The organism is Acinetobacter halotolerans, from assembly GCF_004208515.1.
Lineage (GTDB): Bacteria > Pseudomonadota > Gammaproteobacteria > Pseudomonadales > Moraxellaceae > Acinetobacter > Acinetobacter halotolerans.
Map to the genome: position 1 here is coordinate 1 of NZ_SGIM01000016.1, position 54799 is coordinate 54799.

Below are 54799 nucleotides of genomic sequence, written 5' to 3' on the forward strand. Positions count from 1 at the left end.
AGTTGCATACATGACGTATTGCCCACGATTACGAGCAGCATATTCCCATTGCGCCTCGGTCGGTAAATCCATGTTTAAGTTGAGCTGTTGACCGAGCCATTGGCAATAATCACGTGCTTGCTGCCAATTGATGCCTGCTGCAGACGTAGGAATACGGTATTTAATTGAAAACTCATCAAAGACCCCTACTTTTTTTTGTCCAGTGACATTAGTATAGACATCAAAATCGGCATAAGTGGCTTTGGTGGCACTGAGATGAAAGTCATTCAAAGTGACTTTGTGTAAGGGGCTACTGTCTCCACCAGCATAGGGAAGTTTATCGATACTATGTTCAGGACCGAAGTCACCCATCATAAAGCTTCCACCGTTGACCAAGATGAGATTCTTTTTGGTTTTTTCTAACAGTAGTTGTAATTGTTTTTGTTGTTCAGCAGATAGATTTGCTTTGGTGGTAGGTGTTTGTGCATTTTGATTTGGATTTGAAGTGGGTTTGGCACAAGCGGATAGTGCCACACTAGAAAGTAAAATGATGGCAAGGTTTTGTTTAATCATCTTTTTTAAAATCATTGTTTATATATTTGTTGAATTATAATTGTTTCGCTGCAAATTATAAAATTGGACTAAGCCACTCATCCCTAACGGGTTGAGCGGCTTGATTGAAAATCAAATAAACCTATTTTATTTTCTTAAAAATAAAATCATTGATCTTATGACCAGATTCAATCCCACGACGTTCAAACTTGGTCACTGGACGCCATTCAGGGCGAGGATAGCTATTGCCTTTACCCGCTAGGTTTTCCAAATCTGGACGATTATCTAAAACATCAAGCATCCATTCAGCATACGGTTCCCAATCAGTCGCGGCATGGAAAGTACCACCTAGTACTAACTTTTGCTCAACCAATTGCATACGCTCATGAATCACGAAACGACGTTTGAAATGGCGCTTCTTTTGCCAAGGATCAGGGAAGTAAAGTTGTACACAGTCGATACTGTTATCAGGCATTTCACGCAGTACTTGAATCGCATCGGCATCTAATACAAATAGATTTTTAAGACCTGCCATGCCTGCTTCAAATACACATTGAGCAATACCGGGAATATGTACTTCAATTCCGACAAAGTTACGTTCAGGGTTGGCTTTTGCCATAAGAACTAAAGAACGACCCATACCAAAACCAATTTCTACAGTTAAAGGTCGCTCAGGATGCTCAAAGTGCTGACGTAAATCGCCAACAGGATATTCCAAAATTAAATCACGATAATCTTCCAACGCAGTACGTTGTGAAGTATTGAGCGGAGCTGAACGTCGCATAAACGTCACAATTTCACGGTGCTCAGACAAATTGTCGAGTTCCGTAATTTGCGTTTCTAACTGATCGTTTGACATGATTCTGGAGATATAAAGAGAGAAATGCCGTATTTTAAGTGTTCACATGTTCAAGTCAAATCTTTAAATGATTTTATTTGCTCAATCATCTTTCAAATTGCTTAAAACTTGTAAGAAATTCTTCATCGCACTGTCACAGAGATTGAATAGGCTAGTGGCGATTTGAACATTAAGTAAAAAAGTTATGAAAACATTTAAATTTCACTCTATCGCGATTTGTTTGGGCTTAATCGGGGCGTCGACGACATTTTCTATGGCGCATGCACAATTAATGTTTAGCCAATATGTGGATGGCAATAGTAATAAAAAAGGCTTGGAAATTTACAATCCAGATGCGACCAGTGCGAATCTCGCAGACTATGAAATACAGCAATTTAATAATGGTGCATTGACGAAAACAGTTGCTTTCCAACTGCAAGGTAATTTAGCCAGTAAAGCGAAATTTTTGGTTGGACGTGCCGAGTTGCAAGCTGTGCTTGGTTCACAGGTTAATCAAGTCGCTGCACTGTCATTTAATGGTGATGATGCGATCGTTCTTGTGCACAAAGGCAAAGTAGTTGATCGTTTTGGGAGAGTCGGAGAGCAACCTATAAATGGTTGGGGGACAACTGTTCAAAGTAAAGGAAATAGTTTTACTCGAGTTCAAAGCACAAATTCAGTAACAGAAATCGATCCGACCACCAGTTTTGATTTAGACAGTGCATGGAAAGCATGGACTGATCGTAATGATTTCTCTAACTTATCAGGTTCAAGCACAACACCACCTGTAGAAGAGACGATCAGTTGCTCTAGCCCAAATACAGCTATCGCTGATCTAAATACAGCCTCTCAAGATCAAAATTATACGGTACGTGGTGTAATTACTGCGGACTACCGCTATAGCAATGGTTTTTCAGGCTTCTATGTACAGACACCTGACAGCAAAGCAAAAGCAAATGTGAGTAATGCGATCTTTGTTTATATTCCAGCAAGTAGCACCGTTAAAGGTGGTCAGATTGGTGAGGAGGTCATCTTACGTGGTCGTTTAGCAGCCTATCAAAATCAACTCCAAATCGATCAGTTACAACAAGATATTCAAGTTTGTAATACCAATATGCTGAGTCAAATTCAGCCGAAATCAATTGATTTACCATTTAGTGCTTTGACTGGAACTGCTCATTCGCCAGTGCAGTATCAAGGCATGTTGGTTAAATTGCCCCAAACATTAACGATCAGTGAAAATTATAATTATGGTCGATATGGTGAGTTATCAGTTAGTCTGGGACGATTATTTATACCAACAAACCTATATCCATCATTGTCCACAGAAGCAAAAGCCTTAGCACAGAAGAACTTATTATCAAAAGTCATTTTGGATGATGGCTATAGCAATCAAAATAGAACGCCTTGGCTGCCACAGAACTTTAGCGCAACCAATACGCTACGCGTTGGTGATCAACTGCAAAATGTAGAGGGGATTTTAGAATATCGTTTTAATGGATGGCGTATTCAACCGATTCAGGGACGGAATCTCCCAACTATTGTAAAGCCTACACCCGAACGACCAAGCGTGATTGCCAAAGATGAAAAATTGATCCGTGCAGCCGCATTTAATGTGTTGAACTACGATAATGGCAAAAATGGCTTTCCGACTGAGCGCGGTGCAACAACACAAGTAGAATTTGAAAAGCAGCACCGCAAGATTGTGAGCGCATTAAGTGCAATCGACGCTGATGTTTATGGTTTGATGGAAATCGCCAACAATGGTTATGGTGAGGACAGTGCTATCGCATATTTGACTCGTGCTTTAGGTGCTGATTGGAAATATGTGATTCCTGAAAATATAGATCGACTAGGCACTGACGCGATTGCTGTTGCGATTATTTACAATAGTAAACGAGTGAAACCTGTCAATAAACCAGTGGTCTTTGATTTGGGCGATAAAAATAGAACTACGATTGCACAGACGTTCCAGCCACTCTCAGGAAAACACATGTTTACTGTGATTCCTAACCACCTTAAATCTAAAAGTTGCTCAGGTGTGAGTACAACGTCTTTAGATTCTGATCAAAAAGATGGTCAAGGTTGTTGGAATCCAACACGTATTAAAGCTGTTGAGCAATTGATTCAATGGATGGCGAAAAACCCAACGCAAGTTGAAACACCGAACATGTTGCTTTTGGGGGATCTAAACAGTTATGCCAAAGAAGATCCAATCTTGGCACTAGAAAAAGCCAACTATAAAGTGCTACTCAATGACAAAAATATAGGGCAGGGTGAGCAAGCCTATAGTTATGTATTTGGTGTGTCGAGCAATACTGATGGTTATGGTGGTGCGGGTAATTTAGATCATGCCGTTGCGGACGCGACTTTATATAGCAAAGTGAAAAAAGCCTTTGCATGGCATATCAATGCTGACGAGCCAACGGTATTGGATTACAACGAAGAATATAAAACTGATCAGCAAAAAGCTTTATTTTTCGCTGATGACCCTTATCGCTCTTCTGATCATGATCCTGTGATTGTGGATTTAGATTTGAGGGACGATGAGATTAAAGCATCTACTAGCAAAAGCTCATCGGGTAGCTTTGGCTGGCTTACTATCCTTGGACTATTGGGTTTAGCAGGCTATTCAACACGCTCAAGAAAAGCAAAACTCTAATTTAAACGAGAAAAAGAGCAGAAATTAAGCTGCTCTTTTTCTGAAAGAAATCCATTTGAACAGGGTGTATACGATCTCTATAAAAATTTGACATAAGAGCACTTGCAAAATAATGAAATTTCACTAATAGTCAAATTATTCGGTATTTTTACTTTTACTGACAAATTTGTAAAAACAGATTTTGCAAATTTTGATAAAGCGTTTTAGAACAGAAGAGTTAGATAACAAGGATCAAACATGAAGTTGTATTATTCACCTGGTGCTTGCTCATTGGCAGCACATATTATTTTAAATGAAATTAATGTAGATTTTGATTTAGAGCGCGTTGATTTAAAAACTCATAAAACTGAGAAAGGTGCAGATTATTACGAGATTAATCCAAAAGGCTATGTCCCAGCTTTAGAAATTAATCCAGGTTTAATCTTAACTGAAAATGTGGCGATTTTACCTTTCTTGGCTCAGTATGACCCTAAACAAGATTTAATTCCGCCATCAGGTATGGGACGTGCCAAAGTTCTCGAATGGTTAGGATATTTAAACTCTGAACTGCATGATGCTTACGCTGTATTTTTCGGCGGTAAATTAACTGAAGATGAAAAGACCAAAGCCTATGCTGAAGTAAATCGTTTACTTAAATTTATCGATCACTATTTAGCTGAATCTGAATACGACTATTTAGTGGATGATAATTTTGGCCCAGCAGATGCATATTTGTTTGTGCTGACCAATTGGTCAAATCATATCGAACATGACTTAAGCCCTTATATCAACATTATCGCTTTACGCAATAAAGTTGCCGAACGTCAATCAGTTCAAATCGCAATGCGTGATGAAGGACTATTAGGCTGATTTTTAGCACTTTTCGAGCTAAAACAAGGATAGCCTTTTTAGAAACGAGACCTGTATATCTAAAAAAGCGCCATAAGGCGCTTTTTCATTGTTTAATAAAGCTGCTTGAATTATAGAATTGATTTCTAGTGGTGAATAAAAAAGCACCCAGAGGTGCTTTATTTGAATCAATGACGGTAATGTTTTTTCTTTTTCCATTTTTTCTTTTGGCTCTGGCGTTTGTCATAATCACGGTCTTGACCGACTTGACGACCTAATGCTGCACCACCAGCGGCACCAGCAGCAGCGCCGATATAACCACCAGTAGTTCCGCCGACATTTTTACCAACAGCATAACCACCAACACCACCTAAACCACCACCAATGGCAGCTTCTGTACGGGTACGTTTGTTACTTGCAGCAGCAGCGCCACCAGCACCACCAACAGCAGAGCCAATCAAAGCACCATTATGGCCGCCAACTTCTTTACCAATAGCCGTACCTACCACACTACCTAGCGCTGATGTTGCAGCGACACGAGTGGCATTATCAGCATGAGCAACAGTGACCAAAGAAGATGTTGCGAAAATCGCACTACATAACCAAACGTTTAATTTCATTTTTGACTCCATGTCCTGAGTAAATTGGACATCATTTCTAATGGTTGCAAATGTAACAAGAGTTGAGTGAGAAATTGTGGAGAGGTCAGTCTGAAGTATTGCGGTTTAGTGTCTGGATTGTAGCGTTTTGTTGCTACTCCTCAGCTTGTGTCTCAAAAACAAGAAAAATGGGATTAAATTTTAGTGAAAATTAGATAGTTTTTATCTTTAGCTATTCGTTTCAGCAAGACTTGTTCTGGATGATCAGCATAAACAATTGGTGATGAAATGATGGGAGAACCGTAAGTAGCAAGGTTTCTCTATGTCTTTTAATCGGTAGAATCTGTAAACTATGCGCAATTTTTTGATTTTGCTTATGTCTATCAATTTGATATGCACTGAGCCCTTTAGATTTTGAGATATTCTGCCCATGAAAGCATCACTCCGCTTAAGACTAGATCAACTTTGCGATCGTCATGAAGAGCTGACTGCATTACTTGCTGATGTAGAGGTGATTTCGGACAATAAACGTTTTCGTAAATTGTCTCGTGAACATAGTGATTTATCAGAAATTACCGAAGTTTGGGGTAAATATCGTCAAGCTGAAGAAGATATTGAAACCGCAGAAATGATGAAGTCTGATCCAGATTTCAAAGATATGGCCGAAGAAGAGATTAAATCCAATAAAGCGCTTTTGGTTGAATTAGAAGAACAACTCAATGTTTTGATGATTCCTAAAGACCCAAATGATGCCAATTCTGCATACCTAGAGGTTCGAGCAGGAACAGGTGGAGATGAAGCTGCGATCTTCTCGGGTGATTTATTTCGTATGTATAGTAAATATGCTGAAACACAAGGCTGGCGTATTGAAGTGCTTTCAGAAAATGAAGGTGAGCATGGCGGTTATAAGGAAGTGATTTGTCGTATTGATGGTGATGGCGTTTATGGTCGTTTGAAGTTTGAAAGCGGTGCGCATCGTGTACAACGTGTTCCTGCAACCGAATCTCAAGGTCGTGTTCATACTTCAGCATGTACTGTTGCCATTCTGCCAGAAGTGGATGTCGATACCACAGTTGAAATCAATGCCTCAGATTTGCGTATTGATACATACCGTGCATCAGGTGCAGGTGGTCAGCATATTAACAAAACTGACTCCGCTGTGCGTATTACCCATATTCCGTCGGGTGTAGTGGTTGAGTGCCAAGAAGAGCGCTCTCAACATAAAAACAAAGCCAAAGCCATGGCTCTACTGGTATCTCGTTTAGAAAATGCAAAACGCCAAGCACAGGAAACGGCAACTTCTGAAATGCGTCGTGATTTAGTAGGATCAGGCGATCGTTCAGAACGTATCCGTACCTATAACTATTCACAAGGTCGTATGACAGATCACCGTATCAATCTGACTTTATATAAGTTGGATGCGATTATGGAAGGTGACTTGACTGAATTACTAGATAGTTTGCATCGTGAATACCAAGCAGATCAGTTAGCAATGCTGGCGCAGGAAAATGGCGGCTAATGAATATTGCTCAAGCTTTAGAGATGAATGGCGAGATTGATAGCTATGAACGTCAAGAAGCAGCATGGCTACTTGAACATCTTTTAGGTGTCAGTGCTTTGGAATTAAAACTAAGGCTTGAGCAAGAGTTGACTGAACTGCAACAGCAAGCTTACCTCGCGGGGCTTGCTCGACTTACGCAAGGTGAGCCACTCGCTTATGTGACGGGCTCACAACCATTTTGGACTTTAGATCTAAAAGTGACTCATGACACCTTGGTTCCTCGTCCAGATACTGAAATACTCGTCGAAACTGTGTTGAACTTAGCGCTTGCTCAGGATATCAACATGGTGGATTTGGGCACAGGAACAGGGGCAATTGCTTTAGCACTTGCGAGTGAACGGTCACAATGGTCAGTGACAGCAACCGATATTTACCAGCCGACATTAGATGTTGCTAAAGAAAATGCGGTTCGACATGGCTTAACTCAAGTTAAATTTGCTTGTGGGGCTTGGTTCGAAGCTTTAGACGCACAAAAGTTTGATTTAATTGTATCAAATCCGCCTTATATCGATCCTGATGATGTGCATATGCAAAATCTCAAGTCAGAACCTGAACGTGCATTAGTTGCAGATCATCATGGGCTTGCAGATATTGAAACCATCATTTCTCAAGGGAAAAGTTGGCTCAAGGCTAAAGGATGGATTGTCCTTGAACATGGTTATGATCAAGGACAAGCAGTACGTGAAATCTTTGAACAGTTCGGTTTTAGCGAAATTGAAACGATCAAAGATTATGGTGGTAATGATCGAGTTAGCTTAGGACAAAAGCTGTTTTAATCCTCGATATATTGCTGTACAGCTTTGGCTAAACCTTGCTCGCCTTGTTGCTCTAAACCAGCGACAACGCCTAAAGCATCAATTTTCTCACGATTTTGACTAAGCTTAAATTTACCCGTAATGTTTTCAATTTGAACCTCAATTCCAACAATACCTTTCAATTCTTCTGCAATATATTCGTTTGGTGCATCTGACATTTTCCAAGGTTTAGCTTGTTTGGCCTCATGCGTACGAGTAAGTTTTGCCAGAATTCCTCGCAAAGCTTTTTCATCATGTAAGAAACTAATTTTTCCTTTTACATGTACAACTTGATAATTCCATGTCGGCACATGTTGGTGATGTTGTTGTTTGGTCGGATACCAGTTAGGTGAGATATAGCCTTGTTCACCCTGAAAAATAACGAGGACGTCTGCGTTGTTCTCAATTTGTGTATGTAGAGAATTGTCCTTGGCGATATGTGCGACTAAAACAGCAGTATTATTTTCTTTATCGAGTAATAATTTAAATGGCAAATGATTGGCGTCTAGACCTGCATCACTATGGCTGATCAAGGTTGCAAAAGGATAGTCTTGAATGAGCGCATATAACTTCTCAAGATCTTTTTCCACAAAAATTTCAGGTAAGAACATCATTAACCTCCACTTACTACTCTAAATGACCGAGAAAATTTTGTTTACTCGGTGATGATTTTCTATAACTACCAGGACTTACGCCACTCCATTTTTTAAATGCACGGTGAAAGGCACTGGGGTCATGGAAATTAAGATCATCGCTGATGCTTTGAATTGAATCATTCGTTTTACTTAATCTCTCAATCGCAATATCACAACGAATATCATTTTTAAGCTGTTGATAACTGACACCTTCTTGTTTTAGGCGTCTTTGAATTGTTGCAGTCGACATATTCAGTTGTTGCGCGATATCTTTCAGCTCAGCCCATTGTGCAGGGGCTTGTAAGAGTAATTGGCGGCGTATTTGCAGACTTAGTGAGTTTTCATTTTTAAAGCGTACGATGAGATTATAAGGTGTGTGCCTTAAAAAATCGTTTAAGGCATTTTTATCTTTTTTAATTTTATGTTTAAGGTAATGTGCATCAAATTCAATCCTGTTTTGTTCAGCATTGAATTGAATGTTTTCACAGAAACGGACACGATAGTCCTGTATTTCCACGGGTTGGTGACATGTGAAAGTCATCTTGTGAAAGTTAATGCGTTGATCACTTAACCAACACATTAAGCTATGTACTAACATTAAAAAGGTCGCATAGGTAAACATGCGTTTTGGCTGTTCACGATCATGCAAAAGCAAATATGCTTTATCGCCTTGCTGAATAAGTTCAGCTTGAATATCATCGAGTACCAGCGCTAGAAATCTAAGAATTTCCTTAATCGCTTGTTCTAATGTTTCCGCATTAAAAGCCAGTTTGGCCAATAGCTTATAGCTTCCTCGACGCATTGGATGAGTATCCATTCCCAAGAATTCATCATTCATGCTTTCGGCAAGTTCTACCCATAATTGTGCACATTGAATGATGGGGATTCGTGCTTTCGGTGAGGTTAATAACTCAGCTGAGATGCCAGCACGATTGGCAATATGTACGATATTCAAACCGCGACTGGCGGCAACACTGACTGCTTCACGAATCAGGGCATTAGAAATAGTATCTTTAGTAAAATGAAGATCAGGACTCTGGTTTTTGCTCATATGCGCGTGGAAATATAGGAGAGTAAATAGGTGGAATGCTCAAAAGTTGCATCGCATTTGCTACTTTTTGGAATTGTATCGGAAAAAAGTTGCCTTTACTCTCTGTTATAAAAATATATCACTTTAATTTGATAGGAAAAGTAAATGAAAATTCAAGGAAAGCACTTCGTTATTACAGGTGGTGGTTCAGGTCTTGGTGCTGCAACGGCTGAATATTTAGTTGAAAAAGGTGCATCAGTTACTTTGGTCGATATGAATGCTGAAGTTGGAGAACAACAGGCACAGGCTTTGGGTGAAAAAGCCGAGTTTGTGAAATTAGATGTTACGGATGAACAGGCAGCAGAGCAATTCTTTAAAACTGTGCTGGAGAAACATGGCAGTTTGCATGGTTTAGTGAACTGTGCAGGAATTGGGCCATCGGCAAAAGTAATCGGAAAAGAAGGGGTGCATGATCTCGCTATGTTCTCAAAAACCTTGCATATCAATGTGACAGGTACCTTTAATATGCTGCGTTTAGCAGCAGATGCCATGAGTAAAAATACTGTAAATGAAGATGATGAAGATCGCGGCGTGATTGTGAATACAGCTTCAGTTGCTGCTTTTGATGGTCAAATTGGTCAGGCGGCTTATTCAGCATCTAAAGGAGCTGTAGTAGCAATGACCTTACCCATTGCACGTGAGTTAGCGCGGCATGCGATTCGTGTGATGACGATTGCACCGGGGATTATGGAAACACCAATGCTCAAAGGTTTACCACAAAATGTACAGGATGCTTTAGGACAAATGGTTCCTTATCCATCTCGTTTAGGTCGTCCTGAGGAGTTTGCCCGTCTAGTTGCACATATTGCAGAAAACTCATATCTAAATGGTGAGGTGATTCGCTTGGATGGTGCGATTCGTATGGCTGCTAAGTAAATTTGAAGTCAATGTAAAACGATGGGTCATAACCCATCGTTTTTTCGTTTCTGATTGATAGATGGAATGTATTCTGTTTGTAGCCTATTTTGACGCATGATTAATTTGCTTATATATTGATAATGAAAACTATTATCAAATTGGATTGAAATAATGCGATATCTGAACAAAGGTTTATTTGCTTTAGTTGTGTGCTCGAGCTTAAGTATGTCTGCTTTTGCAGATTTCACACAAGCGCCGTTACCCTACAAAAGTGATGCTTTAGAGCCTGCCATTGATCAGCAAACGATGGAAATTCACTATGGTAAACATCACAAAGCTTATGTTGATAATTTAAATGCTCAGATCAAGACGTATCCTGAATTGGATAAATTAAGCGTAGAGCAAATCCAACAACAGATTTCTAAATATAACGCCGCAGTTCGTAATAATGGTGGTGGGCATTTTAACCATGCTTTCTTTTGGGAGAGCCTAGCGCCAACCAATAAAACAGGGAAGGCAAATGCCAAGTTGTTAAAGCAAATTAATCAAGATTTTGGTTCATTCAAAGCCTTTCAAGAACAATTTAATCAAGCAGCGACCAGTCGTTTTGGCTCAGGTTGGGCATGGTTAATTGTAAACCCACAAGGCAAATTAGAAGTTACTTCAACCCCAAACCAAGATAATCCATTGATGGATATTGCGGAGAAGAAAGGTCAACCTTTGCTTGGCTTAGATGTTTGGGAACATGCCTATTACTTAAAATATCAAAATCGTAGAGCTGATTATACCAACGCCTTTTGGAGCGTTGTGAATTGGAATAAAGTCAATGAACGCTATGCGAAAGCTGTAAAATAGGTTTTACATACATTCATCTGTTGAAGTGTGAATAGTTGATTGGAACTTTCTAATCGGTTAATTCAAAAAAAGCGATGGTAATGGCCATCGCTTTTTCTTATTTTAATTGCGCGATTCCCGAATAAAAATAGCTGATATAACAGTTGGTAACTTTTAATATGATAATTGCTCGACTTCTCCGACAAAACTATTAAATTGCCCACCGTTTATAGGCGCGATTAAAACTGGATATAGATGAGTAGCCCAGTTTTTTTGCGACGTCATCTTTGGTTATAAAAGGATTTAGGAGTAATTTTTGAGCTTTGGTTTTGCGTACATCATCATACAGTAGTTGAAAACTCACTTCTTTTTCTTGCAACATCCGTTGTAATGTTCGTTTGGTGAGATTTAACTTTTTTGCAACTTGATCAATGCTTAACAAACCTTCAACTTCATCATCAATCAGTTGTTTTACCCGATACAAAATATCTTGTGTTGTTGCAAGGTCGTCTAATTCTTTTTGGCAAAGAAGTTTGAATTTTTCTGAGGTGAGTGGGTCTGACATGCTTAACGGCATATCCAAAAGCTTGGTTGAGGTGATTAAACAAGTACGTGGTTGTTCATAACGGATTTCTTCAAAAGTAGCCGTTAATATTTCATTAAAACGAGAAAAATATTGTGGATATTTACACTGTAAATCGATGCTTGGTTTAAAGCCAGGAATGAAAAACCTAACTAAATGTACAAAACCCGTCAAAAAGAAAACACAGCTAAATTCATAGGCTTGCAAATCAACACGATCATTGAAATTGATCGCAGCACTATCATAAATAATATGGTAATACGCCCGTTCTTGCTCAATTGTAAAATTTAATTCAACAAAGGAGCACTGCAAGCTCACAAATTGATTGATCGTTTCAATCGCTTCAAGGGCATTTTTTGATATCGCGACTGTAAACCCGAGCAGACCATGAGAGCTGATTTTTAATTGGCTACCCGCATAGAATCCAATTCCTTGTTCCTGCGTGAGTTCAATCGTACGAGTAATCACTTTCTTAAAAGAAGAAAGGCTAATTTTATAGTTCAAATCATTTAATTTTTCTATTTCAACTCCTGTTCCCCAAAATAATTCTTCAATCGAAATATCCCACCGTGATACGACTTCACTGATCAAGTGGGCATACGAGCTACTAATAAAATGTTGATTATGATGGCGCGGAATACTCATAACGCGAATAAAAATCCTTTTTTAAATTGAAGCGATTGATCTAGAAAATAATGTAGCACTTATACTTTGAAAATGTACATTCATCGGAATTTTGTAACTCAATAAAAAAATTGGCGTGTAATGATATGATTTTGGCGTGGTTTGTTTTAGTCTAAAAATCACACAATATTTCTTGCGAGTATACTTTTGCAAGTCTTTTGTATGTTTGGAATGATTCCTCATACGAAGTTTAAAGACAATATTGTTGTAATAAAAATGAAAAATGCTTGGAGCAAAAACGTGAAGAAAAAATATTTAAATGCGATGGCTTTAATGACGGGCCTGTTAGTGAGTAGTGGATCTGTTGTTCATGCAGGTTTGTTCGACTTTCTATCACCAAAAGCATCATGGCAAAATTGTGATGTAAACTCATGCTATGTTGGTGGAAGCGCAAAAGTAACATCTGACTATGCGAAAACCAAATATCCAATTTTATTAGCACATGGGATGGCGGGCTTTTCTGCGGTTGGTCCAATGCAATATTGGCATGGGATTACAGAGGACTTAGTTGGTAATGGTGCAAATGTCTTTGTGGCACAACAAGCATCCTTTAACTCGTCAGAAGTTCGTGGTGAGCAGTTATTACTCCAAACCAAACAGGTTTTAGCGATTACAGGTGCCGAGAAAGTGAACTTAATTGGACATAGCCATGGCACACATTCGATTCGATATGTGGCAGGTCTATTACCGAACAGAGTTGCATCAGTAACTGCAGTAGGTGGTCCTGTGAAAGGCTCTGATGTTGCTGATGCAGTATATGCCTTTACACAATCACCTGTCGGGCCTGCGGCTACTCCAGTTTTAGAAGCAGCGATAAATGCCTTTGGTGCTTTGGTGGGAATTGGCTCTGGAAATTATTATGACCAAGATGCGTTAGCAGGTCTTAATTCATTAACAACTTCAGGGTCTGCTGCTTTTAATCAACGCTTCCCAGCAGGCGTACCAACCACAGCTTGTGGATCAGGGACAGAGCTTGCAAGTAATGGTGTCAGATACTATTCATGGAGTGGAACAAGTCCTTTCACCAATGCATTAGATCCAATGGATTATGCATTAACTGCAACATCTTTGATCATACCTGGTGAAAGTGATGGCCTCGTTCCTCGTTGTTCGAGTCACTTGGGTACAGTGATACGCGATAACTATGCATTTAATCACTTAGATGAAGTCAATCAGGTATTAGGACTAGTCGGTTTTCTGCAAAACCCTGTGACACCATTTCGTCTTCATGCAAACCGCTTGAAAAATCACAACCTTTAAAAACATAATTATCAAGGGAGTAATGGATTTACTCCCTTGATTCAAAATAGATTCAACGATTAATTAAAAATAGAGTAAAGGAATATGAGTGCCAAGTTTTTAAATAATAAGACAATAATTTTAGTAAGTGTTGCGTGTTTATTTATTATATTGGCTCTAATTTATTGGGCTTTTAAACCCTCAGTGCAAAATCAAAGCAGTCAAAATGATCTAAGCGCACAAAGCCTCATGAAAAATAGCATGTTGCCAAATAGTGGGCAGGAAAGCACAAAAGGTAAATTGCCAATACTTGCACCTTCTTTGCAGGGCACTGAAATTGACTGTCCTATTCAAGTCGACGCAAATGGAAAATTGATTTTAAGTGTGGGTATTCGGAGTTGTTTTGATTATTTCTTCTCTGGGCTAGGTGAAAAAACTGAACCTGAGCTTATTTTAGATATTCGACAATACTTAACAGCAACTTTGCCTGAAACGGCTGCAAGTTATGCAAGTTATTTACTTGATCAATATGTGGCCTATACCCATACCTTGAAAAACCTTCGAACCAGTACTTATTTTAAAAGTGACGATATTGATAAATTCCAAAATATCATTGATCAAATGGCAAAGTTACAACAACAGTTTTTTAATGAGGCAGAAATTCAAGCATTTTTTGGAAATGAAAGAAGCCTGAATCAGTTTAGTATTGATCAAATGCGGATTCACGCAAATAAAAGTTTAACCTCGCAGCAAAAAGCGGCAGAGCTGGCGCAGCTGATTGATCATTTACCACCAACGATGGCAGATGGTGTGAGAGTTTCAATGCAATTTTCTGAATTGCAGCAACTTACTCAAGAAATTAAAGAAAAGGGTGGTTCAGCGAAAGAACTTCGAAATATGCGTGAGAGTTTATTGGGACCAGAAGCAGCGGATCGTTTAGAAAAAGTTGATCATGAAGAAGCTGTATGGCAAAAGCAGGTCAATCATTATCTGTCAGAGCGTCAGCGAATTTTGCAAAGTGATGTGGATGATGCAAATAAACAGAAATCAATTAACCAACTTCGGAATAGTACATTTGGTACTAAAGAGGAGTTATTGAGAGCGCAGTCTTATGAAATTATGCATGATCAGAAGAGCTAAAATACATAAATCTTAGGCGTGTAAAAAATGAAAAATGCTTCAATTCAAGGAATCTCATTCAAGTGAGATTTCCTTGGTTAGTTTTTGACCTTTTCGGAGGATTTCAAATTCCACTGTTCCTGAATTTAGGTAATTAGACATATCCACAAAATTGCTGACATCTCTGACGGTATTATTATTAATTTTTAATATAATATCATCTTCAAGAATTGTTCCAAATGCGGGAGAATTCTTAGATATTACTTTAGCTTTGATACCTTCTAATTGTCCTGTTTTAGACTTGTCTAGGTCAGATAGGTCTATAGGATATATACCTGTAATTGATTCAAATTTATAAAAATAACTTACAATATATTCTTTTTGTGCATTATATCGTGGCGCAGTTTGTATTAATGAGCTATTTGAGGAAGCATAAGAGTTGTCATTTGAATTGTCAAAGTTAGACTGCATTATTGATTTTTGAGGAAAAGGTGCGGAGAAACTGTAATAATCGACACTCCCTGTTGGCTTATCATTACTAAACAGTACAATCTGGGCACCCATTCGATCAGCTCGTTTTTCTAGCGCCGCAACAACATGTTCATAACCTCTAAAATCATCTCTACCATTAAATATTTGGGATTTAATAGGAATATATCCTTCTTCTAGTAACTGCTTTGTTGAGGTATCAAACTCATCTGTTTTGAGTGCTTGAGCTTTAGTAAATGGAGAGATTTTGGGCTTTTTTAATGAGGGAATTGGTATATAGATATTTGCATATATATTTGAACTTGTAGTAAGCAATAAAATTATAGGGCAGATGAATTTCAGTAAATCTTTTTGCATGATAAATCTCTTATAATCTGTTTATATAATTTAACAAATTGTTTATTTAAAAGCGATATATGTAATTATTTTTACTAGTCGTTATTGGCTTTCATTAGGTTATTTTTATTTGATCTATTACTAAGCTGCCTATACGGCAGTTAACGTTAATCGAAATTGTCGTTCGGGCTTTACTGCTTTCTAAGCTGCCTATGCGGCAGTGAACTATAAAATAGCATAAATAAATTAAGCAAAAACATAAAGTTGAACGCTAGTTTATGTAAATACCCAAAGTTTTTACGCCATAGTGTAACTTATTGATTTTATTAGGCTGTTAAAGAGTAATGAAAATATTGGGGTAAAAGTGGGAATTTGTCAAAGTAAAATCATTGTAGATATAACACTTATTCCTTTGCTAAATCATTTTACGCACTTAAAATCAAGAATGAATGATTCACTAGAGAAGAAAGAACGTGTCTGACCATCGAGAAAATGCATTTGAACTAAGTGACGATGAAATGCATCTATATAGTCGTCAGATTTTATTAGATGGTTGGGATATAGAAGCGCAAGAAAGGCTAAAACTTGCCAATGTTTTGATTATAGGTGCAGGGGGAATTGGTTGTACTAGCGCAGAACTCCTCGCGCGAGCTGGTGTTGGTAAAATAACCATAGTGGATGCAGATACCATTGAAATGAGTAATCTACAACGACAGATCGCATTTACTTCAAATGACTTGGGGCGATACAAAGCTGAAGTTCTCGCTAAACATCTCCAAGACATTAACCCACATATACGAGTCAACTATCAAAATATACGATTTGATGAAACGAATGCTGATGATTTAGTACAGCACCAAGATGTAGTTTTAGATGGTTGTGATAATTTTACTACTCGATATCTAGTAAATTTAACCTGTAGAACCCAGCAAGTCCCATTGATTAGTGCATCTGCTATTGGTTTTGAAGGGCAGTTGTTTATGGTAGATACAGATTCAGCTTGTTATGAATGTTTATTTCCTAAAGAACAGCACGTAAATGAAGGCTTGCGTTGTGCCGAGTCTGGGGTACTAGCGACCACACCTGTAATGATAGCGTCATTACAAGCGCATCACACTTTGCTTTATTTAGGTTTGGGCTTAACACCCCTTAAGCAAAAACTGTTACTTTGGAATGGTTTAAACCTTTCACAGCGCATTCTACAATTTGAAAAAGATGTAAATTGTCCAGTTTGTCAGGCAACTTGATCGGTAATATCAGCAAACTTTGCTAAACTAATGCCATCTTCGAGGCAATGAAAGATTATGAAAAGAAATATTTTATTTGATGGAATACGCTCTGTTGCACGTATAGGTGAGACAGTTATAGTTGCAGCACAAGCAGGTGTGAAATATGCAACTGAAAAACCGAGTAACGCAAAACTTATGCGTGAAACTTTTGAATCATTAGGTTCAACTTATATAAAGCTCGGACAATTTATCGCGAGTACACCATCTTTATTTCCTCGTGAATATGTCCAAGAATTCCAAGGTTGTTTAGATCAAACACCGACGTTGCCATTTAGCTATATTCAACGTGTTTTGGCTGAAGAGTTTGAGGGTCAAAACCTCAATGAAATTTTTAGTTTTATTGATGAAAATCCGCTTGCTTCAGCATCGATCGCGCAAGTACATGCTGCCAAGTTAGTCACAGGTGAAGATGTTGTATTAAAAGTTCAAAAGCCTGGTGTTGAAACCATCTTATATACTGATTTGAATGTTGTTCATTGGGCGACCAAATTACTAGAAAAAGCTGTTCCAAAGATTAAATTTGCATCTTTGTCTGAAATTGTAGATGAGATCAAAACGCGTATGGTGCGTGAGGTCGATTTTATTGAAGAAGCACAAAATCTTGATGATTTTGTTCAATATCTCAATGTCTCGGGCAATACGGCTGCAACTGCACCAAAGGTTTACCATCAGTTTTCGACACGTCGTGTTTTAACGATGCAGCGTTTGTACGGTGTCTCATTAACGGATTTTGACGTTGTAAAAAAATATGCTAAAGACCCAACACAAGTATTGATCACAGCCATGAACACTTGGTTTGGTAGCTTAATGCTATGTAAAAGCTTCCACGCTGATTTACATGCAGGAAACCTAATGTTGCTTGAAGATGGGCGTATTGGTTTTATTGATTTCGGGATTGTTGGGCAACTCAATCCTGAGGTGTGGACAGCGTGTATGGCATTTATGGATGCTTTACAGCATACCAACTATACGGCAATGGCTGAAAACATGCTCAAAATGGGTATGACCAATAAAAAGATTGATACCCAAGTCTTAGCTGATGATTTAGAGCGATTATTTAGTGGCGTATTATTGGCTGATCCTCAAGAAATTTTGAGTTCAAATCCAGCTGACTTGAATGACATTATGATGGATATGATTGGTGTAGGCGAGCGTCATGGAATCAAATTCCCACGTGATTTCGCTTTACTATTCAAGCAAATGTTATATTTTGATCGTTTCATGCGTATTCTTGCCCCATATACCGATATTTATGCTGACCAACGTCTGAAAATGGTTCACAATATTGAACCTGCTTCGTTTTTAAAGCATTAATTTATTTTTCGGTTCATTTTGGGTCATTATGGATGCCATTATTATAGAAGGGTTAAAGGTCGATACCGTTATTGGGTGTTTCAACTGGGAGCGCCAAATTATTCAACCTTTGATGTTAGATCTCACCATTCATAATGATCTCAGTCAGGCTGCAAACTCTGATGAGTTAGATGATACGCTCAACTATGCTCAAATTTGTGAACTTGCAGCCGAAGTGATTCAACAAGCTCAACCGAAGCTGATTGAACATGCGGCACAGTTAGTACTTGATTGTTTATTTTCTACTTTCCCTTCAGTCAAATCGATCATAATTACGATTCGCAAACCTGCAATCATTGCACAAGCTCAAGCAGTAGGAATTCGTCTTGAACGCAACAGAAACGATTTTTGCGCTCGCGCTGGCGAGTAATGTTCAGCAGCAGCAAAACTTCACTTTTGCTTATTCTCAACTCGCAGATTTAGGTACAGTGAAATTTTCTCCGATTTATCAAATTCCATGTCGTGATGGAGTCGGTGCTGATTATTGGAATTCAGCGTGCTTGTTGCAAAGCCATCTACCTGTGAATGAGGTGATGGAAATACTTAAAAAACTTGAAGAACGCTCTGGACGTGTACGACCATCTCACCATATCAGTTTAGATATCGATGTGATTGCTTGGGGCAGTGCTTTAGATAATATGCAATTTAATCCAAAGAAGTTACCTTTAGCATTAGATGTAAAAATTCCTTTATGTGATTTATGGCAGCAAGCTGAACTCAGTTATGATCAAAATATACAGTATCCTGTCATTACAATATAATTTTTTATAAATAACATGCAAATAATAGGAAAAACTTTATGAAGAAAATCTTATTTTTATCTACGTTAACGGTGTTACTTTCTGGTTGTGCGGCCATGAGTGTTGAGCAATGCAAAACTGCAAACTGGTTTAATGTTGGTGAGAAAGATGGTTCAGCTGGGCATGAATCTCGTCTAGATAAATATTATTCATCTTGCCAAAAAGCCAATGTTGTTCCAAATCAAAGCTTATATGAAAAAGGCTATCAAAAAGGCTTGGGTTATTATTGTCGACCTGAATCGATTTTTAATGAAGCATTAGATGGACGCGGTGATTTTCGCGTGTGTCCTTTAGAGAAACGAGAGTCTTTACGTAGTTATTATCAGATTGCAAATGAGTATTATCAGGCGAACTCTGAATTTGACCGTTCGCAAAATGATTTAAGTTATTATTTAAAAGAGTTAGAGCGTAAAGATTTAACATCTAAGCAGAGAGATGACTATAAAAAACGTTTATATGATGTACGTTTGAATAGTCGAAATGTTCAATCACGTTATCACGATGCAGTTCGAAACTTAGAGCGATTTAAAGCTGAACACGGTTTACCTTAATTGGAAAGTCAGGCGTTATGTCTTTTATATAACGCCTGATTTCATTAGATGTAATAACTAGTTTTGGTCATGAGTTTTGAAATGGCAGTCATGGTAATGCGCACAGGCGCTGGTAACTCTACGCCACCTGCTTGTAAAGCTGTATCCCGATGATGCAACTCATCTTTATTCATTTGTTCTAAGATTTTACGAGAACGTTGATCTTGTTCAGGTAGCTGTTGAAGGTGATCTTGTAAATGTTGGCTCACTTGACGTTCAGTTTCAGCCACAAAACCTAAGCTGTATTTATCACCTGCAATTCCTGCAATTGCACCCATTCCATAAGATAATCCATACCATAATGGGTTTAAGGCGCTGGTGTGGCTATCTAATTCTTTTAAGCGTTCTTCGCACCAAGCCAAATGATCCTGTTCTTCAATCGCAGCTTGCTGCATTTCTTCACGAACATGTGGGAGCTTTGCTGTCAAAGCCTGACCGTGATAAAGCGCTTGAGCACATACTTCACCACTGTGGTTTACACGCATTAAACCCGCAACATGGCGCGCATCACTGACGCATAATTGCGCAGCTTCGTCATGTGCTGGGTTGCTACGCTGTGAGCTAGTCGCACCAGGAACTAAACTACGTAATGCTTGGTCAAAGGAATTAATGAGTTGGTCGAGACCTGTGTACTGACGCATAGATTAATCCTCTAAAGTATTGGGAGCGTTTTCCAATAAAGGTTTTAGGCGTTTTAATAACCAAAAAGTATAAATTGCGCTTAAAACGGCAGTAATCGTAAATAGGATTTTAATATCAATTTTCAAAATGCTTAAGATTAAAATTGAGAAAATTGCTGAAGAGACCATAAATATAGCATTTAGAATGTTATTTGCGGCAACAACTCGGGCGCGGTGAGAACGTGGTGAATAGGCTTGCATCATTGCATATAAGGGTACGATGTAAAATCCACCACTGATGCCCAACAGAGTGACTGCGACCATAACATGATAGTAAACAACACCTTCTGTGAAGAAATCTTTTAAGTTAAGCAATTCACCTGTACGCTCTGGTACGAACGCCAAGCTTGCGGCCAAATAAAGTGCGAAAACGGTTAAACCAATCGCGCCGTAAGGTACCATTTTGATATTGATTTCAGTCCCACCAATCCTTCTACAGAGTAAAGAACCAACACCAATACCGACTGAGAAAAAGGTCAGCAGTAAACTGACGACATTCTCAGAGGCATGAAGATTTTGTTGGGTGAGTTGTGGAATCTGGGTTAAATAGGTCGCCCCATAAAACCAATACCAAGAGTTGCCAAGCAATATCATAAAAATAACAGGAATACTTTTTGCGTATTTTACTGTTTGAAAGCTTGTGCGGAGAAAGTTCCAGTCAATTTTTAAATCTGGTGCTGCAACTTTCTGAGGGAGAATAAAACGACTACTGAAATAGCCTAAGCATGCAATTGTGACAACCGTAATACTAATCCACAATAAATTGCCTGCCGAGAATGCGATTACAGCGCCACCCAAGATCATCCCTAACAAAATTGCAATAGATGTACCGGATTGGAACAGGGCATTTCCAGACATTAGCTCATTGGGTTTTAATATTTCAGGCAGGATGGCGTATTTGATTGGACCAAAACACGTTGAATGTGTGCCCATTAAAAACAATGCCAATAAAAGTAACCACAAATTGCCGAGTAGGAAACCTGCGGTACCGATCAGCATAATGACGATTTCAAGAAGTTTAAGTAAGCGGACCAGCTGTGATCTTTCATATTTATCAGCAACTTGACCAGCTGTTGCGGAAAAGAAAAAGTAAGGCAAAATAAACAGTAAGGCAGCTAAATTATTGAGTGTACTTACGGCTGCAGTTTGTTGTTGAATCCAACCATAAGTAATGACTAATAGAAGGGCTTGCTTATAGACATTATCATTCAGCGCGCCGAAAAATTGAGTGAAAAACATCGGGACAAACCGACGTGATGTCATTAAGCGCTCATCTTGTTTCATCATGTGTTCACTTCATTGTGATTTATAAAAAAATGTGACGTACTGTAAATATACTCGAAAATACATGTATGATACTTTCATGTTTGATTGGATGAAAAATCAAAGATTTGAACCAGTTTTCAGCCATCAAAAACGATAAATTAAAAAAGTAAGTTTAGAGTACTACATGCTATCTAAATCTAAGTTTAAACAGTCAACATTAGTTCATTCTATGCATTTAATTTTTAAAATGCAGAGCTTTCCTAAACTTATTTGTAGTGGTTTTTTGATTAGTTGTTTTATATCAAATACTTATGCTGATGATCAAATTGCTGAGGCGATTGAAAATCAAACAATTGAGCGGATGAAAGATCAGGTAAAGACCATTCCTGCTCCAGAAATCCCAATTCAAGCATTTCAAATAGATCAACAAAATTACGATCCTGCACAAGATAGTATGGCTGCACTAAAACACCAGGAACAGTCAGCAAATCAAATTGATGTATTGAAACCGATTGAGTTTGATGAAACTTTAGAAAGTTTGCCCGTGATCACTGTTGATCAAAATATGGCAAACGAAATTTTTCAGGTCGCAGAAGATGCAAAAAACCAAGCACAGACTTATCGGGAAGATACTGCTAAAAACGCAGACATTTTAGTCAATGACGCAACACAAACTGAACTTACAGAAATCAGTCAAGCACCTATTAACATTGATCAGCTGATGCAAAATATCCAAACCGATAGTCAGATCATTGTGGAAGCAAATGAATCAGGCAAGACATTGTCTGAGTTTCAAGTTCGATCAGATCAAGAGCAAGAAAAAGTTGGGTTCTTTAAAAGGATTTTGAATAGATTACGTCCTGAAAATTTGCTTGGTGCAGATAAAATTCCTCGTATTAGTGCCGATGTAACAGGTGCGCCACCAGTGCTTGCGGCAAATATTAAAGCGAAGCTTTCCAGTTTCACACAGGAAGCTTTCGAAGAATTTAATGTGGCTTTGCCTCAATTACGTGTGTTGACCAATCAAGCAGCACAAGCAGTCGGCTATTATGATTCGACTTATACCTTTGAAAAACTGAGTGACAGCAAAGTCAAAGTAAATGTGGTCCCAAATGAACCTGTTCTGATAAAAGAACAAAATATTGAATTTACTGGCGCCGGTGAAAATGTCCCTCAATTCCAAGTGATTGGTTTGATTCCTGAACAGGATGAAGGAGATATTTTCAATCACGGCAAATATGAGGCAACAAAAAATAAAATTGCAACAACGGCTTCAGACAATGGTTTCTTTGACGCATTTTGGCGACTGCACGATGTTAAAATTAGTCAGCCTGAGAAAACAGCTGAAATTAATTTAAAATATGAAACTGGCGAGCGATACGAACTCAAAGAAGTTCAATATAAGATGAGTGATCCGAGCAAGCCTTTACCACTAACACAGAAAGTATTGGATAGCTTAGTTCCTTGGAAAGAGGGTGATGATTATGCTTTTTGGCGTGTCAATTTATTGGCGAATAATTTAACCAATACTCGTTATTTTAATTACACATTGGTTGATACCATCAAGCCGGATCAAATCCAACCGCCTTTAGACTTGCCGCCTGACTTGCAAGCTTTGGTTGATCAACAACGTGTTGAGCAATCTCAGCTCTTAAATACTCAGCAAAAAGCGGACTTAGCAAGACAGAAAATTACCTCTGCCGAAGAAGTTACGCAAGATGTGGTTGATGAATCCCAATTTACAGGCAGCGAACCTGCGCCTGCTTATTCTTTAGCGCGATCGATGCCCGATACTCAAGATGAGGATTCAGATCGAAAAGCACTTGAAGAACAAGCTCGTATAGAAAGAAAAATTCCTGTTGTGGTCACTTTAAATGCGGATCGGTTAAATACGATTGAGACTGGTGTTGGTTATGGTACAGATACGGGGGCGCGTATTCGTACTCAGTATCGTCGTGCAATCGTCAATAAATATGGTCATGCTTTTGATGCCAACGTTGAAGTTTCTGAAATTCGCCAATCTATTGATGGGCGCTATAGTATTCCTTATAAGCACCCATTAAATGATTACTTTAACCTTGTGGGTGGTTATGAGCGCGAAGATCGAGATGATATTGGTCCGAATATCGGTTTGTTAGTTGAATCCGCTGTTCTTGGTGGTGAGCGTGTTATTAAAAATCCACTTGGTAATTGGCAACATACTTTTGGTTTACGCTATCGTTTAGACCGCTTAACAGAAAGAGGGAATGTTGATATTTCTGAATTGCCTGATGCTTTTAAAGCTGCGGGTACAAACTCTGAGCAGCAATCATTACTCTTAGGTTATGAGATATCTAAAACCAATTCCAACACGCGTTTAAACCCAACCAAAGGTTTTAAACAGATTTATAAGCTTGAATTAGGAAGCGAGTCATTACTTTCAGATGCCAATATGGCGATTTTAGGGGCAGGTTGGAGATTTATTTACTCACTCGGAGAAAATGACAATCATCAATTTGTCGGACGTGGCGATGCAAGTTATATTTTTACCGATGATTTTAATAAAGTCCCTTATAATTTGCGATTCTTTACGGGCGGTGATCAATCCTTACGTGGGTTTGATTATAAAAGTCTATCCCCAGAAATAGATGGATATAAAATTGGTGGGCAGGCTTTAGGGGTCGGATCTTTGGAATATAACTATCAATTTAAAGATGGTTGGCGAGCTGCGGTTTTTTCTGACTTTGGAAATGCTTTTGACAAAGAGTTTAGCAATCCAACTGAATATAGTGTAGGTGTTGGTATTCGCTGGAGATCTCCGATTGGTCCGATTCGCTTGGATGTTGCATCAGGTATTTCTAATGAGAACAGGCCGATTCGACTGCATTTCTTTATTGGGCCACAACTTTAACGACTTTTTATAGCCCTTTAAAAGGGAAACAATTTTAGGTTAACTATGACGGACGCAGAACAGCAAATCACACCTCCAACTGTACCAAGACCGGAACGGCGTATTCTTCGGAGTATTGTGCTGGTGGTGCTGTTCATTCTTTTATTCTTGGTTAGTTCGTTATTTGTAATGATGTCAACAGATAAGGGCAGCCGTTTTTTATTAGATCGTGTACTCCAGAGCCAAAAAATAATTCAGTATGAATATGGAAGTGGTAATTTATTAAGAGGCATTATTTTAAAAAACGTCTTGGTAAAATTAGAGGCAGTTGATGTTTCTTTGAATCGTGCAGATGTCTCTTTGGGATGGAGAGCTTTATTAAATAAAGAATTGCATTTGAGCCATGCAGATATTTCTAATTTGGTGATTACCAATAAAAAGCCGCCATCAGGAAAACCATTCGATTTCGCGCCAATCAAGCTGCCATTTGTACTTCGTGTTGATGATGCGACTGTAGATCATTTAGAAATAAAAACCACAACTGCGAAAGTTGATTTTAATGATATTTATTTAAAAGATGCACTATGGTCTGATACGAAATTAGAGTTTGAAGATTCTCGTATGGACATGGGATATTTGGCAGTCAAAAATGCGACAGGTCAAATGGATTTTAATGGTAAATATCCTTTAGATCTAAAAGCAGATCTGATTATTCCATCGCTAAAAAGTATAGACATTGAGACCATCAAGGTCGTGGCGACTGGTACTTTGGATACTTTGAGAGCTGGTGTGGCGACCCAGACCCCAGACCTCCTAACAGGTTGGGTGGTGGTTCATCCTGTGCGTGATCAAGTACCTATGAAAGGTGCGTTGTTATTCAAAAACTACCATCTTCCTATCCTGAAAGAACAAAAACTTTTCGCGAAAGATGGTATTGCAAGATTTAGTGGTGATATTGAAAAGTTGAACTTAAGTCTGGATACAGACCTGAAAGGCGAGCAACTCCCTGAAGGTAAGTATAATGCACTTATGGAAACTGATCTTAAAAATCAACTGAATATCAAGGACTTTAATGGCCAGTTGATGGGGGGTTCGGTTGGCTTAACAGGCTTTGTAAATTGGAATGAACAAGTGTCATGGGATATCAAAGGGCGTTTAGATGGCTTAAACCCAAAAGATAAAACGCTACCCCAAGTTGTTCAGGATTTTTTACCTCCGAGCTTGGATGCAAACATAAGTGCTTCGGGTTCATTGGAAAAAGGATTAGCACTCAATGCACAGCTAGCCTTTGATAAATATGAATCTTGGCAGGTTAAATTAAAGCAGCCAGAAGCACAGAATAATAAGCCTCAACCCATGGTGTTAGATATTGCTTGGCAAGGTATTGATCGAGCGATGCCATATATTGGTTGGTTAAGCAGTGCAGATGGTCAAACCAATGTGACTTTGACGGAAAATCAGCAAGATATTCACCTTACAACGACTGTACGCCCCAATGAGCAAGGTTTATTGCCAGCAGGGAAATATGATGCTCGCGTTGATTTGAAATCGAATATTTTAAATGTTGAAAACTTTCTCTATCAAGCGGATAAAGGCAGCCTAACTGGCCAAGCCAAGGTGAAATTGCCGCATGAAAAACAGCAATTATCATGGCAAGCCCAACTGAAAGCACAAGATTTCAACCCCCAAACAGTGGTTGCTGAAGCGCCTGTAAATTTACTCAATGGCGAAATCAAAGCCTATGGATTTGCAAAACCAAATCAACAGATTATTCAATTTGAACATATCGACTTAAAAGGAAAGCTTGCTCAAGCGAATCAAAATGAAACGATTGTACTTCAAGGCAAGAGTACAACCACATTGATGTTTGACGATGTTCAAGCAGGTGGTGGATTTAAGCGTTTTTCTGTGGATTATGATGGTTCATTAAATGCTTTAAACCAAGGAAAGGGACTTTTAAAGATTAATATTGCGGGAACACCTACCGAGATTCAAATCAATGAATTAAAGCATGATGGTGTTGCTGGAAAAATGTTTGCAACCGGTAAAGTTGATCTTAAAGATAAGCTAGGCTGGAACATGGAAATGTCTTTAGTCCGCTTTAAACCTCAGTATTTTGTTTCTAGTCTGAAAGGTGAAGTTTCAGGTCATGTAAAAACTCAAGGGGTTTGGTCAGAACGGGTCAAGCGTATAGATGTCCGTCAGCTCAATGTAGCGGGTTTCCTCAATAATAAACCTATACGTGGGCGTGGAAATCTCTCTCTATTGTTGGATGCAAATCAGACGGGTTTCTTACCGCAGCAGTTTGAAGCAAATAATTTATTTTTTGCTTATGGGCAAAACCAGCTTCAAGCAACGGGGAATGCGCAAAGTCTAAACTTTAAAGTAAATGCCCCTGCATTATATGAGCTATATCCTGGCTTACGTGGACGTGCTTATGGTGGTTTCAATGTACAATCTCAACCGCGTTTACGAGCTACTGCAAATATAGCAGTTGATAGTTTTGCTTTTAAGGATTTAGTAAGCGTTAAATCTTTACGTATTCAAGGCGAGTTACCAACTTCAGAAACCACGCCTACGCAATTGACCGCGACATTGGATCATTTACGAAGTGGCAAACGTGAAATCGAAAAAGCGACAGTCAATTTATCGGGAACGCGTAAGGCACATCTGTTAAAACTCGAAAGTAAAAATGCGTACACCAACTTTTATGTACAACTTGCTGGTGGCTTTAACCAAAACAACGATTGGTTAGGACAAATTCAAAAGGGTAATCTTAACTCTCGTCGCATCAATTTAGTACAAAACCAAAATACGCCAATCATCTATACCTCTGCACGATCTGAGTTATATGTGGGACAACATTGCTGGCAAAGTGCAGAAAGCCAATTGTGTTTAGATCAACCGGCTCGTATCAGTAAGGAAAAAGGAAGTTTTTCATTTATCACGAAAGACTTAGACTTGAAAGACTTTGCTGCATTTATGCCTGATGGTTTGGCAGTTACGGGTCAGCTCAATGGTTATGCAAAAGCATCTTGGGTAAAAGGTGCTCGACCTAAGTTAGATTCACGTTTAGTGACACGAAAAGGCGAGATTGGTTTAGCCGCCGAAGATCCACAAGATATCGCAACCACAGTGACTTATGACGAGTTAAGTTTAATCGCAAAAAGTGTCAGTGATGGACTATTGTTCCGTGTTGATATGAAAACTCCCGATATTGGAACAGGTTATGCCAACGTTGTGGTGAATCCATTTCAAACGGGTATGCCTATGCGTGGTGAGGTTGCATTTAATGATGTTCAATTGAAAATCTTTAAACCGTTTATTAAAGATGTCCGTTCTATGGCGGGTACACTTGCGCTTGCAGGTAAAATTAACGGAACACTTACGCAGCCGCAATTTACGGGTGAAATGCGTTTGAAAAATGGTGCAATCAGTATGATTTCACTCCCCGTAAATTTAACCAATATGCAACTGTATTCATCTATTCGCCAAGACTCTGCAAGTATTGATGGTGCATTTAATAGCGGTCAAGGTGTTGGGCGTATTAAAGGTAGTTTTGATTGGAAAGATAAGCCACATTTGGCGCTGACTTTAAAAGGTGACAACTTATTGGTTCGCCAAGCGCCAATGATTACAGCAGTTGTTAAACCTGATTTAAGTTTAGATGTTTATCCACTCGATCAACGCTTAAGTTTGAAAGGTACAATTGATGTGCCGCGTGCTCGAATTTCTATGCCTGAAACAACAGCAAGCGTTGTAACACTTTCACCAGATGTTCGTGTGGTTCATCAAGGCCAAGATTTGCTTGCGACATTAAAGGCATCGAAACCTTGGGATATTCGTGCAGATATGACGGTTACTTTGGGGAATCAAGTTATTTTCCAAGGTTTTGAAAGTAATATTCCTTTGGTTGGTCGATTACATTTATCACAACGCGGTTTGGAAACTGCTATGCGTGCCAATGGTGCGATTGGTGTCAGCCAAAAAGTTAAAATTGAAGCATACGGCCAAAGCTTAGACTTGAATCGTGCTATTGCACGTTTTAATGGCCCGCTAGCCAATCCAACACTTGATATTGATACCAATAAGCCAGTTCAAGGCAGCATGGTCGGGATCCGTGTAACAGGAACAGCAACCGTTCCGAACATTCAAATTTATAACGATGCAGGTCTCTCTGAACAAGAAGCATTGAATGCATTATTGACAGGGCGCATCAATGAAGGCAGCAGTGGTCTAAGTAATACCGAAGGGTTTAAGTCTGATGTAAATAATACGATCGCTGCTGCGGGGATTAGTATGGGCTTGGGTGGCACACGAGCACTCACCAACCAAATTGGACGAACTTTTGGTTTAAGTGGCTTAGCGCTTGATGCACAAGGTACTGGCGATGATACCCAAGTGAGTCTGACTGGATATATCACGCCAGATCTATTCATCCGCTATGGTATTGGTGTATTTACCCCCGTTAATAAATTGACCTTACGTTATCAAATGAATCGACGTCTATATCTCGAAGCAAGTCAGTCTTTAGAGCGAGCTATCGATGTCTTCTATAACTGGAGATTCTAGAGTTTAAATCAGACCTGTTTTATGCAAATAAAGCAGGTTTTTTTATTTAAGAGTGTCTCTATGTTCTGAGCCATGGATACGATTTATCTCGGTAAATGGCGTTAAATGCCAAAAGATCAGTAATACCATGTATAGTGATACATGATTTGTATGTTTTTATTGCTAAAAGGTCGGTTTCAAATGCGTCCTTTTGCAAAATAAGTAAGTTTTAGTATGATGTGCGCATCAAATTAGCCGTAGTATGATGATGAAAAAAGTTTTGTTGATTGCAATAGGTTTAGTTTTGGTTGGTTGTGCTGAAAAAAAGCCATTAACTCCTGAAGAACAATGGCATGGCTATTGTGTAAGTGTGGGAAATGCAGCACGTTCTATTACGTTGGATCGTCAAAATGGAATTGAGCAAAAACAAGCCTTAGAACATGCTGATAAAGTTGATGATGAAACAACACGTAAATTTATTTTTGAAATTATTGAAAATGTATATGCAATGCCAGTAGAGCAAATAAAAGCGGACCCAGAGCTTATACGCGACAAACTGAAGCAGCAATATACTGATCAATGCTTAGCCACTCCACACGATAAGCTACCGAGTTATAAATCATTTTAATGTGTTAATCGAAAAGACAACGCTGTTGTCTTTTTTTATGTTTGTAATGTTTTATTAGACTTTCGAGTAAGACCAAAGCGGTATTTAAAAGGTATGAACATTTCGCTATAAAATAATGGTCATCACGTAGATATACGGCAGTTGCATTAACTTTTAACGCGAAGTCTAGTAAAATTTTGCTGTCCATATTGCTTGTAAAGCTTGTACAAAGCTGGAACTTACAAGTAATTTTTTAAAGAAGAGGAATAACACTGTGCTAGAAGCTTACCGCCAACACGTTGCAGAACGTGCCGCACTCGGAGTCCCACCGAAGCCACTTGATGATGCTCAAACTGCTGAACTCGTAGCATTATTAAAAAATCCACCTGCAGGTGAAGAGGCATATTTAGTAGATTTGCTTGAAAATCGTGTTCCAGCAGGTGTTGACCAAGCTGCTTATGTAAAAGCTGCTTTCTTAGCGGCGGTTGCAAAAGGCGAAGCGACTTCTCCACTTATTACTAAAGAACGTGCTGTTTACTTACTTGGTACGATGCTTGGTGGTTATAACGTAGCACCACTTGTTGAACTTCTTGACAATGCTGAACTTGCAGGCTTAGCTGCTGAAGCATTGAAAAAGACGCTTCTAGTATTTGATGCATTCCATGATGTTGCTGAAAAAGCGAAAGCTGGCAACGTAAATGCAAAAGCTGTTTTACAGTCTTGGGCTGATGCGGAATGGTTCACAAGCCGTCCTGACGTTCCAGAAGAAATTAAAATCACTGTGTTCAAAGTAACTGGTGAAACCAATACCGATGACTTGTCTCCTGCACAAGATGCTTGGAGTCGTCCAGACATTCCATTGCATGCGAATGCAATGTTGAAAAATGAACGTGATGGTATCAACCCTGAAAAACCAGGTGAAGTTGGTCCATTAAACCAAATCAAAGAATTGATCGCGAAAGGCAACCAAGTTGCTTACGTCGGTGACGTTGTTGGTACGGGTTCATCTCGTAAATCTGCAACTAACTCTGTTCTTTGGTTCTTTGGTGATGAACTTCCACACATTCCAAACAAAAAAGATGGTGGTGTGTGCTTAGGTTCTAAAATTGCACCAATTTTCTTCAATACAATGGAAGATGCAGGTGCGTTGCCTGTAGAAATCGACGTTGCTAACATGAACATGGGCGACGAAGTTGTATTGAAAATTGACCATGCTGCTGCAAAAGTAACTGCATTCAAAGATGGTGCACAAATTTCAGAAGCAGAACTTAAAACGCCTGTACTTTTAGACGAAGTACGTGCTGGTGGTCGTATTAACTTGATCATCGGTCGTGGTTTGACTGCAAAAGCACGTGAAGAATTAGGTTTAGAGCCTTCTACATTGTTCCGTACGCCAGTACAACCTGCTGACACAGGTAAAGGCTTTACTCAAGCGCAGAAGATGGTTGGTCGCGCTTGTGGCTTAGCTGAAGGTCAAGGTATCCGTCCAGGTACATACTGTGAACCTAAGATGACCACTGTTGGTTCGCAAGATACAACTGGTCCTATGACACGTGACGAATTAAAAGACTTAGCTTGCTTGGGCTTCTCAGCGGATCTAGTGATGCAGTCTTTCTGTCACACTGCTGCTTATCCAAAGCCAGTTGACGTAACTACTCACCATACATTACCTGACTTCATTATGAACCGTGGTGGTGTATCTTTACGTCCAGGTGACGGTATTATCCATTCTTGGTTAAACCGTATGTTACTTCCAGATACTGTTGGTACAGGTGGTGACTCACATACGCGTTTCCCAATCGGTATTTCATTCCCAGCGGGTTCTGGTCTAGTTGCTTTCGCAGCTGCGACTGGTGTTATGCCACTGGATATGCCTGAATCTGTTCTTGTTAAGTTCAAAGGTAAAATGCAGCCTGGTATCACTTTACGTGACCTTGTACATGCGATTCCTTACTATGCGATTCAAGCAGGTGACTTAACTGTAGAGAAGAAAGGTAAGAAAAACATCTTCTCTGGTCGTATCCTTGAGATTGACTTAACAGAAATGGAAAATGACTTGACGGTTGAACAAGCATTCGAACTTTCTGATGCGTCTGCTGAACGTTCTGCTGCTGGCTGTTCGATCACACTTTCTGAAGAGAAAGTTGCTGAATACTTACGTTCAAACATGACTATGTTGAAGTGGATGATCGCTGAAGGTTATGGCGATGCGCGTACTATGGCACGTCGTGTAGAAAACATGCAGAAGTGGTTGGATAACCCGAGCTTGTTAAAAGCGGATGCTGATGCTGAATACACTAAAGTGTATGAAATCGATCTTGCTGACATCAAAGAACCAATCCTTTGCTGCCCGAATGACCCAGATGATGCGAAGCTTCTTTCTGACGTTCAAGGCGACAAAATTGATGAAGTATTCATCGGTTCTTGTATGACTAACATCGGTCACTTCCGTGCGGCTGGTCAGTTACTTGATAAAGTACCAAGTGGTTCATTAACGACTCGTTTATGGTTGGCTCCACCAACACGTATGGACGAACATCAGTTGATGGAAGAAGGCATGTACAACATCTATGGTCGTGCTGGTGCGCGTACTGAGATGCCGGGCTGTTCATTGTGTATGGGTAACCAAGCACGTGTAGCACCGAACACGACATGTGTATCGACTTCTACTCGTAACTTCCCGAACCGTTTAGGTCAAGGTGCGAACGTTTACTTAGCTTCTGCTGAGCTTGCATCTGTAGCTGCTGTTCTTGGCAAATTACCAAGCCCAGAAGAATATCAACAGTACGCGTCGCAAATCGACAGCGCTTCTGCTGACATCTACAAATACTTAAACTTTGACAAGATGAGCGAATATACAAACGAAGCTGATCAAGTTGATACTAAGAAAATCCAAGCTGCACAATTGACTTAATGAGCTAGGATCAAGAAAAGCCGATAGGCTTTTCACTAGCGCAAGAACAAAGCTATGCTTTGTTTGAGCAAAAAGCTAAAATAAGGGCTGATGATTCAGCCCTTATTTTGTTAAAATACTTTCTAATTAATCTAAATTTTAATATCAAGGTATAAATGGAAAAATACATAGACCCTGTTTATCTAAATGCAAATCAAGGTGTATTGGCTTTATTTATATTTTTATTTGGGCTTGTAATTGCAAGTTTTAGTTGGATTGTAAAATATTTAAATAATAAACCAAAATTTAAAATTAACACGATTGACGGACCTACATTTGCTTGTACATTTAAGACTGGGCGAATCTACAATGGATATGAAGCCCATATTACAGCTGTAGTGCTTTATTTGAATCTTAAAAATATTGGTAACTTGCCATCGAGTATTGAAAAAATACATATTGCATATAAATGGAATATAATTCCATTTAGCTTGAACTGGGTTAAGTATCGTTTGGGATGGTTTTGGATAAAGAATCAAACAGTCGCTTTAGATGATTTTCAAATTAAAATCGGTGATAGAGTAAAAGTTTATCCATTTTTAACTCAATTAAATAAGCATTCTCCTAATAGGATTGAAAAATTTATTCAAATAGGTAAGGGTATTAATGGAATTGTATATTTTGAGCAGGCTGAGAGTTGGGGTGCTATGTCACCTGTTATAAAGAATAAAAAAACTAAAATAAAGATTTGCATTGTAGATTCTTTTGGAAAAAGGCATAAGAAAGTTGTGGTGATTCCTACGCTAGAATTGGAGGAGGCACTTAAATATAACCCCTCATTTGGAATGACATATCAGACTTTAAGCAATTAAAAAAAGAGTGGTTTTATTCCTGTGCTATGCATAATTCTTTCAAATATATATGAAAAAGCCCCATCATAAGGGGCTTTTTTAAAACTAAAACAATCCTACCAATAACCCAATACTTTCCACCAAAGTCCGCCAATCACCACAAAGATAATGATATTGACGACACTCATGACAAAACCAGCTTTCCACCATTCACCCAGTGTGGTGTAACCCGAACCAAATACAACAGGCGATGTACCCGTTGCATAATGGGTTAAAGTCATCATGATACTAGAAGCGGCTGCCATCATTAAGGCAAACAACATCGGTGGGGCACCAAGCGCAATCCCTGCGGTATAGAAGGCTGCAAACATTGCGGTAATATGTGCTGTGGTACTGGCAAACATATAATGTGCATATAAGTAGGCAAGCATCAATAATAAACAAGCAGGCATCCAGCTTAAACCAAGTGAACCAATACCACTTTCTAATACACCTGAGAACCATGCAATTAAGCCGAGCTTATTTAAATAAGTTGCCATCATCACCAAAGCGGCGAACCAAGTAATCGTATCCCATGCGCTTTTTTGCGTCAGAATATCTTCCCAAGTCAGCACACCAGTGAGCAGTAATAATGCTAAACCAATAAATGCGGTTGTGGTTGGATCAACAACCCACGCAGGACCAAAAATCATGGCAGGGATCCCTGCCCACAGTAGTAGTAAAATACCAAATACGCCCAGCATGATGATTTCATTTCGACTCACTGAACCCATTTCTTTTAATTTATCTTTAGCAAATTGAGCAGCATTCGGTGTTTCTTTCACTTCAGGCGGATACATCCAATACAGAATCAATGGCATCACGATCAATGCAATTAAACCAGGCAGTAGCATCGCCAACGCCCAAGTACTCCAACTTAAATAAATTTCGCTGTTTGTTGCTTTTGCGACAAGATCAACAACTAAAGGGTTTGGGGCTGTTGCTGTGATGAACATCGCAGAGGTAATCGGATTGGCCTGATAGCTGACAAGGGCTAAATACTTTCCCATGCGTCCCTCAGTTCCTTTTGCTGGGTCTGAGTCATAACTAGTCGAAATCGCACGAACAATAGGATGAATGATCCCACCGCCACGTGCAGTATTACTCGGGGTAACAGGTGCAAGAATTAACTCAGACAGGACCATGCTGTAGCCGATACCCACTGTTTTCTTACCCCAGACCGCGATAAATAAATAACCTAAACGAGCACCAAGTCCAGTTTTCTGTAAACCTTTGGAGATCATGATTGCGATACCAATCAACCAGATCAAAGGGTTGGAGAAACTGCTCAATGCATCTTGGATAGCGCCGCTTGGACTATCGTTGGTTACACCCGTAATTGCAACGAGCATGATCGCAATAATCGCGATTGCGCCAATGGGCATGGCTTTACCGATGATTGCTGCAATTACACCTACAAACATCGCCAATAAATGCCAAGCATTAGGATCGACACCTATCGGTACGGGAATAATGAACCAAATAATCAGGGTAATAAATAAAGAAATAAGCGTAGGGAGGAGTTTGAATCCCATAGGAATTCCCCTTGTTGTCATGGGTTTAATAAAATTTATAGTTCTTTATGAATGAATCTTTAAAGAAACAACCGTTAAGACCTAATTATCAAAAGTGAGTGACTGAAATTCAAAGGGAGTTTTGTAGATAGAGCGTGATAACACGCGTAAATTAATAATTCTTTTTGCATGATTTAGGAAAGTTAGCGAGTTAGATCGAAATCAGTTATTAAATATTTCCTTGGTGTGTTACATTTTTAGCTTGGTTTACATAATTATAAGTGCGGTATGACTCTATTTTCATGGCAACGATTACGATTCTTTGCCTATAAAACATTACATGAAGATGACTATCAAACGACTTTTAGTCGATGTGTTAACTATTTCTTGATTGTGCTCATTGTGGCGAATACAGCAGCGGTCATACTTGAATCGATAGATTCAATTTTTTATCCATACCAAGCTCATTTTGAAATTTTTGAAAATATATCTATCGCTATTTTTTCGATTGAGTATATGTTGAGAGTATGGAGTATTGCAGAAAAAGATCCCACAACTCCTGCTTGGCAGCAACGCTTTAAATGGATGAAAAGTGGTGGGGCAATTATCGACTTACTTGCGATTTTACCAGCGTATCTAAATTTCTTCGTCAACTTCGATCTACGTGTACTTCGAATTTTACGACTATTACGCTTATTGAAATTAACTCGCTATTTTGTTTCTTTGCAAATTTTGCTGAGAGTCATTCAACGCGAGAAAGGTTCTTTTCAGGCAGTTATTTTCATTTTAGTGATTATGATTATCATGACTGCATCAGCGATGTATGTGGTTGAAAATAAAGTACAACCAGAAGCTTTTAGTTCAATACCTCAATCCATGTGGTGGGCAGTGGTCACATTAACGACGGTGGGTTATGGTGATGTTACGCCTGTGACCAATATGGGGCGATTCTTAGGCGCTTTGATCACGATTTTGGGTGTGGGGATTGCAGCACTGCCTGCGGGTATTTTGGCCTCAGGACTGGCAAACGAACTTAATTTACGAAATCAGAAGCTAGAACAAGAGTTTCGAGAAGCCTTGCAACGTAAAGGACTTGATTTGCTACATGATCAAAATGAAATTGAAAAGATTCGCATTAATGTAGGTTTACCTAAAGAGCTAACCCATGAAATTATTATGCAATTGGTCAAGGAAAAACTGCTAGAGGAACAAGAAAACCAGCAGAAACAAAAAAAGTATTGTCCTCATTGTGGTGAGAAGTTATCCGAGTAAATATCTATTTTATTATAATAATCAATGAAAAATGGGATGAGTTAGATGTTATATTAAATGAAAATTTAAACAAATGAATTATTTTTCTCTATGACTTTACTGACTTTTTTCTCTTTTATTGTGTATTCAACTGTGACCTCAATCACACCTGGTCCAAATAACATTATGTTGGCTGCATCAGGTTTAAATTTTGGCTTAAAACGAAGTGTCCCGCATATTTTAGTGATAGGTTTTGGTTTTGGGGTCATGGTGATTCTTGTTGGTTACGGGATTGGAGCTGTACTTGGTTCTTCACCATTGCTTTATGAAGTCTTAAAAATCGTAGGGATTAGCTATTTATTGTATTTAGCCTATAAAATTTATCGAGCAGGTAGCATTAAAACCGATACCCAAGTTGATAAACCATTAAGTTTCATTGGCGCAGCGTTGTTTCAATGGGTCAACCCCAAAGCATGGATTATGGCAATGGGTGCAATAGCAACGTATAGTTCAGTCGATAGCAATCTTGCTGAATTGATTTTTATTGGTGCTGTATTTGGTTTAGTGAGTATTCCAAGTGTCGGTATTTGGGCATATATGGGGGAACGTTTGAAATCGCTCGTCAACGATCAACAGAAAGTTCAAATATTTAATAGATGTATGGCTTTGCTTTTGGTGATATCTGTCATTAAACCGATTATCGACTCAACTCAATTTTTCTTTTTGTATTCGAATTTTTGACATTTTATAGTGTTTGAATACTTCTGCATTGTTTTGAATATGAGTCTAGCCACTCATTAATTGGTAGCTAGACTAAAGATGAAAATAAAAAAACTTAAAATCGGACATTAAGATAAGACCGATTCTTTATCACGCGAATATTTTGCATAAGCGAGGGCAATTAATAATATCACCAACCCGCCTAAACTAAGTACAAAGCCCACCCAAATCGGTGCCAACCATCCCATATTATGGCTGAGTACCCATCCACCCAGAAAAGCGCCCAATGCATTGGCTAAGTTAAATGCAGAGTGATTTAATGATGCCGCCAAAGTTTGTGCATCTCCTGCGATATCCATTAAATGCGTTTGCAAAGCACTTCCTAAACCAATCACCGTAAAGCCGATTAAAAAGAGGGCAGCAATCGCTGTATAGAGATTTGACATCATAAAACTTGCAAACACAAAGGTAAGGGCAGAACTAATTAAGATTCCAATCATGGTTTTAAATAAATAGCGATCGGCTAGCCAGCCAGCAACCAAACCACCAATCACCATACCAACACCCCAAATAGCCAATGCAACGGGAACGATTTCAATATTGGCATGGGTGTATTCGGTCAGAATAGGCGAAATGTAACTATATACTGAGAACATGCCGCCAAAGCCGATTGCTCCGACTGCAAGTGTGAGCCACATATTGATATTTTTTAAACCAGCTAACTCAGCTCGAATGCTGGCTGCTTTTTGAAGCGGGATATTGGGTACAAAAAAGCTCACCCCAATGAGGGTAATAAAAGCAATCACAGCTGAAAATTCAAAACCAGCTTTCCAACCAAATTGTTGACCGAGCCACGTTGCGATTGGCACGCCAATCACATTTGCAACTGTTAATCCCATCATCACTTGGGCAATGGCAATCGCTCGACGTTGTTTACCTGCCAGTTCTGCTGCAACTAAAGCAGCAACACCAAAGTAAGCACCATGGGGGAACCCAGCGATGAAACGTGAAATGAGCATGGTCTCTGAAGTCGTTGCGAGTGCTGTAGCTGCATTTGCTAGACCGTAGAACAACATCAGCGCCAGTAATAAGGTTTTACGTGGAATTTTCGCGCCTAATATTGCAATAATCGGTGCACCAACCATTACACCAAGCGCATATGCACTAATGAAATAACCTGCATGAGGAACACTTACATTTAAATCTGCGGCTATTTCTTGGATCAGTCCCATTGCAACAAATTCTGTTGTACCAATACAGAAACTCCCAATTGCTAGAGAAAAAATCACAAGGAATAAGGAGTAGTTTTTGGGTGTCTGTAAGGACATGGGAGTGCTTTGCGAAGACATGACATCTCGAAGAGAAATAAAACCTGCGTATTATATCGAGCAGATTGAATAAAGGTGAAACAGAACGTAATTTTTACATTGCTATAAAGATCAAAAGTCGGATTTTAAATATAAAACGCAAATCTTTATGATAATTATTTTCATTTATGTATAATGCAATGCATAAAATTATTGCTAAAACAGTTCAATCCAATCAAAGCATTGTTGAGTGAGATAAAGGGTGGGAAAATCATGAAAAAATTACTGATCGCGTCATTTGTTATGATTTCAGGTTATAGCTTTGCGCATGAACCTTATGTTGCGCCTGTTGCATATCAAACTACAAATACACAAGTTGCAGTTTTTTCAGGTTATGCTGAAGAAGCATTGAACAGTGAATATGCTTTAAAAGATGCAAAATTTGAGATCACGAATCCAAACCAAAGCAAGACAATCGTGGAGCCTGATTCTAAACTGGCTTCTACAACCATTTTTGATTTGAAATTACCTGATTCAGGTACTTATAGCGTACAAACCAAAGCAAGCTATCCATTGAAGTATGTACAAGACCAAAAAGAATGGAAATTATTTTTTGATCTCGCGGAAGACAAAGCACCAGCAAAAGCTGAACGGGATTATCTGATTCCTGCTGATCTCAAAGGCAAGAAAATTGCCCCAGTTGAGGTGACGCGTGAATGGTCATTATTTACCTACATCACCAAAGAGAAAAGTTCTCCAGTAAAGCCAACTTCCGCACCAATTCAAGTTGAATTTTTAACTCATCCCAATGAGTTAAAAGCGAATCAGACCACGAAAGTGAAGGTAGCAAAAGCGAATCAGCCTTTGGCAAATGCAGAAGTTGTGCTTCGCGCTAAAGGTGCAACGGACGAACAAGCGAAAACCCTAAAAGCAAATACAGATGGGACAGTGGATTTAGTTTTCCCAAGTGCAGGGGAATATTTAGTCGAAGTTACAGAGTCGGTTGATAGCAAGAAAAAACCAAGTAATCAGTTCTATAGCATTATTAGTTTGTCTGTAAATTAAGAAATGGAAAGGCTAATCTCTAGAATGGATTAGCCTTTTTTTAATCAAATTTGCCCGCTTTTCATTCTATTCATCAAGTTGATTCATTGTGTTCATCATCCATCGCATTGCTATAGAATTTTACGCCGAGTTTAATGCGATCGCGTCCATTGCTCATACGCCAGCGATTAGTATCTCGTAGAGAGTAAACACAGCCGCAATATTCTTGCTGATAAAATTCTTCACGTTTACTCACTTCCAGCATCCGTACAGCACCACCGCTTTTACGCCAGTTATAGTCCCAATATTGCATTTCTGGATAATGTGATGCAGCTCGAAGACCACAATCATTGATTTGCTGTAAATTCTTCCAACGCGAAATACCCAACGAACTACTAATTAAGCCAAAGCCATGTTCATGGGCATACAGTGCAGTTCTCTCGAAACGCATATCAAAACACATGGTGCAGCGAATGCCTTTCTCAGGTTCGTCTTCCATACCTTTGGCACGTGCAAACCAATTGTCGGTATCGTAGTCACAGTCGATAAAAGGAATATTATGCTTCTCGGCAAAACGAATATTTTCCTCTTTACGAATTAAATATTCTTTGACTGGATGAATGTTGGGATTATAGAAAAAGATCGAAAAGTCGATACCAGAGTCGATTAATGTTTCCATGACCTCACCTGAGCAGGGAGCGCAGCATGAATGTAATAATAATTTATCGTGACCTTCAGGCAGTGTAAGCTTTTGACGTTCAAGAGACATGGCAAACAAAGATAAATAAGTGAATAATCATCTATTGTAAAGGCTTTATACATTTCTTGAATTTGAATTAAATGAAATATTCTCAGGTTGAACTGAATTATTCTAATAAAGGCATGTCCTAAAAATTTTGGTTACCCAAGAATAGGTGTTAAAGCCAACATCATAGATTATCACTTTTAAAATGAGTAAAATTCAACTGCGATTAAACTAATCAAAAACAGCTCATGTTGAGACAATCTCACTAATTTAGTGTTAAAATGAAATATATTCATTTTTGGTTCATGTCGTGCTAGAACTTCGTCATTTAAAAACATTAACAGCATTACGAGAGCATGGTTCTTTGGTTGCCGCCGCAGCTGATTTGTGTCTTACCCCTTCGGCAATTTCTCACCAACTCAAAGAGCTTGATCATTGGTATGGTATCGAAGTGGTCAATCGCCGTAGCCGTCCAGTGACCTTTTCTAATGTTGGAGAACGTTTGCTCAAACTTGCAGATGATGTACTGCCACAGGTACAAATTACCCAAACTGATATTGCACGTATCGTACATGGGCAAACAGGGCGGATCATCTTTTCATCTGAGTGTCATAGTTGTTTTGATTGGTTGATGCCTTTATTAAACCAATATCGTCATCAATATCCCGATGTCGATTTGGATTTTGCCGCAGGCTTTGAATCAAACCCACATGAATTACTCCAAAATGCGGAATTTGATTTATTGATTACGGCAGATCCGATTGCACTCAAGGGGATCGCGTATTTTCCAATCTTTGAATATGAGTCACGCTTGGTCTTATCTAACACACATCCTTTTGTCCGTGCGGAACATGTTTCTGTACAAGATTTGGCAGAAGAAACCTTAATCACTTATCCCGTCGATAAACATCGTTTGGACATCATGGCGCATTTGTTCATTCCTGCAAATATTCAACCTAAGTATATTCGAACTACCGATTTGACGCAGATGTTAATTCAGTTGGTTGCGAGTGGGCGAGGGATCGCTGCTTTGCCTGATTGGGTGGTCAAGGAATATGAGCAAAAAGGTTGGGTGGTCAGTCGTCGTTTGGATTGCGTTTCACCTCAAGGGTTAAGACGTACTTTATATGCTGGCTATCGTTCTGAAGACAAAGATAAGAGTTATTTTGAAGGCTTTTTAAAACAGTTAGAAAAATTTTCGCAGAAGCGAGCTTTTTATTATGAAAAATAGTTAAAACAAGCGTCTGTTGAATGGGTGGTGAGAGAAATTAATTTTTCTGAGCTGCCTATTAGACGGTTTTCTATCAAAAACGGATTTACTATGAAGATTAAGATTTCCCAATAAAAACAGATAAAATCCCAGCAGCGATCAGCGGACCAACCGGAACGCCTCTCAGTAACGCAACACCAGCGACAGTTCCGATCAATAAGCCTGCGATGACATCGGGTTGGCTAGTCATGAGTTTCATACCACGACCTCCCAGCCAAGCGACCAATAGTCCGATAGCAATCGCGATTAAAGACTTCACACTGATAAAAGACTTTAAAATATTTTCGCCACTTATTTTCCCGCTGGCGATAGGTGCAAGCACGCCGATAGTAAGAATAATAATTCCAATGTTTAGGCCATGTTGTTGGATATAAGGGAAAAACTGTTCTAACGGTGTAAGTTTTACGAGTATCAGTACCCCAGTTGCAATCGTCACCGCAGTATTATGACTAAAAACACCAACAGCGAGTAAGATGAGCAAAACCAATAGATTGATATCGAGTTGTGAAAACATATCGCCGTCATTTATAAATAAAGTTGAATTGTATCGCAATTTATCAGGCTGCTCTTTAATAATTTACATGATCGCAAAGTAAGCGAATTCTGTGAAAAATCTTGAATACGACGACATTAAGATTTTACTGCATGGTGGTCATGCATTTTTGCTTGATAAAGTTGATCAAACTCGGATGCAAGGTCAGCAAGTGTCGTTGCTTTTAATTTTGCTAAAAGAATATCTTGTGCCTGTTGCATCGCATCTTCTAGAGCTGCATTTACAACACGTTCGACACCACATTCAGGATTTTCTCTTTCATTGCCAATGGCAAAAATTGTTGGCTCACCAACTGCATTGTAAATATCCAGTAAAGTGATTTTTTCTAAATCGGCAATAAGATGCCAACCCCCTTTAGGTCCTTTTTCTGATCGGATAAAACCAGCGGTCTTTAATCCAGCCATCGTGCGCCTAACCACTACAGCATTGGTTGAAAGCATGTGGGCGATCTCTTCTGAAGTAAAAATTTTATTCTCCCTAGCCATGTGAAGCAGCACATGAAGCATACGAGAAAGTTTGCTATCGAGACGCATATGAAAAAGATCGAACTTAGAGAAGGACATCTAATGTAACATTAAAAGTTGCAAATATAAATAAAAAGTATTAGTGTAACTTTAAAAGTTACTTAACGGTGTTGAAATGAATTACGACGTTGCGATTATTGGTGGTAGTTATGCTGGCTTAGCAGCAGCTCTCCCTTTAGGTAGAGCGAGAAGGCGTGTTGTGGTTATTGATGCAGGGCAACGCAGAAATCGTTTTGCAGATCATTCACATGGCTTTCTCACGCAAGATGGCACTCCAGCGAGTGAAATAGCCGAGATTGGAAAGCAACAGCTACTTCAGTATAAAACGGTTGATTGGATGGAAGGATCCGTTAAACGAGTCGAAAGGAAGGATGATAACTTTCATCTTTGTATTGATGAAAAACATGCGATCAATGCGAAAAAAATCATTGTAGCAACAGGTGTGAAAGATCAACTACTTGATATTAAAGGAATTGAGCAGCGTTGGGGCAAAAGTATTTTTCATTGTCCATATTGTCATGGTTATGAACTCAACCAAGGAAATATTGGTCTTATTGCCAGCTCAGAACACGCTGCACATATGGCGATGATGTTACCTGAATGGGGGCGTGTGACTTTCTTTTTAAATGGACAAAAAATCGAGGCAGAAATACAGACACAACTTATTCAGCGCGGTGTCATTATTGAACAACGGATTATTAAGGAAATTGTTGGAGAGAGTACGATCATTCTTGAAAATGAGGACAGTATTCCACTAGATGGTATTTTTGTCACAACTCAATGTTTAATTTCTCAAGATTGGATAACCAATCTAGGTTGTGAAATAGAGCAAAATGCAATGGGTGAGATGATTAAAACTAATGCGCTGAAAGAAACATCTGTGGCTGGTATTTTTGCCTGTGGGGATGTAGCACGATTGGGCGGTTCAATATCACTTGCTGTAGGCGATGGGACAATGGCAGGTGTGGCAGCACATCGATCGCTGATATTTTAATTAAAATTTAAAGGTCATTTTCCATAAGAAAAATGGAGATGACCTTTGATTGATTTTTAATTCTAAGCTAACTTTCTGTTTGCTTCATATTGATAGCTAGCAATTTGTTCATCCCAAAATTGTTGCCATAGATCACAGTAATCAAAACAAATTTTACGAATAGATGCATAATCAGCTTCAGTACATGCTTGGGCAAGAACGAACCATAAATCGTCTTCATGGTCATCATCTGCGGCTTCTGAGCTTGCATCATGTGAAACCCCATGCACGTGATAATATCCGCTACTTACATCAAAGCCAACACAATGGGTTGCTTGACGCAACGCAGGACTAAATAAAATCACTTCTTCTTCTGCCACAGCCAACAGTGCAGTAACTGAACGATAGCAATGAAAGGAGTTTTCTAAATAAGCACGAACTTTTTGTGCGATGATTGACGGTAAATAGTGATTGCGTTCCGCCTGAGTTAATTCAAAATCATCCAGAACATCTTCAAATAGTGGATAATGTGCATATTCAGGATTTCCCGAATAATATTCATTTTTATCCAATGCAGGACGGAAACCAAATTCATCTAATATATTAAGATTTAATAAAAAACGAGGGTACATTTTAGAACCAGATAATAAACGAGGTTCTAATTGTTTCGTTTGAAATTGTGCCATTAGTAAGGCGTCAGTAAAAACTTGTACAATTGCATGGCGATATTCTAAGTGGATGTGTTTTAAAGTCTCCTTATCAATTAAACCGTCATTTAAAAGTTGGATGGCTGGATGTGTAGAGACAGGGTGATTTGAAATTTCTGCTCGTAGTGTCTTCAGAAAATTCAGATTCTTGTTCCATACATCGGCAGAAATACTATTTTTCATTCCGTCTATAGCTTTCTGTCTAGGGTTGTCAAAGTTATCAAATTTTTTTGGCATAGTTTTTACTCAATGAATTAATAAATATTATTGCTTTTCCAATGGTATAGTTCGATTTTTTTGGTTGATTATGAATGTAACTATTGGCCCAACCAAAGATATTTTTATTGGATAAATTAAATATAAGATGAATTTTTTGTGAAATCAATTTTTTCAATAAGCTAAATAATCGTAATTTAGATTGATAATTAATCAAAATTGCACTAAAAGGTGAATTAATGCACAATATATTTTAATTTTTTTAGAAATAGAAAAAATTTTTTACAAATCAGCTTGTTTATAACCTCATTTTTGCTTAATTTATAAGAAAGATAATAAGGAAAAACTTATATTTTCTTTAATGATCTTAATATAATATGAAAAAGCATGGTTGCCAGAATTGTCCAGCTTATAAACCACGCCTAAATAATACATTAATTTTTTTTAAAGAATTCTAAAAAGGATAATAAAATGTCAAAAAAAGAAGATATTATTGCAACGGCTCTAAACCTCTTTAATCGTCATAGTTTCAGTTCGGTAGGTGTAGATCGAATTATTGCTGAGTCAAACGTTGCAAAAATGACGTTCTATAAATACTTTCCTTCCAAAGAAAATTTGATCGAAGAATGTTTATCTCGGAGAAACAAAAGTATTCAAGAAGCAATTGAGAAAGAAATCAATCTACTCGAGGAAGATGATTACTTAGGTAAAATTAAAGCAGTCTACTTTTGGCATTTAGGATGGTTCAATTCAGATGATTTTCATGGATGTATGTTTCAAAAAGCATCATTGGAAATTTTACAACAGTACCCATCCATTATTGGCCCTATTGTGGCGTACAGAGAGTGGTTGATGGCTTTACTTGAAGATTTGTTTGAGAAAGCAAAGGTCTTTCAACCGCACGTACTGACCTCAATGTATATAAATATCCTAGATGGTATGACTGCGTATGCAAAAGTCACCAAAGACCACACCGAAATTGAGGAGTGTTGGTACTATATTGAGAGATTGATTACTCTAGATGCAGCCTAAATCTATTGCGTTAAAATCAATCTTTTATTTATAAGGTTTTAATTAATAAAAAGAAACCGGGTCAATTGACTCGGTTTCTTTTATATCTAATTCAAAAATTACTTCTCGACGAAAGCACGTTCGATCACGTAATCACCCATCACGCCCATACGTGGTGATTCGACTAAACCATGCTGATCAAGTAGCGCAGCTACATCTTTTAGGAAAGCTGGGCTGCCACAAAGCATTGCGCGGTCAGTTTCACGATTAAAACGAGGTAAACCAATTTTCTCAAACAGTTCACCAGTCTCAATCGCTGTCGTTACACGACCTTGAGTGTGGAACGGTTCGCGCGTTACAGTTGGGTAGTAAATCAATTTATCTTTGATGCCTAATTCTTCAAAAAACTCATGGTTTGGAAGCTCATTGAGAATCAGGTCTTGGTAAGCAAGTTCTGAAATATAACGCGTACCATGCACCATGATGACTTTCTCAAACTTTTCGTAAGTTTCAGGATCACGAAGTAAGGAAAGGAAAGGTGCAAGCCCTGTACCAGAAGATAAAAGATATAAATTTTTACCTGGTAGCAAATCATCGTGTACTAAAGTACCTGTCGGTTTTTTAGAAATCAGGATTTCATCGCCCACTTGTACTTTTTGTAAGATAGAGGTCAATGGACCGTCTTGGACTTTAATTGAGAAGAATTCTAACTCTTCTTCATAATTCGCACTTGCGATCGAATAAGCACGCATTAAAGGCTTGCCATTCACTTCAAGTCCGATCATCACGAACTGACCATTTTTAAAACGTAGGCTCGTATCGCGTGTAGTTTTAAAGCTGAAAAGAGTGTCATTCCAGTGGTGAACATGAGTAATGCGTTCAACGTTAAAAGCAGCCATTAAAGGTCTCGATCACAGATAAAAGAAACAGATTGCTATTCTAATCTAAAATCATTCTCGATAAACTGAATATATTTAATTGTGTTTATCAGAAAAAGTGATGAGTAACTCTGTAATGATGCCGATTATCGGTTATATGCATTCTCCTTATCGTGAGAAATTCGGTATCCCGAGACAACCAAATTTGGTACAAATCGAGTCATACATTGAGATGGTTGAACCTTATAATGATATTTTAGCGTTTGAGGGAATCGATGATTTTAGTCATTTGTGGTTATTGTGGCAGTTTCATGAGAATAAACAAAATGATAGAGGACAGAATCAAACGCCTAAATTTCGTGCACAAGTCCGACCGCCACGTCTCGGTGGTAACCAAAAAATAGGTGTTTTTGCGACGAGAAGTATGTATCGTCCATCACCAATCGGCTTATCGGTGGTTCGTTTTCTTCGTGTCGAGAAGCACGGAAAAGTGATTCGTTTGTACGTCACAGGTAGTGATTTATTACATGGCACACCAATTCTTGATATTAAGCCTTATATTCAATATTCAGATGCAATTGAGGGATCAATCAGTGGTTATGCTCAAGATGAGCCGATTCGTAAGGACGTCATATGGGCAGAAACTGCTTCGCTACAGCAAAAACAACTGTTAAATCAGGCTATTCTAGATAAAAAGATATTAGATGAACTTGAACAAGTGTTATCTTTAGATCCTCGTCCAGCCTATCAAGAAGATGCTGAGCGGGTGTATGGGATGCGTTTCGCTAACCTGAATATTCGTTTTACAGTCGATGAAAAAAATGTCACAGTGGTGAGTGTAGAGCAGTCCACTATAATTTAATTTAAAAATATAAATGATTCATAAATTTGGGGAAATTACGGTCATGCAAGCTGAGGCAAAATTTGCAAACTTTTCTTTTACGATTGATGTGACTTGGTGCTTAGAGCAACTGCAAAAAGATGGTCGTATTACTGAACGAGATAAGTTGTTAATCCAAACCACACACCGTCAAAAAGAACAATTGAAATGGCATCCCTTACAATGGATTGCCAATTTTAATATAAAAGATCAGTTAAATCCTGCTGCAACGCTAACTCTGCATCGTTTGTGTCAGTGGTTGGCGGAAAAGGCAGCTTTGCCATTATTCGTGATTGATCCTTTAAAAGCGGATGTCGCTGCTTTAACCAGTGTGATGTCGCAAGAGTTCGCGGTTAGAAATCATATTTTGGCTGTTGAAGTACATGCAGATCGTATTTTGATTGGTACGGATCAACCTTTTACTTCGGAATGGGAAAATAACTTACAGCGTAGTTTGGCACCTAAAAAGATTGAGCGAGTTTTATTAAATCCTGAACAATTACAACGTTATCTGCATGAATATTATCAAGTCAGTCGTGCTGTAAACTCGTCACAAAATACCAGTGCTTTTGATCGTGATAATAAAGGTGTTGAGGCTCTATTACAGTTAGGGGATACGCAAACCCCTGATGCGAATGATCAACATATTGTGAAGCTAGTGGATTGGGTGCTGCAATTTGCCTTTGAACAAGGCGCAAGCGATATTCACTTAGAACCAAGAAAAGACAAAGGCAAGGTGCGTTTTCGTATCGATGGTGTTTTGCACACCATTTATAATATGCCTGCAAATACACTGACCGCCGTGATTTCGCGGATCAAAATATTGGGTCGAATGAATGTCGCAGAAAAACGTAAACCTCAAGATGGTCGTTTAAAAACACGCACCCCAAAAGGTCAAGAAACTGAATTACGTCTTTCAACCTTACCTACGGCATTTGGCGAAAAGTTGGTAATGCGTATTTTCGATCCAGAAGTCTTGGTTCGCAGTTTTCAGCAGCTTGGTTTTGAGGGGCACTTATTACAGAGCTGGCAAGCACTGACTCAGCACAGTCACGGTATTATCTTAGTGACAGGGCCTACAGGTTCGGGTAAAACCACGACGCTTTATTCCTCTTTAAAACAACTGGCAACAGAACAAGTCAACGTATGTACCATTGAAGACCCGATAGAGATGCTTGAGCCGAGCTTTAACCAAATGCAGGTAAATCCCAATATTGAACTGGGCTTTGCCGATGGGGTTCGTGCCTTAATGCGTCAAGATCCTGATATTATTATGGTCGGGGAAATTCGAGACCATGATACTGCCAATATGGCAATTCAAGCAGCATTAACAGGACATTTAGTGCTATCAACGCTTCATACCAATGATGCACCATCAAGCTTGACACGCTTACATGATTTAGGTGTGCAGCCATTTTTAACCGCAGCCACAATTCTTGGTGTGCTTGCGCAACGTTTAGTGCGTCAATTGTGCCCACACTGCAAGCAAGAAACTGCAATCAATGAGCAGGAATGGGAACACTTAACATTCGATTACATCATGGACATGCCAAGTACCATGTATAAAGCGGTCGGTTGTGAAGTATGCCGACAGACGGGATATAAAGGTCGAGTGGGTATTTATGAATTTATGCCCGTAAGTTTGGAGTTGAAAACTTTGATTAGTGCAAATGGCACATTAAATGATTTGAAAGCTCAAGCGAAAAAAGAAGGGGTTGAGCCTTTAAGGATTGCGGGGGCACGTAAAGTTATAGAGGGCGTAACGACTTTAGAGGAAGTGCTACGAGTTGTTCCTTTAAATTAATCATGTTCTTACAAGCAAAAAAAAGCAGTACGCGCTGACATACTGCTATTCCCACGTTTATTATTCTCCGATTTTTATTCTATTATTTTGTTAAAATTAAACGATTATTGCGAGTTAAACGTAAGCGATATTCTTCTCCAGCATGCATAATTCGGATTTCACGTCCTAAGGCAAAAAGGTTGTTTGAATGTAGCATTGGTAATGAATGGTTTGAGTCTGTGCTACGAGTGAAAAGGTTAAATGGTGCGTTCATTTGTTATGCTCCGTGGTATGTCTTTTAATGTTTTAAATGATAATCATTATCGAATACACCTGTCAACGTAAATTTTGTGGATTTACAAAATCATTTATTATTTTTGTTTTAGACGTGTGAAAGCCTGAACAAATTACTTAAAATTGCAAGTTAAAGATGAGAGATTTCAGACGCTAATGTCAAAAAATACAGTCCATGTTGCGATCGCAATTTTATTACATAAATCAAAAATATTGGTGGGATGGCGACAGGCGAGTCAACATCAAGGCAATAAACATGAGTTTCCTGGTGGGAAGGTTGAGCAGGATGAAACGCCTGAACAAGCGTGTCGTCGTGAAATATACGAAGAAGTCGGTATAGGCATAAAAAATTGGCATGTTTTTGATGTGATACGACATGAATATGATGATGTGATTGTTCATTTACATTTATTTCATGCTTATGTCCCCGATGAGCTACTTGATCTGATCCATCAACCATGGACTTGGTATAGTCGAGATCAGTTAGCAGAGCTTAACTTTCCTAAAGCGAATACGCAGATTGTTCAAAGGTTAATGTGGCCGCACTTGATTAAAGTCAGTTCGGAACTCATGGCACTGCCTGAAAGTGATTGTTTGTTGTATTGGCGTATGCAGCCTCAAGATGTTGATCAAATCGAAGCACAATTATTCACTTTATCTGATGAGCAACTTCAAAAATTAATGCTTAATTTTGATATTTGGCAGAAATTAGCTACCGTACTTCAAACTAAAATACAAACGATCCATCTAAAACAATCACAATTATTAAGTTTAAAAAAAGGTGAGCTACCTGTAGGAAAACGTTTGATTGCAGCATGCCATGATGCAGTGTCTTTACAGCATGCTCACGTGATTGGTTGTGATGCAGTGCTGTTAAGTCCTGTGAATGCAACAGAAACCCACCCTGATGCAAGGATATTAGGTTGGGCCGGTTTCAGCGAATTAGCAAAGGAAAGCCATCTGCCTGTGTTTGCTTTGGGGGGAGTGGCTCCTGAAGATATAGAACAAGCCCAAAAACATCACGCTTATGGGCTTGCTGGAATTCGACAGTTTGAATCACTAAATTGAATAGAAGCTTATAGCCCTTGAATCGCTCTTCTCGCTTCTTGGGCTTTTACAGGGTGGTTGCGTGCTTCGCTGGCACGGAGAACGATTAACCAGAGTTGCTTCTTCATGCTATTGCTCTGCGCATAAGTGATACCACGACGAGCCAGTGCTTCAGCATTTGCATATTGTTTACGCTGATCTGCGATTAATCCTAAATATAAATAGGTCTCCGCCGCTTGAGGCGCGATACGTTGAGCTTGAAGTGCAAAACGTTCTGCTTCTGTAAACTGCTTTTGCTTATACGCCGTTTGGGTTTTTTGCATAAGTGTTCTAAAAGCAGGTAACTGTGAACCATCGTTACTAAATCGTTGCTGAACTTTTTGCTCAGGCACGATGACAGGCACAGTTTGGCGCTTAATCTCTTTATGGTCATAAGGGATAACTTTGACACCAGAAGAAGGAGGGCTAACCTTCTTCTCGCTATCAGCAGTGGCCTTAGGCGGTGGTGTTTGAGGCGCTGAGCGATCTGGTGTAGTCGTACAGCCAGTTAATATAAGTATTCCAATAGCGAAAGTTACTTTCTTAATCATGTCCAATCATCCTTTAAGATTAGTTATCACCGCTATAACTACCGCTTGAAATAACGCGTGTAGAGGTGTGATTGGATAAATCTGTATCCATTTGGTTTTCAGTCTCACGAATATAATTACCGATGCTGTCATCATCAGTTGCTCCATCCGTTTGAGGCATATAGGTTGGTTCAACTTCGTAATGAGATTGCCCACAGAGCGTTGCACGACGCGGCACAGTTTGACGGAGCAGTGGAATATACATCGCTCCCTCACAACCTTGAGCAGAAAGATCGCCGCTGGTACGGTCAATCCACTGCCATTGTACATTGTCTGTTTGGCGTAGATTGACAGGTTCTTGGCGAAGTTGTTTCATCACATTGGTCCAAACTGGGAGCGCTCCAGAAGAACCTGTTAAACCTGTCACTTTGTTATCATCTAGACCTAACCAAACGACAGCAACATGATTGCCTGAATAACCAGCAAACCAAGAGTCTCGGGTATCATTGGTTGTACCTGATTTTCCAGCAAGATTTAATGATTCAGGTAAACTGTTGTACGCAGAGCGACCAGTCCCAGTGCGCATTACTTGTTGTAAACCATAGTTTAAAATATAAGCGGCAGCTGGGTCGATAGTTTGCTGAACATTTAAACCATATCGATCGAGCAAACGACCTTGCGCATCAACCACAGTACGAATCGAACGCGGTGGATATTTGAAACCACCCGTTGCAAAGTTACCATAAATGCCAAGCACTTCCATCGGTGACATATTGACTGCCCCTAAATAAATCGATGGATATGCTGGGATATCTGAGCTGACACCAAATTGCTTTAACTTATTGCTAAATGTTGATAGACCAAACTCATTCGCTAAGCGCACAGTAGAAAGGTTATAAGAATTCGCCAAAGCTTGCTGCATTGGCACAACCCCATTTTCATTACCACTATAGTTCTTTGGTGACCAACCTTTACCACCATCAATCGGGATATTCACCGCAGTATCTTCAATCGGACTCGCCCAAGTATAGCGACCAGATTCAATTGCATTGAGATAAATGACAGGTTTCAAGAGGGAGCCAACTTGACGCTTTGCATCAAGTGTACGGTTAAAACCTGTAAAGTCTTGTGTTGAGCCGACGGCTGCAATCAGCTCACCATTTTCAGGATGTGCTACTAAAACGGCACCTTGTAAATTTTTCAAACGTGCTGGATTTCTTTGTGCTAAACGTTCTACAGAATTTTTAAACACGTTTTGAACTTTGGTTTGTGCAATTGGGTCAAGGGTGGTGAAGATCCTTAAACCTTGATTGGTGATATCGCTTTCTTGATATTCTGTGCGTAATTGACGACGTACAATATCAAGGAAATCAGGGAATTTTGCAGGGCCTAAAGTTGGTTTGCTGATGACATTTAGAGGACGTGCAATCTCATCTTGATATTCAGCTTCTGTTAAATATCCCATCACCATCATATTATTTAACACAACATCACGACGTTTTTTTGCATTTTCAGGATTGCGCCAAGGGTTGTATAACGATGGACCTTGAACCAAACCGACTAGGAATGCTTGTTGTGAAATGTTGAGCTCGCGCAATGGCAAGCCAAAATAAAACTGTGAAGCGAGGCCATAGCCATTAATTGAATAATTGCCATTCTGGCCTAAATTTACTTCATTGAGATAAGTTTCAAGAATTTCATCTTTGCTGTAATGAAACTCAATTAATAAAGCCATTAGGGCTTCATTTACTTTACGTTTAAGTGTTTTCTCAGGAGAAAGGTAAAAGTTCTTTACCAATTGTTGCGTTAAAGTCGAACCACCTTGGCGTCGACCTCCTGTCGCATTACTTACCAATGCACGCGCTGTTCCTCTAACAGAAACACCATGATGATGGTAGAAGTTACGATCTTCTGTTGAAATTAATGCTTCGATGAGTGTTTTTGGTACTCTATCTAATTTAATCAGTACGCGATCTTCATTATGTTGTGGATAAATACCGCCAATCAATAAAGGCTCTAAGCGTGCGATTCCCGTACTTGACGGCTTAGTCGAACGGATATCTCCAACACGATCACTTGAGAAACCGATTTCAAGTACTTGTTCAGGTTCGGTACTATCACCATAGTCAAAACCACGAGTGTGGACATATAACTTATTGCCTTGCGTGACATAACTACCTGATTTATCGTAGTTCGATGTATTCTTATAACCCAATAATTTCAATTCTTGAACGAAATTGTCTTGAGTAATAGGCGCATTCGCATAAATCTCTAGAGGACGAGCAAAAACTTTAGCCGGAATATCCCAGCGCTGGCCTTCAAACTTATTACGAATAATACTATCTAACCGAATTAGGTAGATACTAAAGGCAACAAAAATACCAATCACTAAAATCGAAAAAATTAGCGTTATAAAACCGATACCACGTTCACACTTCATAGATTTGCGTTAAAACCAAAACAATGGGGGTAATGATGCGATAGCTTATAAGTAATTTGCAATCACAAAACTGTGAATAAATAGCAACATGCAATAAAAAAATTCAGAAACTATTGATATTCATCGTATAAAAATAATGAATAGACATTTTTATACTTTTTAATCAATCATCAACGCAACAATGATTGTTAGTGATATGATAGGCGGGAATCGCAGCGGAGCCAAATTTTTCGTGCAAATTTCACATAAATCCTTTCGAAATATTGGTCTAATTGGGCGGCCAGATAAATATTCTGTTGTAGAAACGTTATGTTTAATCCATGATCATTTGATTACTTTGGGTTTAAATCCTGTTTTTGATCAGGAAACATCTAAACTTGTACCCTATAGCCATGGGCAGACTGTTAGTCGAAATTTACTAGGTGAAGTTGTTGATTTAGTGATTGTAGTGGGGGGCGATGGTTCGCTACTCCATGCTGCTCGTGCGTTAGTGCGGCATAATACACCTGTAATCGGGATTAACCGTGGTCGATTGGGCTTTTTAACTGACATTAAACCAGCTGAAGCGATTTTTAAACTCGATCAAGTTCTACAAGGTCATTTCCAATTGGATCGCCGTTTCTTACTAGAAATGGAAGTTCGTACCAATGGTGAAACGATTTATGATGCTATTGCGCTCAATGATGTCGTTCTGCATTCAGGTAAATCTGTTCATATGATTGATTTTGAGCTGAATATTGATGGGCAGTATGTATATCGTCAGCATAGTGACGGTTTAATTGTTTCGACACCAACAGGTTCAACTGCATATTCGCTTTCAGGTGGTGGACCAATTGTGCATCCAAGTATGGATGCAATTGCTTTAGTACCGATGCACCCGCATACATTGTCATCTCGCCCCATTGTTGTCGGTGGTCAAAGTGAGATCAAAATTGTTATTCGAGAAAATCGTGTTTTACCAATGGTGAGTGCAGATGGCCAACATAGTGTTGCACTAAATGTCGGGGATAGTGTGCATATTCGTAAACATCCGTTTAAACTTAGCTTATTACATCCGCCTGGCTATGACTTTTATATGGCATGTCGTACCAAATTGGGATGGAACCAAGACTTTGAATCTTTTCAGCAGGACGACTCATGAATATTGAACAAATGCTCGCTATTTTAAATCCTGAGATTGTTGAGCGTCTAAAAACTGCCGTTGAAATTGGTAAATGGCCAAATGGTATCGCTTTGACCAAAGAGCAGCGCGAAATTTGTATGCAAGCTGTGTATGCATGGGAAATGGAAAACCTTCCAGAAGAACAGCGTAGTGGTTATATCGATCGTGGTACGAAAGAAGAAGGCGAGGAGTGTGATGATGATCATCACAAAAATGAACCTGAGTTTAAACCGATTCGATTTGTGTAAACTGCTTGTCTAAACAAATGCTCCTAAATATTAAGGAGCATTTTTTATTGTTCTTTAAACTTACTGACGATATTTAGAGGTTGTGAACAATGATTTTTATTGTCTGTATCAATGAATAGTCGCTAGAACATAAAGCTGCAATAAAATGAGACAAAATTTGTCACAAATAGACAAAACCGTCTGAGCATATGGTTA

General features: G+C 38.9%; 48 protein-coding genes. 29 read left to right on the plus strand and 19 right to left on the minus strand.

Translation table 11 applies throughout. From position 1 onward, the window contains the following. Both EXE30_RS14580 and trmB read right to left on the minus strand, forming a co-directional pair. Window positions 1–567 (minus strand): formylglycine-generating enzyme family protein (locus EXE30_RS14580; protein WP_165382418.1); only part of this gene is annotated, 567 nt, incomplete at its 3' end. A gap of 106 nt (window positions 568–673) precedes the next feature. Then, the gene (gene trmB, locus EXE30_RS14585; protein ID WP_130163024.1) at window positions 674–1390 is read right to left on the minus strand and encodes a tRNA (guanosine(46)-N7)-methyltransferase TrmB; all 717 of its coding nucleotides are present in this window, start codon (window positions 1388–1390) and stop codon (window positions 674–676) included. A 184-nt stretch (window positions 1391–1574) separates the two neighbouring features. Here trmB and EXE30_RS14590 point away from each other — a divergent pair, with 184 nt between their 5' ends. Next, window positions 1575–4031, plus strand: a complete 2457-nt coding sequence (locus EXE30_RS14590) for an ExeM/NucH family extracellular endonuclease (RefSeq protein ID WP_130163025.1) — start codon at window positions 1575–1577, stop codon at window positions 4029–4031. Window positions 4032–4268: 237 nt separating this feature from the next. After that, the gene (locus EXE30_RS14595; protein WP_004671656.1) at window positions 4269–4880 is read left to right on the plus strand and encodes a glutathione binding-like protein; all 612 of its coding nucleotides are present in this window, start codon (window positions 4269–4271) and stop codon (window positions 4878–4880) included. A 167-nt stretch (window positions 4881–5047) separates the two neighbouring features. Here EXE30_RS14595 and EXE30_RS14600 read toward each other — a convergent pair whose 3' ends face one another. Continuing rightward, complete coding sequence (locus EXE30_RS14600; protein ID WP_130163026.1) at window positions 5048–5479, minus strand: glycine zipper domain-containing protein; 432 nt, start codon at window positions 5477–5479, stop codon at window positions 5048–5050. 409 nt (window positions 5480–5888) lie between these two features. On the opposite strand from EXE30_RS14600, the gene prfA reads away from it, so the two are divergent. After that, entirely contained in the window at window positions 5889–6977 is a 1089-nt protein-coding gene (prfA, locus tag EXE30_RS14605) for a peptide chain release factor 1 (RefSeq protein WP_130163027.1), read from the plus strand. Then, on the plus strand, window positions 6977–7795 hold the full coding sequence (gene prmC, locus EXE30_RS14610) for a peptide chain release factor N(5)-glutamine methyltransferase (protein ID WP_130163028.1): 819 nt from the start codon (window positions 6977–6979) through the stop codon (window positions 7793–7795). Before prfA ends, prmC begins: the two co-directional genes overlap by 1 nt. On the opposite strand, the gene EXE30_RS14615 is transcribed toward prmC, so the two are convergent. Beyond that, window positions 7792–8424 (minus strand): FMN-binding negative transcriptional regulator, encoded by a 633-nt coding sequence (locus EXE30_RS14615; protein WP_130163064.1) that lies wholly within the window; start codon window positions 8422–8424, stop codon window positions 7792–7794. The genes prmC and EXE30_RS14615 overlap by 4 nt on opposite strands. Window positions 8425–8440: 16 nt before the next feature. After that, entirely contained in the window at window positions 8441–9499 is a 1059-nt protein-coding gene (locus EXE30_RS14620) for an AraC family transcriptional regulator (RefSeq protein WP_130163029.1), read from the minus strand. 144 nt (window positions 9500–9643) lie between these two features. Between EXE30_RS14620 and EXE30_RS14625 the strand changes: the two genes are divergently transcribed. Together EXE30_RS14625 and EXE30_RS14630 are read left to right on the plus strand one after the other, a co-directional pair. After that, a complete protein-coding gene (locus tag EXE30_RS14625; protein ID WP_130163030.1) occupies window positions 9644–10414 on the plus strand; it encodes a 3-hydroxyacyl-CoA dehydrogenase in 771 nt (256 codons plus the stop codon). Window positions 10415–10567: 153 nt separating this feature from the next. Continuing rightward, on the plus strand, window positions 10568–11251 hold the full coding sequence (locus tag EXE30_RS14630) for a superoxide dismutase (RefSeq protein WP_130163031.1): 684 nt from the start codon (window positions 10568–10570) through the stop codon (window positions 11249–11251). 190 nt (window positions 11252–11441) lie between these two features. On the opposite strand, the gene EXE30_RS14635 is transcribed toward EXE30_RS14630, so the two are convergent. Then, window positions 11442–12458 carry a helix-turn-helix domain-containing protein gene (locus EXE30_RS14635; protein ID WP_130163032.1) on the minus strand — a complete coding sequence of 339 codons (1017 nt, stop codon included), beginning with the start codon at window positions 12456–12458 and terminating at the stop codon, window positions 11442–11444. Window positions 12459–12737: 279 nt separating this feature from the next. Here EXE30_RS14635 and EXE30_RS14640 point away from each other — a divergent pair, with 279 nt between their 5' ends. Continuing rightward, window positions 12738–13757 carry a lipase family alpha/beta hydrolase gene (locus tag EXE30_RS14640; protein WP_130163033.1) on the plus strand — a complete coding sequence of 340 codons (1020 nt, stop codon included), beginning with the start codon at window positions 12738–12740 and terminating at the stop codon, window positions 13755–13757. A gap of 84 nt (window positions 13758–13841) precedes the next feature. Further along, window positions 13842–14876 (plus strand): lipase secretion chaperone, encoded by a 1035-nt coding sequence (locus EXE30_RS14645; RefSeq protein ID WP_130163034.1) that lies wholly within the window; start codon window positions 13842–13844, stop codon window positions 14874–14876. Window positions 14877–14930: 54 nt separating this feature from the next. Here the strand turns inward: EXE30_RS14645 and EXE30_RS14650 are convergent, their stop codons facing one another. Further along, the gene (locus tag EXE30_RS14650) at window positions 14931–15701 is read right to left on the minus strand and encodes a PDZ domain-containing protein (RefSeq protein WP_130163035.1); all 771 of its coding nucleotides are present in this window, start codon (window positions 15699–15701) and stop codon (window positions 14931–14933) included. 497 nt (window positions 15702–16198) lie between these two features. On the opposite strand from EXE30_RS14650, the gene EXE30_RS14655 reads away from it, so the two are divergent. The 5 genes from EXE30_RS14655 to EXE30_RS14675 are packed head-to-tail and all read left to right on the plus strand — an operon-like array spanning window position 16199 to window position 19673. After that, entirely contained in the window at window positions 16199–16927 is a 729-nt protein-coding gene (locus EXE30_RS14655; RefSeq protein WP_407641646.1) for a HesA/MoeB/ThiF family protein, read from the plus strand. A gap of 57 nt (window positions 16928–16984) precedes the next feature. Beyond that, entirely contained in the window at window positions 16985–18283 is a 1299-nt protein-coding gene (locus EXE30_RS14660; RefSeq protein ID WP_130163037.1) for an ABC1 kinase family protein, read from the plus strand. A gap of 28 nt (window positions 18284–18311) precedes the next feature. Beyond that, window positions 18312–18692, plus strand: coding sequence for a dihydroneopterin aldolase (gene folB / locus EXE30_RS14665; protein ID WP_130163038.1), 381 nt, complete (start codon window positions 18312–18314; stop codon window positions 18690–18692). Further along, window positions 18649–19083: a 2-amino-4-hydroxy-6-hydroxymethyldihydropteridine diphosphokinase gene (locus EXE30_RS14670; protein ID WP_130163039.1), complete on the plus strand. Its 435-nt coding sequence runs from the start codon at window positions 18649–18651 to the stop codon at window positions 19081–19083. The genes folB and EXE30_RS14670 overlap by 44 nt, the downstream gene beginning before the upstream one ends. A gap of 38 nt (window positions 19084–19121) precedes the next feature. Next, window positions 19122–19673 (plus strand): DUF2799 domain-containing protein, encoded by a 552-nt coding sequence (locus tag EXE30_RS14675; protein ID WP_130163040.1) that lies wholly within the window; start codon window positions 19122–19124, stop codon window positions 19671–19673. A gap of 44 nt (window positions 19674–19717) precedes the next feature. On the opposite strand, the gene coq7 is transcribed toward EXE30_RS14675, so the two are convergent. Both coq7 and EXE30_RS14685 read right to left on the minus strand, forming a co-directional pair. Beyond that, window positions 19718–20353, minus strand: coding sequence for a 2-polyprenyl-3-methyl-6-methoxy-1,4-benzoquinone monooxygenase (coq7, locus tag EXE30_RS14680; RefSeq protein WP_130163041.1), 636 nt, complete (start codon window positions 20351–20353; stop codon window positions 19718–19720). A 3-nt stretch (window positions 20354–20356) separates the two neighbouring features. Next, window positions 20357–21679 (minus strand): MFS transporter, encoded by a 1323-nt coding sequence (locus EXE30_RS14685; RefSeq protein WP_130163042.1) that lies wholly within the window; start codon window positions 21677–21679, stop codon window positions 20357–20359. Window positions 21680–21842: 163 nt separating this feature from the next. Here EXE30_RS14685 and EXE30_RS14690 point away from each other — a divergent pair, with 163 nt between their 5' ends. From EXE30_RS14690 to EXE30_RS14710, 5 genes are all read left to right on the plus strand, one after another. After that, window positions 21843–24548 (plus strand): autotransporter assembly complex protein TamA, encoded by a 2706-nt coding sequence (locus EXE30_RS14690; protein WP_130163043.1) that lies wholly within the window; start codon window positions 21843–21845, stop codon window positions 24546–24548. Between the two features lie 45 nt (window positions 24549–24593). After that, window positions 24594–29099 (plus strand): translocation/assembly module TamB domain-containing protein, encoded by a 4506-nt coding sequence (locus EXE30_RS14695; RefSeq protein WP_130163044.1) that lies wholly within the window; start codon window positions 24594–24596, stop codon window positions 29097–29099. A 247-nt stretch (window positions 29100–29346) separates the two neighbouring features. Beyond that, window positions 29347–29706, plus strand: a complete 360-nt coding sequence (locus tag EXE30_RS14700; RefSeq protein ID WP_130163065.1) for a hypothetical protein — start codon at window positions 29347–29349, stop codon at window positions 29704–29706. A 253-nt stretch (window positions 29707–29959) separates the two neighbouring features. Next, window positions 29960–32599: a bifunctional aconitate hydratase 2/2-methylisocitrate dehydratase gene (locus tag EXE30_RS14705; RefSeq protein ID WP_130163045.1), complete on the plus strand. Its 2640-nt coding sequence runs from the start codon at window positions 29960–29962 to the stop codon at window positions 32597–32599. A gap of 155 nt (window positions 32600–32754) precedes the next feature. Further along, window positions 32755–33450 (plus strand): hypothetical protein, encoded by a 696-nt coding sequence (locus tag EXE30_RS14710; RefSeq protein WP_130163046.1) that lies wholly within the window; start codon window positions 32755–32757, stop codon window positions 33448–33450. Window positions 33451–33545: 95 nt separating this feature from the next. On the opposite strand, the gene EXE30_RS14715 is transcribed toward EXE30_RS14710, so the two are convergent. Beyond that, window positions 33546–35003 carry a DASS family sodium-coupled anion symporter gene (locus EXE30_RS14715; protein WP_130163047.1) on the minus strand — a complete coding sequence of 486 codons (1458 nt, stop codon included), beginning with the start codon at window positions 35001–35003 and terminating at the stop codon, window positions 33546–33548. A 267-nt stretch (window positions 35004–35270) separates the two neighbouring features. Here EXE30_RS14715 and EXE30_RS14720 point away from each other — a divergent pair, with 267 nt between their 5' ends. Both EXE30_RS14720 and EXE30_RS14725 read left to right on the plus strand, forming a co-directional pair. Continuing rightward, complete coding sequence (locus EXE30_RS14720) at window positions 35271–36254, plus strand: ion transporter (RefSeq protein WP_130163048.1); 984 nt, start codon at window positions 35271–35273, stop codon at window positions 36252–36254. A 90-nt stretch (window positions 36255–36344) separates the two neighbouring features. Further along, complete coding sequence (locus tag EXE30_RS14725; protein ID WP_130163049.1) at window positions 36345–36974, plus strand: LysE family translocator; 630 nt, start codon at window positions 36345–36347, stop codon at window positions 36972–36974. A 107-nt stretch (window positions 36975–37081) separates the two neighbouring features. On the opposite strand, the gene EXE30_RS14730 is transcribed toward EXE30_RS14725, so the two are convergent. Then, a complete protein-coding gene (locus EXE30_RS14730) occupies window positions 37082–38302 on the minus strand; it encodes an MFS transporter (protein WP_130163050.1) in 1221 nt (406 codons plus the stop codon). Window positions 38303–38533: 231 nt separating this feature from the next. Here EXE30_RS14730 and EXE30_RS14735 point away from each other — a divergent pair, with 231 nt between their 5' ends. After that, entirely contained in the window at window positions 38534–39325 is a 792-nt protein-coding gene (locus EXE30_RS14735) for a DUF4198 domain-containing protein (RefSeq protein WP_130163051.1), read from the plus strand. A gap of 73 nt (window positions 39326–39398) precedes the next feature. Here the strand turns inward: EXE30_RS14735 and EXE30_RS14740 are convergent, their stop codons facing one another. Continuing rightward, the gene (locus EXE30_RS14740; RefSeq protein WP_130163052.1) at window positions 39399–40073 is read right to left on the minus strand and encodes an epoxyqueuosine reductase QueH; all 675 of its coding nucleotides are present in this window, start codon (window positions 40071–40073) and stop codon (window positions 39399–39401) included. Between the two features lie 286 nt (window positions 40074–40359). Here EXE30_RS14740 and EXE30_RS14745 point away from each other — a divergent pair, with 286 nt between their 5' ends. Next, a complete protein-coding gene (locus tag EXE30_RS14745; protein ID WP_165382419.1) occupies window positions 40360–41280 on the plus strand; it encodes a LysR family transcriptional regulator in 921 nt (306 codons plus the stop codon). Window positions 41281–41377: 97 nt separating this feature from the next. Here the strand turns inward: EXE30_RS14745 and EXE30_RS14750 are convergent, their stop codons facing one another. Both EXE30_RS14750 and EXE30_RS14755 read right to left on the minus strand, forming a co-directional pair. Beyond that, on the minus strand, window positions 41378–41833 hold the full coding sequence (locus tag EXE30_RS14750) for a DUF441 domain-containing protein (RefSeq protein ID WP_004670724.1): 456 nt from the start codon (window positions 41831–41833) through the stop codon (window positions 41378–41380). A 116-nt stretch (window positions 41834–41949) separates the two neighbouring features. Next, window positions 41950–42405, minus strand: a complete 456-nt coding sequence (locus EXE30_RS14755; protein ID WP_130163054.1) for an Rrf2 family transcriptional regulator — start codon at window positions 42403–42405, stop codon at window positions 41950–41952. A gap of 106 nt (window positions 42406–42511) precedes the next feature. Between EXE30_RS14755 and EXE30_RS14760 the strand changes: the two genes are divergently transcribed. Further along, window positions 42512–43390: an NAD(P)/FAD-dependent oxidoreductase gene (locus EXE30_RS14760; protein WP_130163055.1), complete on the plus strand. Its 879-nt coding sequence runs from the start codon at window positions 42512–42514 to the stop codon at window positions 43388–43390. Between the two features lie 62 nt (window positions 43391–43452). Here the strand turns inward: EXE30_RS14760 and EXE30_RS14765 are convergent, their stop codons facing one another. Then, window positions 43453–44313, minus strand: a complete 861-nt coding sequence (locus EXE30_RS14765; protein WP_130163056.1) for a hypothetical protein — start codon at window positions 44311–44313, stop codon at window positions 43453–43455. A gap of 450 nt (window positions 44314–44763) precedes the next feature. Here EXE30_RS14765 and EXE30_RS14770 point away from each other — a divergent pair, with 450 nt between their 5' ends. Beyond that, window positions 44764–45324: a TetR/AcrR family transcriptional regulator gene (locus EXE30_RS14770; protein ID WP_130163057.1), complete on the plus strand. Its 561-nt coding sequence runs from the start codon at window positions 44764–44766 to the stop codon at window positions 45322–45324. Window positions 45325–45422: 98 nt separating this feature from the next. On the opposite strand, the gene EXE30_RS14775 is transcribed toward EXE30_RS14770, so the two are convergent. Further along, window positions 45423–46202 carry a ferredoxin--NADP reductase gene (locus EXE30_RS14775; RefSeq protein WP_005197395.1) on the minus strand — a complete coding sequence of 260 codons (780 nt, stop codon included), beginning with the start codon at window positions 46200–46202 and terminating at the stop codon, window positions 45423–45425. Between the two features lie 100 nt (window positions 46203–46302). Here EXE30_RS14775 and tsaA point away from each other — a divergent pair, with 100 nt between their 5' ends. Both tsaA and EXE30_RS14785 read left to right on the plus strand, forming a co-directional pair. Continuing rightward, window positions 46303–47043, plus strand: a complete 741-nt coding sequence (gene tsaA, locus EXE30_RS14780) for a tRNA (N6-threonylcarbamoyladenosine(37)-N6)-methyltransferase TrmO (RefSeq protein ID WP_171457384.1) — start codon at window positions 46303–46305, stop codon at window positions 47041–47043. A 43-nt stretch (window positions 47044–47086) separates the two neighbouring features. Next, complete coding sequence (locus EXE30_RS14785) at window positions 47087–48865, plus strand: GspE/PulE family protein (protein ID WP_130163058.1); 1779 nt, start codon at window positions 47087–47089, stop codon at window positions 48863–48865. Between the two features lie 82 nt (window positions 48866–48947). On the opposite strand, the gene hemP is transcribed toward EXE30_RS14785, so the two are convergent. Beyond that, window positions 48948–49118 carry a hemin uptake protein HemP gene (hemP, locus tag EXE30_RS14790; RefSeq protein ID WP_130163059.1) on the minus strand — a complete coding sequence of 57 codons (171 nt, stop codon included), beginning with the start codon at window positions 49116–49118 and terminating at the stop codon, window positions 48948–48950. A gap of 176 nt (window positions 49119–49294) precedes the next feature. Between hemP and EXE30_RS14795 the strand changes: the two genes are divergently transcribed. Further along, window positions 49295–50206 (plus strand): NUDIX domain-containing protein, encoded by a 912-nt coding sequence (locus EXE30_RS14795; RefSeq protein ID WP_130163060.1) that lies wholly within the window; start codon window positions 49295–49297, stop codon window positions 50204–50206. An 8-nt stretch (window positions 50207–50214) separates the two neighbouring features. Here the strand turns inward: EXE30_RS14795 and EXE30_RS14800 are convergent, their stop codons facing one another. Then, window positions 50215–50775 (minus strand): tetratricopeptide repeat protein, encoded by a 561-nt coding sequence (locus EXE30_RS14800; protein WP_130163061.1) that lies wholly within the window; start codon window positions 50773–50775, stop codon window positions 50215–50217. 19 nt (window positions 50776–50794) lie between these two features. Further along, window positions 50795–53194, minus strand: coding sequence for a penicillin-binding protein 1B (gene mrcB, locus EXE30_RS14805; RefSeq protein WP_130163062.1), 2400 nt, complete (start codon window positions 53192–53194; stop codon window positions 50795–50797). Window positions 53195–53426: 232 nt separating this feature from the next. Between mrcB and EXE30_RS14810 the strand changes: the two genes are divergently transcribed. Both EXE30_RS14810 and EXE30_RS14815 read left to right on the plus strand, forming a co-directional pair. After that, complete coding sequence (locus tag EXE30_RS14810) at window positions 53427–54335, plus strand: NAD(+) kinase (protein WP_171407389.1); 909 nt, start codon at window positions 53427–53429, stop codon at window positions 54333–54335. Beyond that, window positions 54332–54604 carry a YeaC family protein gene (locus tag EXE30_RS14815; protein ID WP_004911635.1) on the plus strand — a complete coding sequence of 91 codons (273 nt, stop codon included), beginning with the start codon at window positions 54332–54334 and terminating at the stop codon, window positions 54602–54604. The genes EXE30_RS14810 and EXE30_RS14815 overlap by 4 nt, the downstream gene beginning before the upstream one ends. Window positions 54605–54799 lie beyond the last annotated feature (195 nt).

Excerpts from the sequence above, each read along its gene's own strand:
- trmB (WP_130163024.1), bottom strand. The coding sequence starts at position 1,390 with ATGTCAAACGATCAGTTAGAAACGCAAATTACGGAACTCGACAATTTG.
- EXE30_RS14590 (WP_130163025.1), top strand. The coding sequence starts at position 1,575 with ATGAAAACATTTAAATTTCACTCTATCGCGATTTGTTTGGGCTTAATC.
- EXE30_RS14595 (WP_004671656.1), top strand. The coding sequence starts at position 4,269 with ATGAAGTTGTATTATTCACCTGGTGCTTGCTCATTGGCAGCACATATT.
- EXE30_RS14600 (WP_130163026.1), bottom strand. The coding sequence starts at position 5,479 with ATGAAATTAAACGTTTGGTTATGTAGTGCGATTTTCGCAACATCTTCT.
- prfA (WP_130163027.1), top strand. The coding sequence starts at position 5,889 with ATGAAAGCATCACTCCGCTTAAGACTAGATCAACTTTGCGATCGTCAT.
- prmC (WP_130163028.1), top strand. The coding sequence starts at position 6,977 with ATGAATATTGCTCAAGCTTTAGAGATGAATGGCGAGATTGATAGCTAT.
- EXE30_RS14615 (WP_130163064.1), bottom strand. The coding sequence starts at position 8,424 with ATGTTCTTACCTGAAATTTTTGTGGAAAAAGATCTTGAGAAGTTATAT.
- EXE30_RS14620 (WP_130163029.1), bottom strand. The coding sequence starts at position 9,499 with ATGAGCAAAAACCAGAGTCCTGATCTTCATTTTACTAAAGATACTATT.
- EXE30_RS14625 (WP_130163030.1), top strand. The coding sequence starts at position 9,644 with ATGAAAATTCAAGGAAAGCACTTCGTTATTACAGGTGGTGGTTCAGGT.
- EXE30_RS14630 (WP_130163031.1), top strand. The coding sequence starts at position 10,568 with ATGCGATATCTGAACAAAGGTTTATTTGCTTTAGTTGTGTGCTCGAGC.
- EXE30_RS14635 (WP_130163032.1), bottom strand. The coding sequence starts at position 12,458 with ATGAGTATTCCGCGCCATCATAATCAACATTTTATTAGTAGCTCGTAT.
- EXE30_RS14645 (WP_130163034.1), top strand. The coding sequence starts at position 13,842 with ATGAGTGCCAAGTTTTTAAATAATAAGACAATAATTTTAGTAAGTGTT.
- EXE30_RS14650 (WP_130163035.1), bottom strand. The coding sequence starts at position 15,701 with ATGCAAAAAGATTTACTGAAATTCATCTGCCCTATAATTTTATTGCTT.
- EXE30_RS14655 (WP_407641646.1), top strand. The coding sequence starts at position 16,199 with ATGCATCTATATAGTCGTCAGATTTTATTAGATGGTTGGGATATAGAA.
- EXE30_RS14660 (WP_130163037.1), top strand. The coding sequence starts at position 16,985 with ATGAAAAGAAATATTTTATTTGATGGAATACGCTCTGTTGCACGTATA.
- folB (WP_130163038.1), top strand. The coding sequence starts at position 18,312 with ATGGATGCCATTATTATAGAAGGGTTAAAGGTCGATACCGTTATTGGG.
- EXE30_RS14675 (WP_130163040.1), top strand. The coding sequence starts at position 19,122 with ATGAAGAAAATCTTATTTTTATCTACGTTAACGGTGTTACTTTCTGGT.
- coq7 (WP_130163041.1), bottom strand. The coding sequence starts at position 20,353 with ATGCGTCAGTACACAGGTCTCGACCAACTCATTAATTCCTTTGACCAA.
- EXE30_RS14685 (WP_130163042.1), bottom strand. The coding sequence starts at position 21,679 with ATGATGAAACAAGATGAGCGCTTAATGACATCACGTCGGTTTGTCCCG.
- EXE30_RS14690 (WP_130163043.1), top strand. The coding sequence starts at position 21,843 with ATGCTATCTAAATCTAAGTTTAAACAGTCAACATTAGTTCATTCTATG.
- EXE30_RS14695 (WP_130163044.1), top strand. The coding sequence starts at position 24,594 with ATGACGGACGCAGAACAGCAAATCACACCTCCAACTGTACCAAGACCG.
- EXE30_RS14700 (WP_130163065.1), top strand. The coding sequence starts at position 29,347 with ATGAAAAAAGTTTTGTTGATTGCAATAGGTTTAGTTTTGGTTGGTTGT.
- EXE30_RS14710 (WP_130163046.1), top strand. The coding sequence starts at position 32,755 with ATGGAAAAATACATAGACCCTGTTTATCTAAATGCAAATCAAGGTGTA.
- EXE30_RS14715 (WP_130163047.1), bottom strand. The coding sequence starts at position 35,003 with ATGGGATTCAAACTCCTCCCTACGCTTATTTCTTTATTTATTACCCTG.
- EXE30_RS14720 (WP_130163048.1), top strand. The coding sequence starts at position 35,271 with ATGACTCTATTTTCATGGCAACGATTACGATTCTTTGCCTATAAAACA.
- EXE30_RS14725 (WP_130163049.1), top strand. The coding sequence starts at position 36,345 with ATGACTTTACTGACTTTTTTCTCTTTTATTGTGTATTCAACTGTGACC.
- EXE30_RS14730 (WP_130163050.1), bottom strand. The coding sequence starts at position 38,302 with ATGTCTTCGCAAAGCACTCCCATGTCCTTACAGACACCCAAAAACTAC.
- EXE30_RS14735 (WP_130163051.1), top strand. The coding sequence starts at position 38,534 with ATGAAAAAATTACTGATCGCGTCATTTGTTATGATTTCAGGTTATAGC.
- EXE30_RS14740 (WP_130163052.1), bottom strand. The coding sequence starts at position 40,073 with ATGTCTCTTGAACGTCAAAAGCTTACACTGCCTGAAGGTCACGATAAA.
- EXE30_RS14750 (WP_004670724.1), bottom strand. The coding sequence starts at position 41,833 with ATGTTTTCACAACTCGATATCAATCTATTGGTTTTGCTCATCTTACTC.
- EXE30_RS14755 (WP_130163054.1), bottom strand. The coding sequence starts at position 42,405 with ATGCGTCTCGATAGCAAACTTTCTCGTATGCTTCATGTGCTGCTTCAC.
- EXE30_RS14760 (WP_130163055.1), top strand. The coding sequence starts at position 42,512 with ATGAATTACGACGTTGCGATTATTGGTGGTAGTTATGCTGGCTTAGCA.
- EXE30_RS14765 (WP_130163056.1), bottom strand. The coding sequence starts at position 44,313 with ATGCCAAAAAAATTTGATAACTTTGACAACCCTAGACAGAAAGCTATA.
- EXE30_RS14770 (WP_130163057.1), top strand. The coding sequence starts at position 44,764 with ATGTCAAAAAAAGAAGATATTATTGCAACGGCTCTAAACCTCTTTAAT.
- EXE30_RS14775 (WP_005197395.1), bottom strand. The coding sequence starts at position 46,202 with ATGGCTGCTTTTAACGTTGAACGCATTACTCATGTTCACCACTGGAAT.
- tsaA (WP_171457384.1), top strand. The coding sequence starts at position 46,303 with ATGAGTAACTCTGTAATGATGCCGATTATCGGTTATATGCATTCTCCT.
- EXE30_RS14785 (WP_130163058.1), top strand. The coding sequence starts at position 47,087 with ATGCAAGCTGAGGCAAAATTTGCAAACTTTTCTTTTACGATTGATGTG.
- hemP (WP_130163059.1), bottom strand. The coding sequence starts at position 49,118 with ATGAACGCACCATTTAACCTTTTCACTCGTAGCACAGACTCAAACCAT.
- EXE30_RS14795 (WP_130163060.1), top strand. The coding sequence starts at position 49,295 with ATGTCAAAAAATACAGTCCATGTTGCGATCGCAATTTTATTACATAAA.
- EXE30_RS14800 (WP_130163061.1), bottom strand. The coding sequence starts at position 50,775 with ATGATTAAGAAAGTAACTTTCGCTATTGGAATACTTATATTAACTGGC.
- mrcB (WP_130163062.1), bottom strand. The coding sequence starts at position 53,194 with ATGAAGTGTGAACGTGGTATCGGTTTTATAACGCTAATTTTTTCGATT.
- EXE30_RS14815 (WP_004911635.1), top strand. The coding sequence starts at position 54,332 with ATGAATATTGAACAAATGCTCGCTATTTTAAATCCTGAGATTGTTGAG.